Source organism: Novosphingobium sp. CCH12-A3, assembly GCF_001556015.1.
GTDB lineage: Bacteria > Pseudomonadota > Alphaproteobacteria > Sphingomonadales > Sphingomonadaceae > Novosphingobium > Novosphingobium subterraneum.
Genome location: NZ_LSIA01000294.1, coordinates 1 through 55780 on the forward strand (window position 1 = coordinate 1; position 55780 = coordinate 55780).

At 63.8% G+C, this 55780-nt stretch carries 56 protein-coding genes, 1 tRNA gene and 1 pseudogene (1 of these 58 cut by a window edge); 15 read left to right on the top strand and 43 right to left on the bottom strand.

Annotated elements, in window-relative coordinates; all coding sequences use genetic code 11:
• Positions 1–56: 56 nt before the first annotated feature.
• Positions 57–581: pseudogene (locus AX703_RS24080) on the bottom strand (IS701 family transposase); the annotation flags it as partial.
• A 356-nt stretch (positions 582–937) separates the two neighbouring features.
• Here AX703_RS24080 and AX703_RS24085 point away from each other — a divergent pair.
• On the top strand, positions 938–1396 hold the full coding sequence (locus AX703_RS24085) for a hypothetical protein (RefSeq protein WP_062347808.1): 459 nt from the start codon (positions 938–940) through the stop codon (positions 1394–1396).
• Here AX703_RS24085 and AX703_RS24090 read toward each other — a convergent pair.
• From AX703_RS24090 to AX703_RS24195, 23 genes are all read right to left on the bottom strand, one after another.
• Positions 1393–5172 (bottom strand): conjugal transfer protein TraG N-terminal domain-containing protein, encoded by a 3780-nt coding sequence (locus AX703_RS24090; protein ID WP_062347810.1) that lies wholly within the window; start codon positions 5170–5172, stop codon positions 1393–1395. The genes AX703_RS24085 and AX703_RS24090 overlap by 4 nt on opposite strands.
• 17 nt (positions 5173–5189) lie before the next feature.
• Positions 5190–6608: a conjugal transfer protein TraH gene (locus tag AX703_RS24095; RefSeq protein WP_062347813.1), complete on the bottom strand. Its 1419-nt coding sequence runs from the start codon at positions 6606–6608 to the stop codon at positions 5190–5192.
• Positions 6609–6654: 46 nt separating this feature from the next.
• Complete coding sequence (locus AX703_RS24100) at positions 6655–7242, bottom strand: hypothetical protein (protein WP_062347815.1); 588 nt, start codon at positions 7240–7242, stop codon at positions 6655–6657.
• Positions 7239–8099: a conjugal transfer protein TraF gene (locus AX703_RS24105; protein ID WP_062347940.1), complete on the bottom strand. Its 861-nt coding sequence runs from the start codon at positions 8097–8099 to the stop codon at positions 7239–7241. The genes AX703_RS24100 and AX703_RS24105 overlap by 4 nt, the downstream gene beginning before the upstream one ends.
• Before the next feature lie 17 nt (positions 8100–8116).
• Entirely contained in the window at positions 8117–8713 is a 597-nt protein-coding gene (locus AX703_RS24110) for a S26 family signal peptidase (protein ID WP_062347817.1), read from the bottom strand.
• A complete protein-coding gene (locus tag AX703_RS24115; RefSeq protein WP_062347820.1) occupies positions 8685–9587 on the bottom strand; it encodes a type-F conjugative transfer system pilin assembly protein TrbC in 903 nt (300 codons plus the stop codon). Before AX703_RS24115 ends, AX703_RS24110 begins: the two co-directional genes overlap by 29 nt.
• A complete protein-coding gene (gene traN / locus AX703_RS24120) occupies positions 9559–10566 on the bottom strand; it encodes a conjugal transfer protein TraN (protein WP_369821057.1) in 1008 nt (335 codons plus the stop codon). Before traN ends, AX703_RS24115 begins: the two co-directional genes overlap by 29 nt.
• Positions 10567–10661: 95 nt before the next feature.
• Positions 10662–12599, bottom strand: coding sequence for a hypothetical protein (locus AX703_RS24125; RefSeq protein WP_062347823.1), 1938 nt, complete (start codon positions 12597–12599; stop codon positions 10662–10664).
• Positions 12596–12931: a hypothetical protein gene (locus AX703_RS28575; protein ID WP_231735681.1), complete on the bottom strand. Its 336-nt coding sequence runs from the start codon at positions 12929–12931 to the stop codon at positions 12596–12598. The genes AX703_RS24125 and AX703_RS28575 overlap by 4 nt, the downstream gene beginning before the upstream one ends.
• Positions 12928–13944, bottom strand: a complete 1017-nt coding sequence (locus tag AX703_RS24130; protein WP_062347825.1) for a TraU family protein — start codon at positions 13942–13944, stop codon at positions 12928–12930. Before AX703_RS24130 ends, AX703_RS28575 begins: the two co-directional genes overlap by 4 nt.
• Positions 13941–14600 carry a hypothetical protein gene (locus AX703_RS24135; RefSeq protein WP_062347827.1) on the bottom strand — a complete coding sequence of 220 codons (660 nt, stop codon included), beginning with the start codon at positions 14598–14600 and terminating at the stop codon, positions 13941–13943. The genes AX703_RS24130 and AX703_RS24135 overlap by 4 nt, the downstream gene beginning before the upstream one ends.
• Entirely contained in the window at positions 14590–14826 is a 237-nt protein-coding gene (locus AX703_RS24140) for a hypothetical protein (RefSeq protein WP_062347942.1), read from the bottom strand. The genes AX703_RS24135 and AX703_RS24140 overlap by 11 nt, the downstream gene beginning before the upstream one ends.
• Positions 14823–15572 (bottom strand): hypothetical protein, encoded by a 750-nt coding sequence (locus AX703_RS24145; protein WP_062347828.1) that lies wholly within the window; start codon positions 15570–15572, stop codon positions 14823–14825. The genes AX703_RS24140 and AX703_RS24145 overlap by 4 nt, the downstream gene beginning before the upstream one ends.
• Positions 15569–15889 carry a hypothetical protein gene (locus AX703_RS24150; RefSeq protein ID WP_062347944.1) on the bottom strand — a complete coding sequence of 107 codons (321 nt, stop codon included), beginning with the start codon at positions 15887–15889 and terminating at the stop codon, positions 15569–15571. Before AX703_RS24150 ends, AX703_RS24145 begins: the two co-directional genes overlap by 4 nt.
• A complete protein-coding gene (locus AX703_RS24155; protein ID WP_062347946.1) occupies positions 15876–18362 on the bottom strand; it encodes a TraC family protein in 2487 nt (828 codons plus the stop codon). The genes AX703_RS24150 and AX703_RS24155 overlap by 14 nt, the downstream gene beginning before the upstream one ends.
• Before the next feature lie 26 nt (positions 18363–18388).
• Entirely contained in the window at positions 18389–18976 is a 588-nt protein-coding gene (locus AX703_RS24160) for a TraV family lipoprotein (protein WP_062347948.1), read from the bottom strand.
• 35 nt (positions 18977–19011) lie between these two features.
• Positions 19012–20319, bottom strand: a complete 1308-nt coding sequence (locus AX703_RS24165; protein WP_062347830.1) for a TraB/VirB10 family protein — start codon at positions 20317–20319, stop codon at positions 19012–19014.
• The gene (locus AX703_RS24170) at positions 20316–21074 is read right to left on the bottom strand and encodes a type-F conjugative transfer system secretin TraK (protein ID WP_062347832.1); all 759 of its coding nucleotides are present in this window, start codon (positions 21072–21074) and stop codon (positions 20316–20318) included. The genes AX703_RS24165 and AX703_RS24170 overlap by 4 nt, the downstream gene beginning before the upstream one ends.
• The gene (locus AX703_RS24175; RefSeq protein WP_062347950.1) at positions 21058–21690 is read right to left on the bottom strand and encodes a TraE/TraK family type IV conjugative transfer system protein; all 633 of its coding nucleotides are present in this window, start codon (positions 21688–21690) and stop codon (positions 21058–21060) included. Before AX703_RS24175 ends, AX703_RS24170 begins: the two co-directional genes overlap by 17 nt.
• Positions 21691–21698: 8 nt before the next feature.
• Positions 21699–21965, bottom strand: a complete 267-nt coding sequence (locus AX703_RS24180) for a type IV conjugative transfer system protein TraL (RefSeq protein WP_062347835.1) — start codon at positions 21963–21965, stop codon at positions 21699–21701.
• 137 nt (positions 21966–22102) lie between these two features.
• Positions 22103–22417 (bottom strand): hypothetical protein, encoded by a 315-nt coding sequence (locus AX703_RS24185; protein WP_062347952.1) that lies wholly within the window; start codon positions 22415–22417, stop codon positions 22103–22105.
• 191 nt (positions 22418–22608) lie between these two features.
• Positions 22609–23397 carry a DsbC family protein gene (locus tag AX703_RS24190; RefSeq protein WP_062347837.1) on the bottom strand — a complete coding sequence of 263 codons (789 nt, stop codon included), beginning with the start codon at positions 23395–23397 and terminating at the stop codon, positions 22609–22611.
• An 11-nt stretch (positions 23398–23408) separates the two neighbouring features.
• Positions 23409–23684, bottom strand: coding sequence for a hypothetical protein (locus AX703_RS24195; protein WP_062347839.1), 276 nt, complete (start codon positions 23682–23684; stop codon positions 23409–23411).
• Positions 23685–24131: 447 nt separating this feature from the next.
• Between AX703_RS24195 and AX703_RS24200 the strand changes: the two genes are divergently transcribed.
• The gene (locus tag AX703_RS24200; RefSeq protein ID WP_062347955.1) at positions 24132–24518 is read left to right on the top strand and encodes a DNA-binding protein; all 387 of its coding nucleotides are present in this window, start codon (positions 24132–24134) and stop codon (positions 24516–24518) included.
• A 71-nt stretch (positions 24519–24589) separates the two neighbouring features.
• The gene (locus tag AX703_RS27010) at positions 24590–24883 is read left to right on the top strand and encodes a response regulator (RefSeq protein ID WP_231735686.1); all 294 of its coding nucleotides are present in this window, start codon (positions 24590–24592) and stop codon (positions 24881–24883) included.
• A gap of 110 nt (positions 24884–24993) precedes the next feature.
• Here the strand turns inward: AX703_RS27010 and AX703_RS24210 are convergent, their stop codons facing one another.
• Both AX703_RS24210 and AX703_RS24215 read right to left on the bottom strand, forming a co-directional pair.
• Entirely contained in the window at positions 24994–25323 is a 330-nt protein-coding gene (locus AX703_RS24210; RefSeq protein ID WP_062347844.1) for a DNA-binding transcriptional regulator, read from the bottom strand.
• On the bottom strand, positions 25307–25699 hold the full coding sequence (locus AX703_RS24215; RefSeq protein ID WP_231735682.1) for a type II toxin-antitoxin system RelE/ParE family toxin: 393 nt from the start codon (positions 25697–25699) through the stop codon (positions 25307–25309). The genes AX703_RS24210 and AX703_RS24215 overlap by 17 nt, the downstream gene beginning before the upstream one ends.
• Before the next feature lie 528 nt (positions 25700–26227).
• Here AX703_RS24215 and AX703_RS24220 point away from each other — a divergent pair.
• The gene (locus AX703_RS24220) at positions 26228–26455 is read left to right on the top strand and encodes an AlpA family transcriptional regulator (RefSeq protein ID WP_231735683.1); all 228 of its coding nucleotides are present in this window, start codon (positions 26228–26230) and stop codon (positions 26453–26455) included.
• Positions 26456–26784: 329 nt separating this feature from the next.
• Here AX703_RS24220 and AX703_RS24225 read toward each other — a convergent pair.
• From AX703_RS24225 to AX703_RS24250, 6 genes are all read right to left on the bottom strand, one after another.
• Positions 26785–26860, bottom strand: a tRNA-Lys gene (locus AX703_RS24225).
• Between the two features lie 78 nt (positions 26861–26938).
• Positions 26939–28054: a rod shape-determining protein RodA gene (gene rodA, locus AX703_RS24230; RefSeq protein WP_062347846.1), complete on the bottom strand. Its 1116-nt coding sequence runs from the start codon at positions 28052–28054 to the stop codon at positions 26939–26941.
• Positions 28054–30135, bottom strand: a complete 2082-nt coding sequence (gene mrdA / locus AX703_RS24235; protein ID WP_062347848.1) for a penicillin-binding protein 2 — start codon at positions 30133–30135, stop codon at positions 28054–28056. The genes rodA and mrdA overlap by 1 nt, the downstream gene beginning before the upstream one ends.
• Positions 30136–30137: 2 nt before the next feature.
• Positions 30138–30689, bottom strand: a complete 552-nt coding sequence (locus AX703_RS24240) for a hypothetical protein (RefSeq protein WP_062347850.1) — start codon at positions 30687–30689, stop codon at positions 30138–30140.
• Positions 30689–31594 carry a rod shape-determining protein MreC gene (gene mreC, locus AX703_RS24245; RefSeq protein ID WP_039331210.1) on the bottom strand — a complete coding sequence of 302 codons (906 nt, stop codon included), beginning with the start codon at positions 31592–31594 and terminating at the stop codon, positions 30689–30691. The genes AX703_RS24240 and mreC overlap by 1 nt, the downstream gene beginning before the upstream one ends.
• 77 nt (positions 31595–31671) lie before the next feature.
• Positions 31672–32718, bottom strand: a complete 1047-nt coding sequence (locus AX703_RS24250; RefSeq protein ID WP_039331208.1) for a rod shape-determining protein — start codon at positions 32716–32718, stop codon at positions 31672–31674.
• Between the two features lie 188 nt (positions 32719–32906).
• Here AX703_RS24250 and mutL point away from each other — a divergent pair, with 188 nt between their 5' ends.
• Together mutL and AX703_RS24260 are read left to right on the top strand one after the other, a co-directional pair.
• On the top strand, positions 32907–34706 hold the full coding sequence (mutL, locus tag AX703_RS24255) for a DNA mismatch repair endonuclease MutL (protein WP_062347852.1): 1800 nt from the start codon (positions 32907–32909) through the stop codon (positions 34704–34706).
• Positions 34706–35206, top strand: coding sequence for a hypothetical protein (locus AX703_RS24260; protein ID WP_062347854.1), 501 nt, complete (start codon positions 34706–34708; stop codon positions 35204–35206). Before mutL ends, AX703_RS24260 begins: the two co-directional genes overlap by 1 nt.
• Before the next feature lie 4 nt (positions 35207–35210).
• On the opposite strand, the gene AX703_RS24265 is transcribed toward AX703_RS24260, so the two are convergent.
• From AX703_RS24265 to AX703_RS24275, 3 genes are all read right to left on the bottom strand, one after another.
• Positions 35211–35669, bottom strand: coding sequence for a MaoC family dehydratase (locus AX703_RS24265; RefSeq protein WP_062347856.1), 459 nt, complete (start codon positions 35667–35669; stop codon positions 35211–35213).
• Positions 35670–35712: 43 nt separating this feature from the next.
• Positions 35713–36516: a DUF1206 domain-containing protein gene (locus AX703_RS24270; protein ID WP_062347857.1), complete on the bottom strand. Its 804-nt coding sequence runs from the start codon at positions 36514–36516 to the stop codon at positions 35713–35715.
• A 63-nt stretch (positions 36517–36579) separates the two neighbouring features.
• Complete coding sequence (locus tag AX703_RS24275) at positions 36580–37341, bottom strand: MauE/DoxX family redox-associated membrane protein (RefSeq protein ID WP_062347859.1); 762 nt, start codon at positions 37339–37341, stop codon at positions 36580–36582.
• A 44-nt stretch (positions 37342–37385) separates the two neighbouring features.
• Here AX703_RS24275 and AX703_RS24280 point away from each other — a divergent pair, with 44 nt between their 5' ends.
• Positions 37386–37781: a MerR family transcriptional regulator gene (locus AX703_RS24280; protein ID WP_039331195.1), complete on the top strand. Its 396-nt coding sequence runs from the start codon at positions 37386–37388 to the stop codon at positions 37779–37781.
• A 3-nt stretch (positions 37782–37784) separates the two neighbouring features.
• On the opposite strand, the gene ychF is transcribed toward AX703_RS24280, so the two are convergent.
• On the bottom strand, positions 37785–38885 hold the full coding sequence (gene ychF / locus AX703_RS24285) for a redox-regulated ATPase YchF (protein ID WP_062347861.1): 1101 nt from the start codon (positions 38883–38885) through the stop codon (positions 37785–37787).
• 112 nt (positions 38886–38997) lie between these two features.
• Here ychF and AX703_RS24290 point away from each other — a divergent pair, with 112 nt between their 5' ends.
• Positions 38998–40503: a tetratricopeptide repeat protein gene (locus AX703_RS24290; RefSeq protein WP_062347863.1), complete on the top strand. Its 1506-nt coding sequence runs from the start codon at positions 38998–39000 to the stop codon at positions 40501–40503.
• Between the two features lie 58 nt (positions 40504–40561).
• On the opposite strand, the gene AX703_RS24295 is transcribed toward AX703_RS24290, so the two are convergent.
• The gene (locus AX703_RS24295; RefSeq protein ID WP_062347865.1) at positions 40562–41278 is read right to left on the bottom strand and encodes a cistern family PEP-CTERM protein; all 717 of its coding nucleotides are present in this window, start codon (positions 41276–41278) and stop codon (positions 40562–40564) included.
• A 182-nt stretch (positions 41279–41460) separates the two neighbouring features.
• Between AX703_RS24295 and AX703_RS24300 the strand changes: the two genes are divergently transcribed.
• Positions 41461–42975: a tetratricopeptide repeat protein gene (locus AX703_RS24300; protein ID WP_082734786.1), complete on the top strand. Its 1515-nt coding sequence runs from the start codon at positions 41461–41463 to the stop codon at positions 42973–42975.
• 13 nt (positions 42976–42988) lie between these two features.
• Here the strand turns inward: AX703_RS24300 and AX703_RS24305 are convergent, their stop codons facing one another.
• The 5 genes from AX703_RS24305 to AX703_RS24325 form a co-directional block, all read right to left on the bottom strand.
• Positions 42989–43327, bottom strand: a complete 339-nt coding sequence (locus AX703_RS24305) for a PEP-CTERM sorting domain-containing protein (RefSeq protein ID WP_062347869.1) — start codon at positions 43325–43327, stop codon at positions 42989–42991.
• 154 nt (positions 43328–43481) lie between these two features.
• Complete coding sequence (gene pth / locus AX703_RS24310; RefSeq protein ID WP_062347961.1) at positions 43482–44051, bottom strand: aminoacyl-tRNA hydrolase; 570 nt, start codon at positions 44049–44051, stop codon at positions 43482–43484.
• Positions 44052–44182: 131 nt separating this feature from the next.
• Positions 44183–44788 (bottom strand): 50S ribosomal protein L25/general stress protein Ctc, encoded by a 606-nt coding sequence (locus tag AX703_RS24315; protein WP_039331184.1) that lies wholly within the window; start codon positions 44786–44788, stop codon positions 44183–44185.
• A 123-nt stretch (positions 44789–44911) separates the two neighbouring features.
• Positions 44912–45829: a TraB/GumN family protein gene (locus AX703_RS24320; protein WP_062347871.1), complete on the bottom strand. Its 918-nt coding sequence runs from the start codon at positions 45827–45829 to the stop codon at positions 44912–44914.
• Positions 45826–46746 (bottom strand): TraB/GumN family protein, encoded by a 921-nt coding sequence (locus AX703_RS24325; protein WP_062347873.1) that lies wholly within the window; start codon positions 46744–46746, stop codon positions 45826–45828. The genes AX703_RS24320 and AX703_RS24325 overlap by 4 nt, the downstream gene beginning before the upstream one ends.
• A gap of 132 nt (positions 46747–46878) precedes the next feature.
• On the opposite strand from AX703_RS24325, the gene AX703_RS24330 reads away from it, so the two are divergent.
• From AX703_RS24330 to ppdK, 3 genes are all read left to right on the top strand, one after another.
• Positions 46879–47784: a glycine--tRNA ligase subunit alpha gene (locus tag AX703_RS24330; RefSeq protein WP_062347963.1), complete on the top strand. Its 906-nt coding sequence runs from the start codon at positions 46879–46881 to the stop codon at positions 47782–47784.
• Positions 47781–50081 (top strand): glycine--tRNA ligase subunit beta, encoded by a 2301-nt coding sequence (glyS, locus tag AX703_RS24335; RefSeq protein WP_062347875.1) that lies wholly within the window; start codon positions 47781–47783, stop codon positions 50079–50081. Before AX703_RS24330 ends, glyS begins: the two co-directional genes overlap by 4 nt.
• Positions 50082–50145: 64 nt before the next feature.
• Positions 50146–52791 carry a pyruvate, phosphate dikinase gene (gene ppdK / locus AX703_RS24340; protein WP_062347877.1) on the top strand — a complete coding sequence of 882 codons (2646 nt, stop codon included), beginning with the start codon at positions 50146–50148 and terminating at the stop codon, positions 52789–52791.
• A 69-nt stretch (positions 52792–52860) separates the two neighbouring features.
• On the opposite strand, the gene AX703_RS24345 is transcribed toward ppdK, so the two are convergent.
• Positions 52861–53592: a methyltransferase domain-containing protein gene (locus AX703_RS24345; protein ID WP_369821055.1), complete on the bottom strand. Its 732-nt coding sequence runs from the start codon at positions 53590–53592 to the stop codon at positions 52861–52863.
• A 122-nt stretch (positions 53593–53714) separates the two neighbouring features.
• On the opposite strand from AX703_RS24345, the gene AX703_RS24350 reads away from it, so the two are divergent.
• From AX703_RS24350 to AX703_RS24360, 3 genes are all read left to right on the top strand, one after another.
• On the top strand, positions 53715–54506 hold the full coding sequence (locus tag AX703_RS24350) for a ComF family protein (protein ID WP_062347882.1): 792 nt from the start codon (positions 53715–53717) through the stop codon (positions 54504–54506).
• Between the two features lie 423 nt (positions 54507–54929).
• Entirely contained in the window at positions 54930–55289 is a 360-nt protein-coding gene (gene hisI, locus AX703_RS24355) for a phosphoribosyl-AMP cyclohydrolase (RefSeq protein WP_255355114.1), read from the top strand.
• A gap of 31 nt (positions 55290–55320) precedes the next feature.
• Positions 55321–55780 carry the 5' portion of a MerR family DNA-binding transcriptional regulator gene (locus AX703_RS24360; protein WP_039331172.1) on the top strand. It continues 17 nt past the right edge of the window, so 460 of the gene's 477 nt are visible here — the first part of the coding sequence; its start codon is at positions 55321–55323; its stop codon lies beyond the right edge, outside the window.

Here is a 55780-nt window from a genome sequence, read left to right on the forward strand (position 1 = left end):
GGGACACTCAAAGCTCATGGCCATCTACGCCACGTGGGTCTGGGATGACGGATACTCTCGGGCTTCGTGCGGTATTCCTGCAAAGGGGCAGGCACACCCGCCTTGTCCATGCGCGCGGTATCGCTCGTCCAGCTTTCCGGCAGAAACAGCCGCAAGCTCAGCATGAGCGGAACTTCGCCCGAGGCCAATGTCACCGACACCAACGTCTGGCAGTTCGCATTCTTGCCCAGCGCCGTAGCGTACTGGGGGGCGACGCCAACCGAGGCCTTGCCCTTCTTCGGCAGAGCGGTGTCGTCGATGATCAGCCAGGCTCCGTCATCGCCGACCAACTCGTCGGCCTGCTGCCACAAGGTCGCTTCCAGCGGAGCACTGTCCCACAGGCCGGCCCCGATGAAATGATGCAGCCGGTCATAAGCGACGGCGTCCGATCGGGCCGCCATGGGCTGGATGCTCTTGCGATCACCCGGCCCAATCAAGCCGGCGATATAGGCCGGGCACATCCGCCGCCGCGTCTTGTTACCCAGACCTTCCAGATACGGGGCAAGCCACCGCTTCAGATCCCCCTGCCAGTCCTCGTCCATCGCCAGCCTCCATAAAAGCTGGCTCCCCATGAATCACGCAATCAGCGCAAAGGGAATCCCAAAAATCAAATTTCTGCCAAAGTAGTGCTAGGAGGCCGCAATCGCAACCATCGGTGGTTGTGCGCTCGTGCAATCGCACAGCGCTGACCTTCCGCGACAACTCATCCATCGCCCAAGAGCAGGGCTGGGATCACTTCCCATAGCGCCTGCCCAGTCAGCGAGTGCGTTTACTCCGGCTTAAATGAGGTCGCGCACAGCGCCAGGAGGGACAGTTCCATGTCGCGCGACCTCACAAAACCCTCTGGATTCCCTCCCTATGCCGCCTGTGCTATGATTCCCGCTGAAGGAATCCGCTCATGACCACGATTTTCGACGATAGAGGTGACATTCGCAAAACTACAACGGCGGCACGCAGGCCTGCGACCGATTGGCTTTGGCGCCCTTGGTATGCAAAGCTCTGGTGGACGACGATCCCGGCCTGGTGGATTGGCATGGCCGCATCCACCCGCGTGCCAGCGCTAGGATCCTTCTACGACAGCGCTCTGGCGGGATTTCTCAACATCCTGTTCTTCCCGCCGACCGCGCTTATGGTGCTGGGCGTCTGTTACGTGCAACAGCGCTTGACCCTTTTCCCAATGTCAGGCGAAAGCGCACTTCTCTCCGATGAAGCCACGGATGCGATGGCTTATCTGGAAGCGGAGGACGTTCGGGCTCTTGAGGAGTTCAAAGCGAGCACCGACATTTACGATCCTCGATCCGGCGGCCTCTTTATCGGAAACCCTTTGAGTCCGCAGAATCCTCATCATCGTTTCTAGCGCTTCTTGAAAGTGCTATCGCCATCCGCAGGGCTGTTCTCTGCATCGAGGGAGAATCGCCCGCTTTTCAGGATGGCATTCTGATCAATCGAAGTGATCGGGCCGGTCGCGTCGAATGTTGCGCGGCCCGCGTCCGCATCGCCAAGATAGCGGTTGCGCAGGCCCTCGGGCCCGAGGATGCGATTGGATAGCTCACGCGAAAATGTGACCGACGGATCCGATGAGCGGGCAGCCGCACGCTGAGCCGCCGCGATCGCATTGCGCACATCGTAGTTGACAATGTCGAGATTGGCCTGTGCCGTTTCGCTTTCAATGCCCTGATCTTGGCTCCGGAATCCAATGCTCGCGCCGACGCGGCCCGATGTGGATTGTGACTTGATGGGGCCTTGGCTTTTGTTTCCACTCTGGCCCTGCTGCCCCCGACCTCCTGTGGCTTCGGATTCCGCGACACCGACGCTGCCTCCCAGATCTCCTCCCACCGTGGTGCCCATCGAGACTTGATCCTGCGCCGACCGAGAAATACCGCGCTGCCATCCGGTCTGCGCGATGATCGCCTGCACGTCACGGGTTAGTGTATCGGCGACCTGCGGCTTCAGCCGCCAGTTGCCGTGCCGATCCATCTCGAACCCACCCTTGAGCCAGTTCGACATCATCGCCTGACCCTGTTCGCCGCTACTCAGGAAATGCTCGATTGTATCGGGGCCAGCCTGCTTGCCCGCCTCGAAGCGCGTGCTGGTGTCGCTGCGCGCCGACTGCTGGAAGCCGACCGAGCTGGAGACAAGCACATCGTTGTTGGCGAAGCTGAACCGCGCCCGCCCGCCACTGGCGATCGCGCCGAGCTGACTCTCGTTGATCAGCCCGCCGCGCCACATCTCCGCGGCCGTCTCCGGGGTCAGATTGAGGTTGATGTCTCCGTTCTGCGCCATCGCGATCTCACGCTTCGACATAGTGACACCATGATCGGTCAGCAGCTTTTGCATGCGCGTCAGCCGTTCGTTGTCGACAATCCGCGTCAGGCGTTCGTTGCGGGCGCGATCGGCGATCCCTTCCGCGCCGCCCTCCGCCATATCGGTCTGGTTGCCGACGCCCTGGGAAAGCGTGCGGATGAAGCTGTCGAGCCGCGCGGCCTGTCGCACTGACATGCCCGCAGCGGCAGCGCCTTCGGCAAAGCCCGCATTGTCGGCCTGACGGCGCTGCTCGCCGATCCGGGCGGCCGAACGGGTGCCATCGGGACCAACTTCGCGCTGGGCGTCGAGCTTGCCCGACCGCTCCGCGAAGTCATAGCCCGCCGCCTCGCGGGTGCGGCCATAGACGCTGGTGCCCTCGCGCGCAGCCTCTGCCGTCGCGCCGTCGGCCGTTCCGACCTGGACCGCGGCATTGTAGGTTTCCAGCGCCCGGAGCACCTGGGCTTCATTTCGGCCGGTTGCGCGGGAGAGTTGGGTGATGGCGGTGGAGCGGGCTTCGCCAGAGAGGGTGTTGATGAAGGAGATGCGGCGGGAGGCTTCCTGCACAGGGATTCCAAGCATCGCTGCGGCATTGCGCTGGCCGGTATTGCTGCCGGTGCGGTGCGCCTGCTCGGTCGCCACATTGCCGCGCTCGATCCTTGCCACATTGTCGCCCGCGAAGTCGCGCCGGCCTTCCATCGCGCCCACCTGGATCTGAGCGCCGGTGAGGTCGTTGCGCAGCATCTGCTCCTGGTCGAACGTATTGGCGATGAGCTTGGCGAAGGTCGGATCGGCCGAAGCCTGACCGATCACGGTCGAGGCCTTGAGCGCCGCATCCTTAGCATCATAGCCGCTGCGCTCGAAATGCCGCTGTGCGCCTGAAAGCATCATGTCGTAGGCGCGCTGATCGCCGAAAGCGCGCCATTGCACCATCTTCTGCGCGAACGCAGCAAAGGCACGCTCGCCAGACTGCCCCTCGCCAAAATAGTTGGTGCCAAGGCTACGCAGCGCGTCCTTCTCGGCAAAATTGTGGATCGCACTCGTGGCGGCATTCTCGCGCACCGCGCGGACGGTGGCGGGGTCGGTCAGGCTGCGGCCGATCATGGCCGGCGACAGGCCGCCCAGTTCGCGCGCCGCATCGAGACCGCCAAGCCCCATCGCCGCCGTGCCGGGCACGCCGCCACCTTGCTCACCGAGCACCCGGCCGGCCGACCCGAAAGAGCGATCAGCGCTGAACGTCGTGCGCTCCCCGAAATCCCCGAAGCCGGAAGAAGCGCGGGCGCGCGACATCGTGCCTGCGGCCGAAGCCTGCGCTTCCATCGCCCCGGCATAGCCCTCGCGGGTGCCGAGCGGTGCGGCTGCCGCGGTGCCCTGGCCCTGGACGCCGAGCGCACCCGACGTGAAGCTGGTGAACACGTTGCCGCTGAACCGGAAGACGGTGAACACGAAGGCCCCGGCGAGCCCGGCGGCGGCCGTGCGGAAGCTGCCGAAAATCGCCAGCGCCTTCATGGCGGCGGACGGCGCGAGCATCCAGGCATTCACCGCCACGCTGTTCGAGCGCATCTCGGCGAGCACATCGGTCGCACGGCCAAGCGTGAGCTGGTAGATGCCCGCATCGATCACGCCCCAGAGCGCGACGAAGACGAACAGTCCGAGCGCGAAGCTCGCGACCCTGAGGTTGATCGGGGTCAGGATGAACATCAGCGCGACCGGCATCATGAACAGCATGATTCCGAACACGGTTGCGCGGATCGTCGGCATCCACTCGTTCGCGGTCGACATGGTGGCGAGCCCGCTCGATATCACCGCCCGGTTCGCCATGACCCGCGCGGCTGTCGCCGGGCTGTCCTCGAACAGCACGTCGCCCACCGTGTTGCCGAGCATCACGTCGGTTAGGAACTGCTGGAGGCTCAGCGGCGTGCCCATCATCATCTGCCCCATCTCGCCGATGTTGGCGCGGCAGCGCTGAAGCTGCGCGGCATTGCCGACGTCGTAGCCGGTGCGCGTGCAGATCTGCGCGACATAGCTGTCGAACAGGGCGGGCTCGGAGAGGCGCGTCGAGATATGGTCCCAGGCCTCGGCGCAGCTCATGGTCGTGCCGCCCTTGTCGGCCGCCGTATAGACCGTGCTGAAGGTCGCCGGTCCCGCCATCGCGGCAAAAGCACCGGGCAGATCGTTGGTGGTGCGATAGAGTTGATCGTCGTCGACGCCGTAGGCTGGCGAAACCCGCGCAACCGGATAGCACTGGCGCACATAGTCCTTGATGGTCGCATCGAAAAAGGTGTCGGTCATCGGACCGCGCGGGGACGCGGCATTGAGAAACAGGTCGAAGCTATGCCCGCCCGCGCCGAACTCGAGTTTGGCGTTGGGATCGGTGGTGTTGTCGTCGATCACTTCGGCGAGCGCGCGCTCCATCATGTTGGTCATGCCGGCGACGACCACGATCAGGTTGGGCACGTCGCCCACCGGCTGATAAGCGTTCCGCACTCGGTCATAGACGTGAACCGTGCCGGTCGTGGCGACGAGCCCGACATAAAGGCCGATACCCACCAGCATCTGGAAGCCGAAGGCGACGAGGCCCATGCCTTGCCCGCGCACGGTCGCGAGCAGCACGCCGAGCGCGATCCCGGCAACCGCGACGATCAGCACCAGCGTCTCATAGCGCGGATCGCCGAAGATCATCGCGACGAGACGGAAGGCGTCCACCGTCTCGGAGAAGCCGTCATAGGTGTGGAAGCTGGTATCGACCGCCAGGGCCGGCGTCGCCATGAACAGCGCGAGCATGGTCAGGGCGGCGCGGAGGATGCGGGAGGTGCGGAAGATGCAGGTCATGGCGTGCGGGCTTCCGATCAGCGGTTGCGGTTGACGGCGGTGCCCGCGGCGTCGCGGGCATCGCGATCGCGCTGGCGGACGACGCCCGAATAGGTGGCCGAGAGGTTCGCCTGGTTGAGCGCCGCCATGTAGGACTGGCGCATCTGCGCGCGCTGGCGCAGCACTTCGTCGCGCAAGATGCCGAGCTGCTCGATGCCCTTGGTGAGGATGCGCGTCTGGCAAACCTTGGCATTGCCCGCATCGGCGGCGCCGGCCGCGTTCACTCCGCGCTCGGCGTTGCTCACCGCGAAATCTATGCTGCGCGTGAGATCGTTGAGCATTTGATAGGCAAGCGTCAGCGCAACCAGTTCGTCGGTATCGGCGATCACGCTATCGACCACGCCCTGGCGCACGCCCCATTCGAGCAGGCGATAGACCGGCAAGGTGCGGACATTGGCGACGAACTGGCGCTCTTCGGGCGTCAGCGCGGCGCGGGTGCGGATCTTGACCGCGATCGAGTCCATGCGCGCGCGGGCGAGCACCAGCGCGCCCTTGCCGCTGCCGTCGGTCGAGCAGTCGGCGCCGGTCGGCGGCACGGCGATGACACGGCGCTGCACCTTGCCGGTCAGGAAGTCGTCCACGCTTTCGGTATCCTGGCGCGGACAGGCGGGGATCGCCGAGAAGATCGGCACCTTGTCGGTGGCATCCCAACGCATGTAGACGTCGCCGACGCGGGCGCGCATGACGCTCGCCCAATCGGACGCCCCGACGCGCGCGGCGGCATGGCCAAGCAGCGAGCCCGTCTTGAATATCTCGGTGACCTCGGCCGGGCAGTTCTCGAGCGCGTCCTTCAGATCCTCGGTCGGGCTGTTGGCGTTGGCCTGAATCTTCTCGCGGCTGTTCTGATAGCTCTTGGCGAAGCCTTCCTTGACCGACTTGTAGCCGGTCATTTCCTCGATGATCCCGCTCATGTTGTCGTCGCCCTTGGCGATCTGGACCATGCGGTTGGCCAGACGGCAGTCGTTGACCTGGATCGAGTTCAGGAAGTTGGTCGCTGCTTCCATCTTCGAGATGATGTTGCCCATTTTCTCGTCGAGCGTCTCGAGCAGATATTGAAACGCCACGGCAGGGGCGGCCTGCAGGATGCTTTCGAGCTTCTGGACGAGGTAGTCCGGATCAAGGAACGACATGCCGCCGAGGAACATGTCGATGCCGCCGCATCCGGCCTTCACCTTGGGCATGGTGATGCTCATCAGATAGTCGTTGTGAACATCGACGCGGCCCGACATGCCGCCGGCCGTCACATAGCCGCGGGTCTGATCGCTGAAGCTGCCCGGACTGGTGTAGGTGACATTGTCGAACCAGCTTTCCGCCCAGCTCTGGGCATGGGCAGGCGCGGAGACGCAGGCGATGGCAACGGATGCGAGCAGGCTCAGGCGCGGACAAATCTTAGGCATGGCGGGGTTCCATTCATGAAGGGGGACAAGGCATCTGCCGCCATGATCAGTTGCCTTGCCGGTGGGGGAGGGGGCGAATGGGCGCGCCCACGATCCCGGTGAACTTCGACATGCCCCGCACGCCTACTGCGGCACGAACGCCTCCCAGCATCTTCGCGGCGAGATAGAGATTGCGGGCCAGATTGGGCGCATGATCGGTGCCGATTGCGACAGGGACGATCCGGTTGGGATCGGCGCGGGGCCGGACCCAGGCGACCGGGTGCCCGACCCAGGGCAGGCCGAGCCTGCCCGAACGCAGCATCGCTTCGTCGCGGCCAATGGTTCGCACCTGCCAGCCATAGCGACGGCCCAGCGCGCCCAGCTTTGCCCAGAGATCGGCGCAGGGCGCGCAGCCCGGCGCGGTGCTCATCTCGACCACATAGGCTGGCGCCTGGCCAGTGAGGGTTTCCGCGAAATCGGGCGGCCAGTCGCGCGTGAGCGGCACGCGGGCGAGCCAGTCCTGCATCTCGGCGGCGGTCGCGACGGGATGGATCGCCGCGCGCATCGCCTGCTCGCGCGTCGGCGCCTGAGCGGCGACAGGTGCAGCGACCAGGCAGATAACGCCAAGAACAACCAGGGCGATCGGCAGCTTCACTGGCGCGGCTCCGCGCGGACGTCGACCAGATCGCCGCCGAGCACGCGCGGATCGGTTGCCGACACGGGGCCGTTGGCCAGCGCATCGAAAAAGCCGTCTTCCTCGCCCGCGCCGGTCAGAAACTGCTCGGGCCGAATATCGCCCGCGAGCAGACGCACCGCCTGGTAGGCCGTCTGGATGAGGTTGGGATAGGCTTCGACGCCGGTGGCGATCACCATGCGCTGCGGGCTGTTCCGGCGGATCACCATCGTCGTCGGCGTGACCTCAACGCCGAAGCGCGCGGCAAGCTCGGGCTTGCGGTCGATGTCCTGCAGGGTCACTTGCCAGCCCATCTCCTCCTGGAAGCGCTGGACAATCGGCCACTGGACCCGACAATAGCCGCAGGTCGAACGCGAGAACATGACCAGCGCGAACTCGCCCGCGCGGCTGCGCAGATACTGGCGGCGCACCTGATCCTTCTGCGCGGAGAGCTGGTCGCGCGCGTCGCCGACCATGGGGTTGGCCGATTTCGCGTTGAGTTCGGGATGCTGAAGCATCGCGATCTGGGTCACGCCCGCGAAAGCGCGCGCCTTGCGCCGGGCAAAATCCTGCAGGCGCCAGAAATCGGCTACGGCATCGACGGTCAATACCGTCGCGGCATAGTCGCGCTGCTGCTCGATCAGCTTGCGGATCTTCGGCGGCGTCCAGGTGGCGAGCTCGGCCATCGGCGGGATCGCCGGTTTCACCAGGGCGTCGGGATCGGGCCTTTCGTCTGCAGGCTTGGGCGGCGCCTGATACCACCAATAGCCGGTGCGCGTGTCGGGAAGGTCCTGCGCATGGGCTTGCGCGGCGGGCAGGAGAAGGGCGGTTGCCACCATCAGGATCGTGGCGCGGCTCACAGCAGCTTCTCCATGCGCTTCAGCCGCTCGATCGCGACCGGCCCATAGTAGCGGCTGTCGAATCCGCTGGCGTGCGACGAGCCGACATAGACCGTGCCCGGCGGGATGGTCCCAGCGATCGGGCGCCAGTGCTCGAGCCGCTGCCCGTCGTGGCCGAAGGGCTTGCTGATGCCGAGCAGCTTGCCGTTGCAATAATACCAGCCATCCCATTCGCCCGCACGCATGGAAGGTTTTTCCAGCCAGTCGATCCGGTCGCCCGGCAGGCACAGAGCTTCCTTCGTCACCATGACGGGCTTGGGGCCGGCGAGCGGATGCGACAGGGTGAAAGATACGAAATCGCCGCGCCGGATCGGTCCGGGCGCCTCGCGCACGATCCAGGCGTCGATCGACGGGCTCATGACGAGCGTGAATTGCGGGATGGCCCACATCGTCAGCAGCCCGATGGGGAGCACAATGCCATTGGCTTTCCAGAGCTGTTCGGGACGGGGCGGTTGCCCAAGCCCCGAACTGCCGAGAGCCACCGCCGCCTTCAGCGGCAGCAGCATCGCTTCATTCCACAGCGCCTTACCGGCGTTCCAGGCGAGACTGAGCATCGCGCACTTCCTCCTTGCCGCCAAGGCGGGCATATTCTTCGAGTAAACCGGAAAGCGCCGCATCGCCGTAGACGACATGCGCGGCGCGCGGGCTGTCATCCTCCCGCTCGCAATAGGGCTGGGTCGGATCGCCGGGGACCATCGCGAGGGCGGGCACGCGCGTGACAGCGTGCTGGCGAAAGATCAGCGGATCGACGATAAGCTGGACGTCGCGCATCGCGCAGGCCGGGCCCTCGCAGCCCGGATCGAGCCGCAGGATCTCCGCCGAGAGCTTCGCCATTGGACCGACCCGCGTCAGGCCGCCCGGCATGCCGCGAAACGCCAGCACGCCATGCGCCTGTTCGAGCTGCGCGGCATAGGTGCGCAGCGTTGCGGTCGGCATCGAGGAAGAGACGAACAGCACCGGCACCCACGCCTTGCTCGCCTTTGGCGCGGCGACGCCGGCGAGCGCCTTCATATCGGGCGCTTCGAGTCCCAGCGCCTGGCCCAGGCGGCGCGCCATTGCCTCGCGTTCCGCCGCCAGAGCTTCCTTGCCCTTGTCGAGCGCGGCGCGCGCCCGCGTATCCATTGTGGGCGCGGCCACGCGGCGGCGCAGGCCGTCGAACGCCCGGCGGCGCATTTCTTCGGAAGTCGCGGGAAGTGTGGTCGGTCCCCGCTGCTGCGTATCGGCCTTGCGCTGCTCGGTCGCTCCCCGGAGGCGGTCGAGCGCGGCCCCGCCTTCGACAGCGGCTCCTTCGCGCGCATTGGCGGGGGCAGTGCCGGTCTGCGGCGGCGGCGTTTGCGCGGAAGCGGGAATGGCGAGCACCGCTGCGACCAGCACGGGCCACGCGGCCGCGAGGCGCGCGCTACTTCCCGATGACCTGCATATAGGCATCGATCTTGTCCTTCATGTCGACCTGGATATCGGCCTGCGCCCGGGCCTCGATCTCGGAATAATATTCGGAAAGGTCCATTTTGGAGAAATCCAGCGCCTGGAACTCCTCCGGCGTGAACCCGCGGCAATAGGGAGTCTTTGGCGTGCCCCAGCCAAGGCCGTTGAACGACTTCAGTTGCGGGCGGCCCTGTTCCTGGATGATGCGCCCCAACTTGGTGTTGAAGCAACAATGGCCGCGCGACTTCTGGATGCAGATGCCGAGGATCTTGGAGCTGCAATAGCTGCCGACTTCATGGCACATGCCCGAACCCTTGAGCATGGCCGTTTCCATGTCCTGCTGGTCACAGCCCGACAGCAGGAAATCGATCATGAAATTGATGGCGAGGCTGATCGCGATTGAGGTCGGGTCGATGCCGGCGATGATGGCGTTGGCACCGGCGCTTGCAGCCTGGCCCGCGGTCGCTCCCGCCTTGAACGCGGTGTAGGCGGCCTTCATGCCCGTGAACACGCCTTTGGCCACGGCGATCTTGGTCGAGATCGACGTGATCGATCCGCCCATGCCGTCCTTGACGATCTTGCCCTTGTCCTTGCAGCAGTTGGAGAAGGTGGTCTTGAGCCCCGCCGGACGGCAGCGCATGGCGCGTCCTGAGAAGATTTCGATATTGCCGAGGCACGCCCCTGTCGTATCCATCTCGCCATCGGCGGGCACGCCGGGATCGTCCGTGACAGGTTCATCCTCAATCGGCGTCGCGACGGGATCGGTGCAGGCGTTGGGCGAGCAGGTCGGCGTGCCGCCGCTCGCCGGTGCGGTGCAGGCATAGGAAGGCCCAAGCGGGCAAACATAGCCTGTCGTCGCATCACCGGTGCAGGCGACCTGCTGAAGCGGGCATTGCCAGCTCGCATCGGCCATCAGCGTGCAACTCGCCACTTCGCCAGTGTCGGAGGCATCGCCGTTGCCGTTGAGATCGACCGCGCACATCGACTGCGCGTGGGCGGCCACGGTGAGCGCGCCCCAGACGAAGACGGCGAGGACGAGGTTGCGCAGGCGGCGAAGATGGCGAGAGCTACCGGACATCAGCGCGCCTCCGAGGTGCAGATCATGTCGGCCCCGCCGAGGCGCACGGTCTGCATCATCACGACGGCCTCGGGAAAATCGTCGAGACAGCCGCAGTCCGAGACGAGCTCTTCGCCGGCGCCCAGCGGACAGTGGCTGACACCGGCGCTGGTCGTGCAGCTATGATAGAAGGTGTCGTAGCCGACAGGCGCGTTCTGCTTCGCGCCGACAACGCCATCCACGGCGACATCGCTGTTCGCCTTAGGCGCGCGGGTCTTGCAGATGGCTTCGCAAGCCGGGACCGTGCCGCGATCGGGCAGCGCGAAGCCGCTGCTCAAGGTCGAATAGCTACCGTCCTTGTTCTTGACGCGATCGGCGAGCAGCGTCTCGGTCGAATGGTCGATGATATAGGCGCCGCGGCTGAGGTCCGGCTCGGGCAGTGAACCGGTGTCGAGCGTGCAGCGATAGCGGCGTTGGCGTTCGAACCAGGGGCGCGTAAGGTTGAGCGAGCAGGCGCCGCTTTCGAACAGGCGGCTCTGGGGAAGCGGCGTGAGGCCGGTCGCCACGCCCGATTTGACGGTGACGACGCCATCGACGGTTTCATCATAGAGCTGGCATTTGCTGCCGGCCGCATTGCCCGCGCAGAGGTCGACGAGCTTCTCGGTCGGCTTGCACGACAGGTCGACGCTCGCCTGGACCATCGCAAAAGCCTCGCCGCCGCCCGAGACCGCGACGCGCAGCCAGATCTCGTGATCCCCCTTGGTGAGGAACGGCTTCAGGTCGAGATTGGGATAGGAATAGAAGGTGCCCTTGCGCTCGCAATTTCCGGGCGGGTAGCCGGAGCCGGACCAAGCCGACGGACCGGACGACACCAGATTGCCGTCGATCCGAACCTGGCCCCAATCGTCGGCGAACCAATAGGCGAGGCGTACGTCGCTGAGCCGATCGGGGTCCTCGACATGCAGCGTCATGCGGAAATCATGGAAGGTGCAACTGCCGCCAAGGCTGTTGTTGGCGGGCGAGCCCATCACGAAGGCGAGCGTCCCGTCGCCATAGTCATAGGTGTCGTAACCGCCCGAGATGCGCGCGATCACGTCCTCGGCCTTGATCGCGTTGAGCGAGACCTCGCGGGTGATCGTGCAGGAGCGGATTTGCTCGGCCTTGCCGATGCCCGCGGGCGAGGCCTTGAGCGCCTGGAAGACGCTGTTCGAGGCGGCGGCCACGGTCGCATCGCCCAAAATCGCGGTCGGGTTATTGCGATAGGCAGTCTGGGGAACCGAGGCATTCGGCGCGCAGGCCGTGCTTTGCGCGCCGGTATAGCGGATGACTGGCCCATCGATCACCGCCTGCGCGACGCCGATGCGCGGATCGGCGGTGGTGAGCGCGCCGATGACCCCGCCGCCCAGGTCCTTCAGCACCGAGGCGAGATTGCCCCAGACGAGGTTGGCGCCACAGCTGTTGTTGATGCAGTAGCAGCCGGCCAGATCGGTGAGGCCCACTTCGGTGAGTTTGAGATCGCCGGAAGAACCGACATCCCATTTATAGCTATGGCACTGGTTCCAGGTGCCGGGCTGGCAGGAGACGACGCCGTTGGCGCAGATGCCCGAAACCGGCATCGGCAGGGTCAGCGTCTGATCGACAGCGCCGTCGAGATCCTTGTCGCGCGATATACGCAAGGTTCCGATATCACCGCTCGATGCCGGCTGCGCGATCAGCTCGAGCAGCGTCGCCGTCTTCTGGCAGGCGATATTGGGGTTGAAGGTCTTGCTGTTGTCGATCGTAGCGATGGGCTGTCCAGCAAGGCCCGGCGTCAGATAGTTCTGCTGGAGTGTGTCGCTGTCCGACGTCTTGGCGCGCGAGGCTTCGGCCGCGGCACGGGCGCGGTCCTCGACGCTCTGGGCGAACGCAGGCGCCGAAAGCAGCATCGCGGAAGCCAAAGCCAGGACCCTGATCCTCATGACCTGCCACCCTCCACGGTCCGCGAACTGTGGCGGAAACGGAACAGATGTCCGGCGCGGAAATCCGGTGTTCCGGGCTGCAGCACACGAAACACAGCCTGGCCTTCGAAGGTGGTCAGCGCGGCCACGACCGGAGCCGTGGCAATGGGGGCGACTGCCTGCCCCGGCGGGGGCAATGTGGCCGCGCTGACCGGGGTCGGAGCAGCGGCGGCGGGAGGGACCGCCGCTGCTCCTGCCGCACGTACCGCCGCTGCTCGCTCCCGGGCCTCATGGCGAACGGACCGGCGGGATTGAGAGGTGCGCGTGCGGTTTGCGGTGGGCGATCCGCTCATGGGGTCGAAACTCCCGCGCAGCAGATCACCTTTTCGAAGAGCATGAACTGGGCGTTGTCCTTGCCCGGCGCGTGCTTGCCGCTGGTCCAGAGCGCGCCGGGGCGGCCGACATTGACGCATTTGCTGCCCTTGACCGGCTCCATGATCTGGAATTTGTAGCGGCTCTTGGTCCAGATCGGCTGCGGCTTGAACGAGCAGCCGTCCGCCGAGCTGATGGTGAGCAGGCCGAGCCGACCCATCATGAATGTGGTGCGGGCGGCAAGCCCGGCCCAGGCTTCGACGCTGTCGTCGAAATGGATGTCGCCGGCGACGGGATAGGTCGCGCCCCAGGACCCCATGCACCAGAACAAGGGATCGATGACCTTGCCCGCAGCGGCCGCGGCGCTGTCGGCGATGCAGGCAAGACCGGCGGCGGGATTGCCGAACAAGATGCCTTCAGGCTGAATGATCGCGCCCAGCGTCCCCGACTGCCAGGTCGGCAGCACTTCGGTGATCATCGCGACGTCGAAACCGTTGTCCTCGATGCAGGGCAGGTCCGTGAACATGTCGAGCATCTTCCACACGGGCGCGACATAGTAGTGCGTCTGCGCGAACATCTTGCGGGTGTTGGTTCCGTCCGAGATCGACGACTGGCTGCCCTGCAGCTTGCCGCCGGTCGGCATGAGGTCCGCGCCGAGCGCCATCATGCAGCCCGGTTCGGTCACGACGTCGACCATGCGGTTGGGCGACCAGAAGCTGACCTTGACCCCGAACCAGAAGGTCGCGCCCTTGCGGCAGGCGCACAAGGGTTTCGAGGCCGACTGCGCATCGAGCTCCTTGTCGAGCTTGTCGTAGCTGCCGACCCGGACGCCGCCGATGGTGATCGGGAAAATGCAGTTCCACCGTACTTTGGTGATCGGGTTGAAGATCGTGCCGGCCTCGCATTTGGAGGCATGGGCGGGCGTCGCCATCGCGGTGAGCGACAGGAGGATCGCCGCGGCGCTCGCGCGCAAGCTGGAAGCGAGACGGGTCATTGGCCGCTTCCTTGGGCAGAGGGTGAACGGATTTCGGCGAGTTCGAGGCGCTGACCGGCCTGGCGGACGATCACCGGGGCGACGGTGAGGCCGAGGCGCTCCTTCACTCGCTCTTCGAGGATGAACAGCGCGCGGCCGTGCCTTTCACCGAGCGAAAGCGCATCGTCCTTGGGATCGCCGCCGCCCGTCAGTAGGATCCAGTCGGTGAGCGCCGCGGTCTTCAGCGCCCAGGCCAGATCACGGGGATGGACGATAATGAGACGCTGCGGCAGCGAAACGTAGGAGAGCGGATTGAAGGTGAAGCCCCTGGGATAGAGCAGCTTCCCGTCCGGCAGGCGGATTTCCTGGTCCAGCGTGTAGAACGGGACGACGGTGCGCACCCTGTTCTCCCGCGCGGTTCCAAGCGTCGCGCCTCTGAGCGCGCTCCAGTCCGAGCGCGGCCCGAAATGCGCCGCCATATTGGCAGGCTGCCGTGCGGCGCGCGCCTCGATCTCCGCCATCGCGTCGGGCTCGACAATCGACCATGTGCGTCCGATCGTCGCGGTTTCGGCGCGGGCGGTGGAGGCGACGACCAGCGCGCCCAGCAGCAGGCCGGCGATCGTTCCCGCCTGCAGCATTACGACGCGCCGGCCTTGGGGCGGAAGGTCAGCGGCCATGACGACGCCTCCACCAATCTTTGCGATCCTCACCATTGTCGCCGCGCAGGGCGCAGATGAACGCGGCAAGGCTCAGCACGAAGACCAGGATAACCAGCGCCTGCATCTCGCCGGGGACCGAGGCCGACCAGATCACGAGCGCGGCCTGGACGAGCAGCAGCAGATGCGTGCCGACCAGCAGGCGGATCGACGACTGGCAGGGCGTGGTGGAGAAGATGCCGTTCATCGCCGCCTCCACCACCGTGCGAGCCGCGCAAGGCTCGTGCTGACAAGATCGGAGAGCAGGAGCAGGAACAGGCCGCCAATAAGGCAGATCCCGGTGACCAGCACCGCATCGCTGATGACGGCGTCGAACGGCAGGCCCAGCATGGCGCGCCAGATGGACACGAGCAGGACGACAATCGCGGTCTCAAGGAGGAGCAGGCGGAGGCCCCAGAAGAAGGTCTCCGTTTCGAGGCAGTCCGTGGCCCGCTCCTCGATGATGGTCTCGATCCCGAGCTGGCGGTCGAAGTCGCGCGCCAGCCTCTTGGTTTCCGAGGCGTGGACGGGCCGATTGAGAATTCGCCGCGCGACGTCTGCTGCCGCCAACGGCCAGGACGCAATGCCAATGCGCAGGGAGGCGATGAACAGCGAAGTTACGACGCCTCCCAGCGCGCATGATGCGATCATGGTTGCGACGAGCGGCGCGGACAGGGATTCAGCAAGGCCGGCTTGATCGAGCGCGACATAGCCCGCCGCGGCAAACCCCGCTTCCCCGATCGCGAGCATGAGCATCGCGCGGCGCCAACGGGTCTGTTCGGAGGCGAACAGTTCGGTTTGCGCGTCGCTATGCGCTTCGAGCATCCGGATCTGGACGCCCATCTCGTGGCGGGAACGAACGAGATAGTCGTAGAGCGTTTCGTCGGGCCTGCGCGGATCGCAGGACGGGATCAGACGGCCAGCGCCGTCGCGGGCAAGCGATATCGAGATCATCGCGCCCTCCGCCAGCGGGCCATGAGCCGGCTCGCCGCGCCGGTGAGGCCGATCAGCAGCAGTCCGGTGACGAAGCAGCTCACGCCGATCACCAGCGCGCCGCGCACCACCATGCCGGTGGGCTGATCGAGCGCGATGCCGGCGGCGATCACCAGCGTGGTCATCATCACCGATTCGATGATGATGAGGCGGAAGCGCCAGCGCAGCGCATCGGCCTCGGCCCGCGCCGCGACGCGCGCCGCGACGATCGCTTCGAGCTCGGCATCTGCGGTTAGCTCGAGCGCGAGCTGGTCGGGGTGCGGTTTAGACCTGAACATCATAGTCTCCCCGAAGGGTGAGGATTTCGGCGGGGTCGACGCCGGCCAGGTCGCAGATTGCTTCGAGCGGCGAGCGGCCGGCGCGCACCAATGCCTCGAATGCGGCGACGTCTTCGGGCGCCGACGTGTTGATCCAGTAGCTGAAGGGATCGACGACAAGCCGGGCGATGCCGAGCCCGAGCGGCGAGTCGATGAAGACCTCGCTGTAGTTGGGCTTGTTGTTCCGGACCGATTTCAGGAGATCGAGGACGAACCCGGAATAGTCCAGAATCTTGTTCTCGACCGCCTTGTCGTAGGTCGATCCCTGCAGCAGGAAGCGGGTGGCGGCGTTCTCGAGGATCACCTGGCCGGTGCCGCCGAACAGCAGCAGATCGTTCATGCTCTGGAGAATGATGCCGAAGCTGCCGCGATATTTGCGCGCCCGGCGATAGCCCTGGCTGATCGCTTCGGCGAGACGCGAGAGATCCTGGCCGTCGCTACGGGTCATGAACTGCGCGGCTTCGTCGCAGAGCACGAACCGGGGACGATCGCGCGCGGAGAGGTAGAGTTCCTGCGTCACCGCGTTGATCACGACCATGATCACGACATTGAACAGGTCGGGTATCGCCTTCAGGCGTTCAAGTTCGAGCACCACGAATTCGTCGCTCGAAATATCGAAGGTGCTGGGGCCGTTGAAATAATGACCGTACACGCCGTCCGACCCGAAATCGCGCAGGTTGAAGGCGAGCTCGCGCGCCGTCGGCACCAGATGCTCGACCCGGTCGAGGTCGGAAACGGTGTTGGCCGGGTAGGACCCGAGCCAATCGCGCACCGCGTCGATACCGGCCTCGGCCCGGCCGCTCTCGATCGCCCATTGGACGGCGGACTTGAGCAGGTTCCATTCCGATGTCGTCACGCCCTTGCGGGTCGCGGCATTGGCCATTTCCGCGACGATCGCGACCGCCATCGAGATCGCCGATTCCCGGTCATCGCCATCGATCGCAAGGCCGAGATCGAACGGATTGAGGACCAGATGTTCCTCGCCGAGATCGATGTAGCGGCCCGAGCACAGCGTGCAGAGCTTGCGATAGGAGCCGCCGATGTCGATAATCCGGATGAGCGCGTTTTGCGCGAAATATTGCTGGCACAGGTTGTTGAGCAGGAAGCTCTTGCCCGCGCCGGACTCGGCCGAGACGATGAAGTTGTAGTTGTTGATCCGGGGATCGAAGAGGTCGAGCGTGATGAGCTGGCCCTTGCGTCCCGTGTAGAGCAGCGCAGGACGGCCGCCCCCGCGAAAATCGGTCTGGATCGGCGCCATCAGCACGCCCGCTCGCGCCGGAACCCGGAAGTCGCGCTGGAGCATGCCTATGGTGCGGCGATCGGGATAGAGGCCGAAGGGCAGGCTCGCCGACAGCAGGATGGGATTGAGGTAGGACTCTTCCTGGACACTCCAGGGCAGGGGCTCGCTCTCCCAGAGGCGCTTGGCGCGCGCCGACATCTCGCGGGCCTGGGCGCGGGTCTGGCCGAACACCCAGATGGTCGGGATCACCGACAGGAACCGGCTGTTGCCGATCTCGTCGAGGATCCAGCTGATCTCCTCGATCTGCTTGCCGACCTCGACCGCGAAGCTGCCCGCTGCCTTCTGCGCCGAGAGGATCTGCGCGCGCTTGTGGATCTCGAAGGCCGACTGGTCGAACAGCACGTTGAGGGTGAACAGGAACGGTCCGCCGATCTGATCAGTGTCTTCCGAACTGCCGCGCATGCCGCCCGTCAGCCGGTTCGCGCGCTCGGCGGTGATCCGGCGCGGCGGCGACTTGGGCGTCAGGCACCGCGCCACCTGATTGCCAAGAAACACCTCGGGTCCGTCGAAGGCGAAGCCTGGCCCTGCGTCGATGATCTGTTTGCGGACCGGCACGGCGCGGTTCTGCTCGCCTTGCGAGAAAACGCCGGGCGCATGCTCGAACACGCCGTTGAAGATGCGCCGGTAGAACGCCACCACGTCTTCGGGCGGGAGGCGGCGGATACCGAGCTTGGCGAGCTGCTCCTCGATCTGGCGCTTCAAGTCGTTGTCCATCGGCTCGCGCGTCTTCACCGACAGGAAGGTGCGGAAGTCGCGGATGGGGATGCCGTGGAGCGCCTTCAGCCCCGCGGTCCCGGCTTTCAGATAATCGAAGGTGCGCCGCGCCGAAGCCTGGATCAGCGGATCGGGCCGGGTCTTGAGATCGAGATAGGCATCGAGCGCATCGTCGATCAGCGGATCGGCGAAGCTCTGGAGCTGGAGGACCGTTCCTTCGGGAAAGTTGACGTTGAGCAGCCCCAGCAGCGCCTCGTGGACATGCGCGAACATATAGGCGCTGGGCACAAGCTCCCAGGAATAGCCCCAGCCATCGTCGATGGTGAGGAACGCGCCTTCCTCCTCGACCCAGGCGACGAGCGGCAGAAAGTCCGAATAGCTGTCGCGCGAGACGCTCTGGCGCAGCCGCGCCAACGTCATGCCGTCGCGCTGGTCGACGAGCCCGCTCACGGACGTTCATCCTTGTCAGCCGGATGCTCGCGCACCTGTTCGAGGATCGGCACGGTGAGCGACGAGGCCTGCGGCGTGACCAGATAGTCGCCCACCACCCATTGCGGCCGCTCGAGGATCGAGAAGACGTAGCGCTGCATGTAGAGCCGATCAGGCCGGTTCTGGTCCGCATAGGGGAGGATCAGCGTGCGGATCGTGCGCGGCGGCTTCAGCATCGGCGTGACCGGCTGATCGATCAGGCCCTGCAACTCGCGATAGACGCTCTCCCGATAGCCGGTGAACGCGCCGCCCGATGGAGATTGCCTTTTGCCGGAGGGCGGGGCGCCGCCGTCCCGTCCGCGCAGCATCGCCTTGTCGCGGGTGACGGCGGGATCGGATTTGGACGCCGCGCCCGCTACCGCGTCGGCATAGGCCTTGTCGGGATGGATGCACTGGCCATGATCGGAATTCTTGCAGGAGAATTTCTCGCTGTAAGGCGACATGATCGAGCCCAGCGTCGCGCAGCCACCAAGAGCGGCAGCAAGGCAAAGCGGAAGGACGAGACGGGCAGCGCGCGAGAAGCGCCTGCGGTGCGAGGTCAGCATGGACACTGCTCCCTGTTGGATGGGGGACGACCGCATCAGAATTTGCTCCCGGCGGTCGGCTTGATTTCGAGGGTGACGCCCTCCTGGATGACCACGACGACATCCTTCGCCGCGCCCACCTCGACGATGGGGCCGGCCTGGCGGGCGAGATCGAGATAGAAGTCGGTCAGCTTCTCCGACGAGCGGGAGAGCCCGCCCGCGACGCCCGCCTTTGCGGCATCGCCCGCATCGAAGCTGCGCACCGATCCCAGCGCCGAGGTCGAGACCTCGCCGACCGTGTCCTGCACCGTCTGCGCGACGCCGGTGATGGTGCCGGCGATGAACGAGCGGGCGAGCGCGGCGCCGGCGCGGGTGACGACCTTGCCGGAGAGACCCTTCTTGCCATCGGTATCGACGAAGAAGCCCTTGATGGGCTGATCGACCACCGAGCGTTCGTCGAAGTCGACGCAGGACAAGGAGACGAGCTGGACTTCGACGCGCTCCTTCGCGAGGCTGCCGGTGGCGTTGCCGATGACGAAGCAGCCGGCGAGGTTCGCCTTGACGTCATTGGGGAGCACGGCCGGCGCCTGCACGCGGGCGATCAAGGGTTCCGGGTTGCTGGTCGCGTCCCGGCTCGCCAGCGCGTCGATCCCGGTCAGGAGGCGCGCTTTCATGAAACCAGGCGGCAAATAGATCGTCCTCGACTTTTTTTTAGCGCCGCCCGGCTTGTCGGTGGCGGCGACGGGGGACGTCGCCGCGCCGATCGCGCCCACCGTCTTCTCGACAGGCGGAGCCGGCGGTGCGGGAGGGGCAGACGGGATGGCGGGAGGCGTCTGGGCGGTCGCGGAGACATCGCCGGTTGCTGGCGGCTCGGGGAATGCCGGAACATCGCCCGGAAGCGCCGGGGGAAGGTCGCTCCCCGCTGCGCCCGTCCCGGACTGCGCTCCCGCGCCGGGCATGATCTTGCCTTCCTCGATCGCCGTCACCCGCTCGCCGAGCAGAGACTGGCCGTCGAGGATCTTCTTGAGATCGCCGCGCAGCTTCACCTCGAGGCTGTCGCCGCGAAGCCCTGCGCCCATTTCCAGCTTCGAGGCCGGCGGCGCGCTGGCTTCCTCGCGCTTGCCCCCGCTTGCCGTATAGAGGCCGATGCCCAGCAGGCCGACGACGCTGGCGACCCCGACCTGTTTCAGCCGCAATTGCTGCTGCGAGCTCAGCGCGGCCCAGCGGGTCCGGAAATCGAGCAGCGCCGGACCGCGCATCTCGCCGGTGGTATCGGCTTTCGCTTCCGCCTCGAGATGAGCGCGGTAGCTGCCGGTTTCGGGCCGGTCGCGGCCCGGGCCAGTGGGTTCGCCGCGGCCGGTCATTGGGCCGCTCCCCGGCGGACGACAATGACGCGCGCGGTCTCGCCGGCCTTGAGGACACTGCGATCGAGCGTCACCGCGAAGATGTTCGCGCCGAGCGACGGCACCAGGAAGCTGCGTTCATCGATCGTGGCGTCGGCCGCGGCGGTCAGCAGATATTCCGACGCCGAGAGACCCGAGCCTTCGATCTCGATGCGGCGGCGCTCCTGGATGGTCGCGCCGGGCAGGTCCGACAGGCGGATCCTGGCGCTGCGCGGCGCGATCGCCGTAAAGCTGCCGGGAATCCTGTCCTGCAGCATCGAGAGCGTGATCGAGACCGCGCGCTCCTCCTCGACCAGCGGACCCAGCAATTCCTCATTGGCGCGGGCGCGCTGCGCCGTGCCGGGCTGAAGCATCACCGTCACCGCCGGAATGTCGGAGGGCTCGGCATAAAGCGCATAGACCGCGCCGTTGCAGGTGATGAAGAACTCGGACGGGACCGTGACATAGGAGCGCGTGACCGCGCCGAGGTCATCGACTTCCTTGACGAGGAACTTGATCCAGGCGTCCGAGCCGGCGCGCTCGACCGCGATCGCTTTCTCCGCGGAGAACTTGACGTCCTCGATCTCGCCGCCCGTGCAGATGACATGGTTGATATCGCGGTTGGACAGGCGGATCGTGCTGATCTGGTCGGGCAGCGCGACGATGGTCTGCGCCATGGAGGGCAGGGGCAGGCCGATGAGGGCGAGCGCCAGCAGCCGCTTAGCGGGGGTCGGCATCGAAATTTTCCTCTGTCAGGGCGGTCAGCCAGAAGCGGCCATTGTCGATCGCGTAACTGATCCGCAGATTGCCCCGGAACTTGCGGACCACACCGCCGATCACCCGGACCTTCTCGACCGGCACGACGATCGCGCGGTCGGTCCAGGTGACGGGCTGGTCGGGACGGATATAGGTCGAGATCGAGAGGGTCGGATTGTCGGCCAGCTCGTCGAGCAGCCGATTGAGGCTGTCGCGCAAGGCGTTGTAGGCCGAGGGGTGCGCGATGCTCAGCAATTCCTGGAACTGCCGGTCCGCGGAATAGGCCGAATAGGTGCCGGACAGCGAGACCACGTTGAACGTGATCGTGCGCAGATAGGCTTCGGAAGGCTTGGCTCCGGTGACGTAGAGATCGCCGCTCGCGCCAAAGGGCACTACCACGGTGCGCTGGTTCTGGTTCGACGTGTACATCACCGTGCCGAGCACGAGGGTGACGCCGAACATGCCGGCGATGGCGAGCTTCAGGAGCCGGTTTTCCTCGAAGAGGTTGCTCGACCCCTGGAGGTAGCGGTGGATGCCGAAGCTGGCGGGCTTGCCGAGCAGCGGATCGCCGGACGGGCGGGGAGATCGACGGAACACGGGCGCGCTCACTCGAAGAACCGGGTCTGGGTCGGACCCGGATAGTTGCGGAAGGAAACGAGGCCCCAGCGCCAGGCCAGATGGGGAATGAAGCCCCTCGGCTTGGTCCTGAGCCACGGCACGAAAAGAAGAAGGCCCGCAACGAGCACCCAACCGAGCATCCCGCCGATTATGGTGGCGACGAAGATCGTCGTGATCACCAGCACGAACTCGTCCGATGCAAACCACAGGATCTGAACCGGCTTATGCAGATATTGGGGTAGCCGCTCGTCCACGAGCCTTCTCCTCTTGCTTCACGACCGTCCAACGAAGCCGGTTGACTTGATTGGATCGGTTGCACCGGACGCCTGCGCGTCCCGGTCCGGGGTCGCCCCGGCGCGGCCTCGCTGTTCGCCGCGCCGGGGCGTCGGCGTCAGATGACCATGCCGAACGTCTGCAAAATGGTGTCCGACTTGATCAGGCAGACCGCCGCCACGATGGTCGGGATGCCGACCATGACGTTGCTGAACAGGCGGCTGACGCCGAACAGGAAGGCCGCGACGCCGCCGACGAAGCCCAGCGGCCCCTTCACGCCCTTGTTCACCACGATATCGTAGATGTCGTAGCCGAGGTCGCCGGTAGCCGGCGCCGTAAAGGCGTGGGCACCGGTACTGGCTAGCGCGAGCACGGCCAAAGGGAGGCCGACATTGGCGACCGGGGCGATCCGGCTGCCGATCTTCTTGATCATAGACTTGCTCCGTTGCATGTGGGCCGTCCGCGTGACTGCCTGCCGGCATCGATGGAAATCGCTGTCGGCCGGCGGCATGGCTGGACGGCCCGCTGGGGCCATGGCCGCCGGCATTCCGGTCCGTGGGCGTGTCCTGGCCCGCTCCTCGCAGGCTCGTCCGCACGCCCGCGGCCGCCATGAATAGGGTTTGGTCAGCGCGGGGCATTCGCCGCGCCCTTGGCCGGAGCCTTGCTCTCGGCGAGGAAGGTCTCAAGCTCGGCCTGCTGGAAGCCGGAGATGAGCTTGCCGTCGGCAATGATCGTGGGGGTTCCGCCGATGCCGATCCTGCTCACGACCTCGGCGTCGGCTTTGACTTTCGCCGCGCCCGGCGCGCATTTTTGCAGATCCTTGGGCGCGGCACCGGCATAGACCGCCTTGAACGCGGCCTCCTTGTCCGGCGAGCAGAGGATGTGTTCGGCCTTGGCCGCCGCTTCGGGATGGATGCCGGACACGAAGAACACGAGCCGCCGCACCGGCTTGCCTTCGGCCGCCTTTGCCGCCCAGAAGCGATCGAGCGCCCGGCAATAGGGACAGTCGGGATCGGTGAACTCGATGACGGTCGGCGCATCGGCAGGGCCGATGGCGAGGGCCTTGGCCGGATCGATCGCTCCCAGCTTGCGCCGCGCCGATGCTTCCTGCGCCTGTGCGGTGAGATTGATGCCGTTGCGGTCGTAGATCGCCGCGAACAGCAGATGCTCGCTGTCGGGTGCATAGTAGATGATCCGACCGCCAGCGCTTGCCTGGTAGATCGGCCCCTTGATCGGCGACGGGCCGAAATCCTCGAACTTGAGGTTCGTGAAGGTCTGCTGGAGCTGCGCTTGCGCTTCCTGGCCAGCCTTGTCGAGCGAGGGATCGGCAACGGCCTGTGCCGATGCGGCGCCCTGGGCCGCAAACGGGAGCGAGATGGCGAGAGCAAGCGCTCCCAATCTGGCGATACGCATGGTCGTTCTCCTCATTTTGTCTGGTCTGCTGCGAGAATCCGCGCATCGAGGTGCATGTTCGCGCCGATCGGGATGAGCTGGGGCGGAGGCGGGGCCTCGCCGTCCATGGAGGCCGGAGCGACGACACGGATGACGAAGCCTTCCGCCTGCGCGGCAATGGTCTGCCGTTGCCCGGTGCCGGGCAACGGCGTTACGCCTGCTTTCCTGGCGCTGGCGGTGGCGCTCGCGGCGGTGATCAATGCCGCGGCGCTCCAGGCAACCGTCATCGCTTTGGCAATCGGCTTCATGCACGACTCCAATCGGCGCTTTGCGCCATCGTTGAGAATTACTAATGGTCCGAAAGTATCGAGTGCGATTCGCACCGCCGTTCCGGTGTGAGGACTTGTTGATTTGGAACGCGGTGGATTGCAACGGCACTCGGCACGGACGTGCCTGGTATCGCTGAGATAGTCCTAAATGTCGAAAATTAGCTTCATTCTGGATGAAACCGATATCATGCGGACGTTTCTCTGCCGATACGGCATTCTATGAAGCGGTTAATCAGCCAAGGCTAATTATGGGCATATTTTCGCCGCTTCTTTGAGAAAAGGTCGAATATATCGTTAACGAACCTCAATTAGGTGATGAAGTTCCTCTAAAAATATCGGCATCTAATATTGTCCGTAATTGCGCTCCACCATTACGTATCCGCGCAGCTTCTCATCGTCGGGAAACCGTTGCCGGAGGACGCAAATATGGAACGAAACCAGAAATTTGCCGATGTCGACACGTCGGCACTCAAGGATATCAAGAAGATCGCCGGTCAACTGATCAGGCAGGAACGCAAGCGGCGCCACATCACGCAGATCGAGCTTGCCGGCAAGATGGGCGTCAGTCTCCGATGGTTGCGGGAGATCGAGGTAGGCGCGCCGGTAACCCGTATCGAGGATCATCTGAACGCCGCGCTCCGGCTCGGCCTCTCCACCGGGCACATCGCGCTACCCATTCTCTATATGGGGCAGCGCATGCGGTTTCCGCAGCAGCTCATCCACGGGGACCTTCAGGCCATCGAGCGGATGTGCCTGGAAGCCATATCCGAGATGGCGATCAATTCTCTGAAGCGAGACTTGTCTCCCGAATGAGGACGACGCTATCAGGAGTCGTCGATCGCGGCGCAGCGCTTGTCGTGGAAGACGAGCACCGCGTTCGCGCAATGGCCGCGGAAGTTTTCAAAGCCGCTGGCTATCGGGCTATTGAAGCCTGCAATGCGGCGGAGGCCATGACGATTTTGGAAAGTTGCGGTGACATAGAGACGGTGTTCACCGATATTGAAATGCCGGGGCAAATAACCGGCGTTAGCTTGGCCCGCGCGATTTGCCAGCGCTGGCCGCATATTCGCGTTCTCGTCACCTCCGGCACGGCCATTTCCCGGTGGACAGCGCTCTGCCGATCGGCGCCGGTTTCATCGGCAAGCCCTATCAACACGCGCAGATGCTCGCCTCGCTGATTATGCCTTTGACGTCCCCAAGCTCGATCGGCACATGTTGGACCTCATCCAGGATCAGTCAAGCAACGCAGAGTGAGCCGTGACGCCCAATACACTCAGTCTTGGCTAAACTACAGAAGTGCGTCTATACCCTTGCGACGGATGACGTTCAGGATGGCGAGTGTCGATCCCGTAGCCTTTTTAGTGCCCCGTTCAAGCTGCGAGATATAGCCCGTCGTCAGGTTGGTGTATTTAGCGAGAGCAGCCTGGCTCAGATGCGCCTGCTCCCGAACGCGGCGGATTTCTTCCGGCGTAATCGGTTCGGCGGCTAGTGGCGCCTCCGGTCCCAGGTGGCGCACCGTGATCTTCTCATAAGTATCATCGCTCAACATCCCTACCCGGTGCAGACCCTCGGCCGTTTCCAGCAGGGCTTCGGTCAGATTGCTACGCTTCTTCGCCATTTTCTATCTCCTGCAATTCGCCTTCCGCTTTCGCCCGCTCCAGCGCGAAATCGTCACGGATCAACATATCGGCCGCCACAGCGCGCAGGGCCTCCAATTCATTGTTCTCGATGTTCTCGCGCTCGTTTTTGGCGAAGGCGTAGAGAAAGAACGCTCGATCTTCCGTTCGATAGGCGACAATCATGCGAAAACCACCGGACCGGCCCTGTCCGGGACGGGCAACACGCTGCTTGATGAGGCCACCGCCCAGGTCGGCGTCGATGAGCCCACGCTCGGCCCTCGCGATAGCTTCTCTCAAACCTGCATCATCAATCCGCTCACGCCGCACGAATCGCGCTACCCATTTGGTTTTGAAAATCCGCACGCGCAGTCCCATGTATGTGATATAGGACTATAGCACACAGGGCTATAGTTTCAAGGTGTCACCCCGGACGCGCTTGTGACACGCACATACGATCGAGGCAGGGCGAGATCCCCAACATGCGAGAAATCGGACGCGGCTACGACCCCTTCGGAAGCAGGATCAACCGCGCCAAAAGCACGGAAGTGGAGATTGAAGCACGACCTGATTTCCGCTCACTGACTCGTTCGCTGGTTGGGAGACCAATCGCAGCAACCGCTTTCGGGCAACTCCCTGCCGAAATGTGCGCTCATCGAGCCTATGGCGGGTCCGCCGAAAATGTTATCCTCACATTGCTTCAAGACCGTCCCGCGCCGCCCTTGGGGTAGCGTTCCATGCATCTGCGGATTCGAGGTAAACCAGAGCAACGGCGGTCAACACTGCTTGCGGCCCGTCTGGTGGCCACAGCCGATCTCATTGTGGTCCATATGTCCCGAACGGGCTGGAAGGAAAGGGGGAGGGGAGAAGGCAGCAGCAACGGGTGGATGGCAGCCGGCGATCCCAATGGCGGCCGCGATGCATAGTTTCCTCGCATTCTCCGATCTGAAAGCGAAAGGGATTCCCTTCACCCGGCAACATGTGGCGCGCCTCATCAAGCAAGGGCGCTTTCCCGCTCCGATCAAATTGGGCATCGGCACGAACCGCTGGATAGAATCCGAAATTGACGACTGGCTCGATCAGCGAAAAGCCGTACGAGATGGCACTCTGGCGTCGCGGCAAGAGTGCCCGTAGCCGAGTGAAGCCCTTGATGGTCGGGCTTGCGGGATGCAGTCTGGGGTGTCCGAACGCGGCACCATCCTCAGTGAGCTCAGTGATCAGCTACCTATTGGCAGCGGAGGTCCCCTCCTAGGGATGGATTATTGAGCATCTCGATTCGGCTTCGCTTGACCGAATCCCGTCAATGAGACCGGTGAAGAAGGCATCACCTCCGGGAACATTCCTGAACCGCCGAGATCACCACATCACCTGGATTCTGTTGCCCAGTTTGTTGCCCACTTCGGAAATGGGGCCAGATCGGCCATTTCAGTGACCAACCAAGTCGTTGATTTTATTGGATAATTTGGTGGACGCACTAGGGCTCGAACCTAGGACCCGCTGATTAAGAGTCAGCTGCTCTACCAACTGAGCTATGCGTCCATGCCATCAGGCATTCCCGTTCGGGAGCCGCCCCAATAACGATTTTATCGGCCCTGCCAAGCCCCAAATTTGCGTTTTTCAGGACAGGCTTCGCGGGCCTGACCGGCTCCAGCGTTCCACAGCCATGATCGATCCAATGCAGATCATGTTTGTCATCATGGAGGACCCGCCATGGCTCATCCAGGGCAAGGGAATACCGACCACCGGTGCGAGACCCATGACCATCATCAGGTTGATGCACATGTAGAAGAAGATCGTCATGGTCATGCCCGCTGCCAGCAGGCGCGAAAATCGATCCGGTGCCCGGTTGGCGACCTTCAGGCCCCAGCGGAAGATCAGGCCAAACACGATCAGCACGAAGAGGCCGCCCACCATGCCCCACTCTTCTGCCATCGTGGCAAACACGAAATCCGTGTGCGCTTCGGGCAGGTAGTTCAGGTGGCTCTGCGATCCGTTGCCGAACCCCTTGCCGATGATCCCGCCCGAACCGATTGCGATTTTCGACTGCGTGATGTGGTATCCGGTGCCAAGCGGGTCGCTTTCCGGATCGAGGAACACCAGCACGCGATTACGTTGATAATCGTGCAGCAGAAAAAAGAAGGCAAGGGGCGCAGCGATCAGGCCAGCGGCACCCGCGCCAAGAAACCAACGCAACGGCAGGCCTGCAAGAAACATCACCATCACCGCGCCGAAACTGATCGCAAGGCCCGTGCCCAGATCGGGCTGCAGCATGACCAGACCTGCCGGAACGGCAAGCAGTATGACTGCGGGCACGAGTCCACGCCAGCCCTGGGTCTCGCCGATGGGAAGGACGGAGTAGAACCACGCCAGCACGAGCACGATGCCGGGCTTCATCAGTTCCGAAGGTTGCAGCGTCATGAAGCCGAGGTTCAACCAGCGCTGACTGCCACCACCGACGCCGCCGATCAACTCGACGAGGACCAGCAGCAGACATAGAACCACGTAAACCGGCATGGCCATGCGCCTGAACAATTCCTGTGGCAGACGGGCAATGACCATCGCCATCACCAGGAAAACCGCAAAGCGCAGCAAATGCGACATCGACCAGATTTCGAAGCGCCCACCCGCAGCCGAATCCAGCACCGCCGCACCAAAGGCAACCAGCGCGATAAGAGGAAGCAGGACGCTCCAAGGCTGTCTGGCTATCGCCGCCGGTACGTAGGCGCGCGGCATTATTGCACACCCGCGGATACGGAAGGCGCAGTATTCGGCGCAGCCGGTTGCAGGACGACAACGGGCGGCGGTTGTTCAGGTTCAGGCCGGGGCGCCGCAGCGTCAGTCTGTGCGGTTGCGGGTTCTTCCGCTGTCTTTCGGCCGTCCTCTACCCGTTCGGTCAACGATTCGTCGTCCGGCACGGTCTTCGGGGCGGTCTCCCCATACTTGGCGGCAAAAGCGTTGTATCGTGAAGACATGCGCTGCTGCACGTTGCCGCCCCACTGCTTCTCGAACTCCTCGAGCACAGCCATCGCCTTGTCCGGAGCAAAGATGTAGGTCATGACATCGCGTGCGATCGGATAGGCGGCTGCCGAACCGCCGCCGTGTTCGATCACCACCGCGCAAGCATATTTCGGCTTGTCGAACGGGGCGAAGCAGATGAAGTGCCCGTGGTCGCGGTACTTCCAGGCCCCGCTCTTGCCGTTGGCAATGTTGAGACCGACCACTTGCGCGGTACCGGTCTTGCCGGCAAGCAGCACGTTGTCCACCGGCAACCGTGCCCTGCCAGCCGTGCCACGGCCATTGACCACCTCGCTCATGGCCGCATGAATGTAATCAAGGTGCTCCTGCGAGAAACCCATCGACTTCACAGGCGGAGCATTACGATCCAGCAGCAGTCGCGGCATGACTTCACGACCTGATGCGATGCGCGAAGCCATGACAGCCTGCTGAAGCGGATTGACCAGCATGTACCCTTGGCCGATCGTTGCATTCACGGTGTCGTAGAGAGCCCACTCCTTCTTGTATTTGCGAAGCTTCCACGCCGGATCGGGAACCGTGCCATAGGATTGGCCGGGGTAGGGCATCGGGAATTCCTGCCCAAGCCCCAGCCTGCGCGCCATCGCAGCGATCTTGTCCATCCCGATCTGCTGCGCGAAATGGTAGAAATACACGTCGCAGGACTGGTAAATTCCCTTGGCCATGTCGACCGTGCCGTGGCCGCGCCGGTTCCAGCAGTGGAACACGCGATTGCCAACACGCAGGCCGCCACCGCACCCAACGCTCGCATTGGGATCGAGCCCGGCCTCAAGGAACGATAGTGCCACCATCGGCTTGACGGTCGACCCCGGCGGATACAATCCTCGTAGCACCTTGTTGCGCAGCGGCACGTGGTCATCTTCGGACAGCATCTTCCACTCGACACGGCCAATGCCGTCGGAGAAGCTGTTGGGATCGAAGCTGGGCATCGATGCCATGGCAAGAATGTCGCCGGTCTCGCAATCCATGACCACGACGGAGCCTGATTCCAGCCCGATGCGCCGAGCAGCATAGTCCTGAAGCCCCGCGTTGATCGTCAGGGCAATTGGTTTGCCCGGCACATCTTCGCGAGTACCGAGATCGCGCACGATACGCCCGGAGGCGGTCGCTTCGACGCGGCGGGCTCCGGGCACACCGCGCAACCTCGCCTCGAAGTGCTTTTCCAGCCCATCCTTGCCGATCTTGAAGCCCGGGGTGATCAGGAGCGGATTGCGCTCCTTTTCATAGTCCTCGGCCGATGCCGCGCCCACATAGCCCACAAGATGTCCTACTGACGCGCCGGCTGGATAGTACCGAGAGTATCCTCGTTGCGGGATGACGCCGGGCAGTTCCGGCAGACGGACCGAAACAGCTGCGAACTTGTCCCAGTCCAGACTTGAGGCAACTTCCACGGGCTGAAACCCCCGTGCCTTGTCGAGCTTGTCGCGGATATCGCGCACCTTGTCGGGGGCAAGTGATAGCAGGCCAGCCAAGGTGGCCATGGTCCTGTCCGGATCGTCCACCCGGTCAGGAATAAGGTCGACGCGAAAATCAGCGCGGTTTGCGGCAAGCGCCTTGCCAAATCGATCCAGTACCCAACCCCGGCGCGGTGGAATGAGCGTGAGGTTTACGCGGTTGCTCTCGGATGCGGCCTGGTACTTCTCGTTCTGCGCTACGGCAAGATAGCCAAGCCGCGTTGCCAAAAGCAGGCCCACGCCGCCCTGAAGCGCACCCAGCACGAAGCTGCGTCTCTCGAACCGATTGGTCAGGATCGCCGAGGTGACCGGCAGCCTTTGCCGCATGGTCAGATCCTCTTCAGCGGAAGCAGGCGGATACGGTCAAGCAGAGCCACCAGTCGCGTATTGACCGGATAGAGCACCACCGAAATCAGCAACTGCGGCACGATCACCGTGGGTAGGGGATAAGCCACCGCGAGCCCCGCCAATGTGGATGTGAGGAACAGATAGGCAGCAATCAGCGCGCTGGCTGCCAGCCAGTCCTGAACGAAGCCCCGCCACAGGAACTTTTCGTCGATCAGTTCCATGATGAGCATCGTCGCAGACCACAGAACGATGCCCGATCCGAACGGCATGCCCGAGTAAAGATCATCGAACAGTCCCAGCGGCAGGCCGGCCCATAGCGGCAACATGCCGGGGCGCATCATGCGCCAGGCAAGCAGCATCATGTAGGCGAATGGCGGCATCACCGGGGCAGAGGCTATCACCGGTGAGAAACTCGCCATCGATGCCAGCATGATCGTGGCCCATGGAAGACCGATTGCAAGGACTGGCCAAGGCTCGCGATTGATCCGCTTTCGCGCGATCTCTTCCGGCGTTCCGCGCAGCGGGCCGAGCATTACGGCTCCCCTGCGGCGGTTTTGGCGCCACGTTCCTCGATTGCCTCCATCTCTGTACGAGCTGCCGCGCTGTAGGCGGGCTCGACGATGACGAATTCGTTGTCCGCGGGATCTGCGGCGAGATGGCCGATGGCGCCGTCGCGATGCGGGTCAGTTGCCACCGCCACGGGGATGCCGGGCGGATAAAGCCCGCCGGACCCCGACGTCACGAACACATCGCCAGCCTTTACCGGATTGATGCCCTGGTTGATCAGGCGGATGTCTATGCGGCCGTTGGAGGCCCCTTGAACAAATGCCGTCAGCCCATCGCGGGCTCGCTTTACGGGAACGACGTTCTCCGGATCTGTGACGAGCAGCACGCGTGCCGTGCCCGGACCTGCTTCAACAACGCGGCCGATCAGGCCTGACGCCGCCCGCACCGGGAGTCCTGGCCGGACACCGCTCGATGTTCCGGCGTCGATGATCGCATAGCGCCGCGTACTGGCAGCGGTCGATCCGATCAGTCGCACAGTGGCGATCGGCTTGCGTTGCGGATCGACGATACCGAGCAGGGCCTTGAGCCTGCGGTTCTCATTCTGCAGAGATTGCATCGACACCGCGTTGGCGCGTGCCGCCTCTACCTCCCGGCGAAGCTCGGCATTTTGGCGGCCGGCATTGAAGTAGGCTCCGATCGCAGCGAACACGCCCTGGCCGGTAGTCCGCCCGGTCGCGCCGGCCCGTCCGACCGGTCGGGCGACTTCGGCAGCTGCGCTTCGCGCAAAAGAGAATGCATCCGGATTTACGAGCGAAGTGATGAGCACGGCAACACCGGCCACGACGCCCAGAATGGCGACAACGTAGCCGGTGAAGATTCCGTACTGCGCCCTGCGCGAATAGCCCGGGCGCCGGTCCTGCGACCGCGCCATCCGTTCAACCCCTTCAATCCGACGCATGGAACCGCGCCGCGATGCAACCCGTGTGCCTCAGCAATACTCGAAATGCCTCAGGCGGTCATCAGCACGCCGCGGTAAATCTGGTCTTCCATGGCGCGACCGGTGCCGAGCGCCACGCACGACAGCGGATCTTCGGCGACGCTGACAGGCAGGCCGGTTTCCTCGCGCAGATGCTCGTCGAGACCGCGGATCAGCGCGCCACCACCGGTCAGCACGATGCCCTGGTCGACAATGTCGGCAGCAAGTTCAGGCGCCGTGTTTTCAAGCGCGATGCGTACGCCTTCAACGATCGCGCCGATCGGTTCGGACAGGGCTTCAGCAATGTTTGCTTGCGTGATCGTGATTTCCTTCGGCACCCCGTTGACCAGGTCACGTCCCTTGATGTGGATCGTCTCGCCGATGCCGTCGGCCGGGGCCGTGGCAATACCGTAGTCCTTCTTGATACGCTCCGCCGTGGCTTCACCGATCAGCAGGTTATGATGACGGCGGACGTAGGAGACGATCGCTTCGTCCATCTTGTCACCACCCACGCGCACCGAGGTGGTGTAGGCAAGGCCGCGCAGCGAAAGGACGGCAACCTCGGTCGTACCGCCACCGATGTCGACCACCATTGAACCGACCGGTTCGGTGACCGGCATGTCGGCGCCGATCGCCGCAGCCATCGGTTCAAGAATGAGGTAGACCTGGCTGGCACCCGCATTGCTGGCCGCGTCGCGAATGGCGCGGCGCTCGACGCTGGTGGAACCCGAGGGCACGCAGATCACGATTTCGGGATAGCGCAGGAGGCTCTTCGATCCGTGAACCTTGCGGATGAAGTGCTTGATCATTTCCTCAGCCACTTCGATATCGGCAATCACGCCGTCGCGAAGCGGGCGGATCGCCTCGATGTTGTCGGGTGTCTTGCCCATCATCATCTTGGCATCGTCGCCCACGGCCTTGACCCGCTTGATCCCGTTGATCGTCTCGATGGCGACGACGGAAGGTTCGTTCAGAACGATGCCGCGATCCTGCACATAAACCAGCGTGTTGGCCGTGCCGAGGTCGATCGCGATGTTCTGGGAACCGAACTTGAAGAATCGGGAAAAGATCGAAGCCATCTAAGAATCCGTGATAATCTGCGGTTTGGCGCACGGGCACGCGCCAGACCCCTCCAGAAAGTGCGCCCGGGAAGGCGGCTTCCTAGCAGGCGCTTGGCGCAAAGCCCATGGGTTTGTGCGGGATTGGACGGATAACTTCACCACTTGTCTCGAAATAAATCGGCTTCGGCGCTAGTCGTGTCAGGACCATGCGAGTCATCCGCCGCCTTCCCGAAACGCTCATCAACCGCATCGCCGCCGGAGAGGTGGTCGAGCGCCCTGCAAGCGCGCTCAAGGAGCTGGTTGAAAACGCCATCGACGCCGGCGCAAGCCACCTCCACGTGCGCCTGTCCGAAGGTGGGTTGGCGATGATCGAGGTGTCGGACGACGGGTGCGGCATGCGGCCCGACGAGATCGAGCTCGCGCTCGAACGTCATGCCACGTCCAAGCTCCCAGACGAGGCGATCGAGATGGTCGAAACCCTCGGCTTCCGTGGAGAAGCCCTGCCATCAATCGCCTCCGTCGCTCGCATCACCATCGAATCCCGACCGCAAGGCACCGCCGATGGCTGGAAGCGCGTGGTCGATAACGGTGTTCTCGTGTCAGAAGGACCTGCTGCGCTTCCCCCGGGGACGCGTGTCCGGGTGGAACAACTGTTCGAGAAGATCCCCGCGCGCCGCAAGTTCCTGCGCAGCCCGCGTTCGGAATGGGCGGCCGCTTCCGACGTCGTTCGCCGCCTCGCCATGGCCCGGCCTGACATAGGCTTCACCCTGGAACATGATGGCCGCCGCGCGCTTCATGTGCAGGCCGGAGACACGCTCGAGGCGCGGGTCGCTCAACTCGTTGCCCGTGAACTGGCCGGAAATTCCGTCGAGGTGGACCTCTACCGGGGTGATTATCACCTCACCGGGATAGCCGGATTGCCAACCTACAATCGCGGCGTTGCCGATCACCAATATCTCTTCGTGAATGGGCGCCCTGTGAAGGATCGCCTGCTGATCGGTGCGGTGCGTGGTGCCTATGCCGATATGCTGGCACGCGATCGCCATGCAGTCCTTGCCCTGTTCCTGCAGGTCCCGGCGAGCGAAGTTGACGTCAATGTCCATCCCGCCAAGTCCGAAGTCCGTTTCCGCGATCCGGCCCTCGTGCGCGGCATGGTTGTCTCTGGCCTGCGCCATGCGCTCTCCACAGGCGATCAGCGCAGTGCGCAAGCTCCTTCGGCAAGCGCAATGGCGGCTTGGCAGGCAGAGCCGATCGTGCCGTCACCCTCGCCCGGTGCGCAGGGAAGCATGTTCTCGCAGCAATGGCGCCCCGAGACGCGCGTGAGCGAGGCTGGGCAAGCGTGGCGTGGCTACGAGCAATCCGTGCTGGCGCCGCCTCAGGCGCGAGCCGAAGTCGCCGTCGAACCGGTCACTGAATCTGCACGGCATCCCCTTGGCGTTGCCCGTGGACAGATCTCCAACACGTATATCGTTGCAGAAGCGGAAGACGGTCTCGTGATTGTCGATCAGCATGCGGCGCATGAACGTCTCGTCCTCGAACGGCTGCGTGCTGCCGGGGCAGGGCAGGGCACTGCACCCGCTCAGGCGTTGTTGATCCCGGAAGTTGTCGAGCTTGAAGAAGTCGCGTGTGACCGGCTGGAAGAAGCGTCGCCCAAGCTTGCCGAGTTCGGTCTCGCGCTGGAGCGCTTCGGGCCTGGCGCGATGCTGGTACGATCCGTCCCTGCGGCCTTGGCCAAGGGGGATCCGGCACAACTCGTGGCGGATGTGGCAGATGACCTAGCGCACCATGGCGATGCCTTGCTCCTGGGAGAAAAGCTCGATCTCGTCCTGGCGACGATGGCCTGCCACGGTTCGGTGCGGGCAGGGCGGACATTGTCCGTCGTGGAGATGAATGCCCTCTTGCGCGAAATGGAAGTGACACCCCGCTCGGGGCAGTGCAACCATGGTCGTCCAACGTGGGTCAAGCTGGCCCATGCCGACATAGAAAAGCTGTTCGGGAGAAAGTGATGCTGCACGCCAAGGCGCAGATTGCCGTTTTGTCCGCCATGGTTCTCGGACTTGCCTCCTGTTCAGACAAGGAGCCGACCGACGCCGAAGCTGTCGCCGCAGTGGAGGCAGCGCAGGACGGCAAGCCACCGGTCAAGCCATTGGTGCTGCAGCCGATCCTCTACCCGGATATCAGCCAGAACAAGCTCCACGGCACCGGCTGTGCATTCGTCGCCGAAGGCGGCGGCCTTGGCGCAGTCCTGTTGGCGCAGGACAAGCGCGGAGTTATCAAATATGGCGACCACATCCAGGTTCTTGCGCCTGATGCCGGTTCTTCAAGGATGCCGAAGGGCAGCTTTTCGCGTTATACCGGCAAGGAAAATGCGGTCACATTAACGGCTGACGGCCCGGTCACACCCGTAGGCACGACCGAACAGTTCAAGGGCAGGATGATCGTGACCGACGCGTTCGAGCGCCCGGTCTATGAAGCGACTGGTGACGTTCAATGCAAGGCGATCTGACCCGTCAGGTAGTAGCCTTCTGGTCCCGTACGCGGATCAGTCCGATGGATTTCATGGTCATCACGACCACGCCGTCCTGATTATAAACGCGCACGTTCGAGCGAAAGCTCCCCATCTCCGGGCGTGACGCGCTTCGCTTCTTGTCGACGATTTCCGTTTCGACCGAAAGCGTGTCACCCGGATAGACAGGCTTCAACCAGCGTATCTCGTCAAGCCCGGGTGACCCGAGGCCAGCCTGCTTTCGTTCCTTCAAATTCTCCACCAGCATCGCCATGGTCATCGCGCAAGTATGCCAGCCGCTGGCAGACAGCCGACCGAAATGGGTCTGCGCCGCCGCCTCGTCGCTCAGGTGGAACGGTTGCGGGTCGTACTTTGACGCAAAATCGATCACTTCCTCTCGGCTGACGGCATAGTTTCCGAACCGCTGGATCGCGCCGGGCTCGATATCTTCGAAGTATATCATTCGGTCAGGTTCGCTGCGTCGAGCCATAAAGTCAATCGCGCGATTAAATGCTGATTGCCCGCAAACCCATGGCTGGCGGGGTAGGGTCCGGAATGATCCGGTACCGCGCAGTGATGATGCTGAACACGCCGAAGAGCAGAAGCCCTGCTGCCACGAACTGGAAGCCAGTCTCCATGTCTCGCAAATTGTTGATGGCTTTGCCCAGCGAGACGACCTCTTCGCTCTCGCCGAACCATGCGGTGCGCAGCAGTGACCACCCGATCAGGGCCATCACCACAGCCCGTGCAGCATGGCCGGCACGGCCGATCCAGCATGTGAAGCGAGGCGCTCGCGAAGAAATATGGCGCATGAAGCCCGCCGTAACGGCGCTGCGTGCCTGGAATATTGCTGCAATCAGGATAGCTACGCCAATAATCCCGAGAAGAGTGCTGCCAAAGGGGAAATCAAGCACGCCACTAGCCATCTGGGCGGACGAATCTTCACCTGCACCACGCGCTCCGCTGGCTATCCGTGCGGCTGTCCAGGCAAGGCCCAGATGGATCACGGCGCTGGCGAGATAACCCACTCTCGATGCGCGCCCCTTCCACGAGGTGCCCTTGCGCTCGATATCGAACAGGGCTGCGGAAAGGCGATAGAGTGCGTAACCGACCAGACCTGCGGATGCGATGTAAAGGACCACCGGTCCACCCGGAATGGCATTCAGCACGCGGAAGATGTCGCCGGCACCATCGTCAATGTCAGACTTTCCCGCAGTCAGGGCAAGGTATCCAAGCAGGACATAGACAAGGCCGCGTGCAGCAAATCCCACTCGCGCCAGCCACACCACTTTCTCCGACTTGTCGACCACCAGCGCGTTCCTCTTTCCAGTTCGGGCATGGAACGCGCCGGAGGCCAACCGGTGCCGGGCCGGTCAGTTCATTGTCGGCATGAAAAGCATCCACAAGGCCATGCCGACCATGACGACATTCTCGGTTAGCGACACAAAACCGAGCGGGACGCGCTCCGATCCACCCACGCAGGCACACTTGAGCTCGCGCTTCTGGACATAGACTGCGTAAAAGACCGAGATGCCGCCGATGGTGCCGATGAACAGGGCAATCGGGATGGATAGCCAAGGCAGTGCCCTCGCTGCCATCAAGACGCCGGCCAGCGCCTCGCCGAATGGATAGAGATAGGCATAGGGAACCCAGCGCCTCGCGAGCAGGTCGTAGCCAAGGAACATGGTCGCAAACCGGTCGACGTCCTGCAGCTTGAGCATGGCCAGAAGCACCATGGCGAAGGCGATGAACCATTCGACCGCCCGTGCAGTGAAAGGCGTGCCGAACATCGCAAAGCTTATCGCGAGCGCCAGCGCTCCAGCGATCGCGAAGACGGCCAGAACAGGAACGTAGCTCGTGGCATCAGGATCGGCGACTTTCAGGCCAAGGAAGCGCCGCGTATCGTCATGCCCGCCAATGCGTTGTCCGTTGATGAACACTTGCGGCGTAGTCTTGACGTCATGAGCCTGCTTGAAGGCATCGGTCTCTTCTCGGGTGCGGAGCCAGTGGTCTTCGACCTCATAGCCTTGGCGTTTGAGAAGATGTTTCACCTTCACGCCGTAAGGGCAGATGTGCGTTGGCATGACCATGCGATGCAGCACGGCGGTTCGATTCGGGGTGTATGCTTTTGTCATGAAGCTGCCTATAACTTGCGTACCATGGTACGGAGTCAAGCGATATGGCGATGACGATTTCCGAACTCGCCAGAAGCGCAGCCGTCGGGGTCGAGACGGTGCGCTTCTATCAACGCAAAGGCCTGTTGGATGATCCCCGGCCAGCCCGCAGCGGAAGGGAGGGGCGCAGGCACTATGGCCCCGATGATTTGCGGCGTCTGCGCTTTGTGCGCAGCGCCCAAGGCGCCGGCTTCACTCTTTCGGAAATCGCCGAATTGCTCGCACTCGATGCCGGGCATGACCGACCGCGCGCCCGACAGATGGCAAAAGCACGTCTGGAGGCGATCGATCAGGAGATCGCGCGCCTTGAGACGGCGCGACAATCGCTTCGCAAGCTTGCCCGAGAATGTGCAAAAGGCGACGCCGGACCGTGTCCGATCATCGCCGCCTTCGAGAACTGAGGCTCAGACGTTGAACTTGAAGTGGAGGACGTCGCCGTCCTTCACCACGTATTCCTTGCCTTCCTGCCGCAGCTTGCCCGCATCGCGCGCTGCGCTTTCGCCTCCGAGGCTGACGAAATCGTCATAGGCGATGGTCTCGGCGCGAATGAAGCCGCGCTGCATGTCGGAGTGAATTTCACCCGCCGCTTCCGGAGCCTTTGCGCCAAGATGCACGGTCCAGGCGCGCGCCTCCTTTGGGCCGACGGTGAAGAAAGTGATGAGATGCAGCAGGTCATAACCGGCGCGGATCACGCGGGCGAGGCCGGTCTCATGCAGGCCCATTTCCTCAAGGAAAACCGAACGCTCCTCCGGATCCATGCCGACCAGCTCGGATTCGATCGCCGCCGAAACAATCACCGCATTGGCGCCCTCGGCCTTGGCCTTTTCGAACACGCGGGCCGAAAAGGCGTTGCCCTCCGCTGCGCTCTCTTCCTCGACGTTGCAGACATAAAGCACGGGCTTCGCGGTCAGCAACTGGGCCTGCCTGAACACGCGCGCTTCCTCGTCATCCTTCGGCTGGGTCAGGCGCGCAGGCTTGCCCTCGCGAAGCAGTTCCAGAGCCTGGCCAAGCACCGAGGCAATGACCTTCGATTCCTTGTCGCCCGCCTTGGCCTTCTTCTCGGCGGCCGGCACGCGCTTTTCCAGGCTCTCAAGGTCCGAGAGCATCAGCTCCGTTTCGACCGTTTCGGCGTCCGAGATCGGATCGACCTTGTTGTCGACATGCTGAATGTCATCGTTCTCGAAGCAGCGCAGCACATGGACGATGGCGTCAACTTCGCGGATGTTGCCGAGGAACTGGTTGCCAAGGCCTTCGCCTTTCGATGCGCCGCGGACGAGCCCGGCAATGTCGACGAAGCCAAGCTGCGTCGGGATGATCTTCTGGCTGCCGGCGATTTTGGCCAGCGTATCAAGGCGCGGGTCAGGGACGCCGACATTGCCGACATTCGGCTCGATCGTGCAGAACGGATAGTTCGCCGCCTGCGCCGCCTGTGTCTCGGTCAGCGCGTTGAACAGCGTCGACTTGCCGACGTTGGGAAGGCCGACGATCCCGCAACGAAAACCCATCTTCAAACTCCTTGGCTGGCCGCGCCTTTAGCCGGGCGTGCAGCATTTGGAAACCTTCACGGAAATTTCAGGGATTGAAGGCACTAAGTGCTTCATCCGTGGAGAGATTGCGATGAAGAAGCTGGCCTTCCTGACCTTGCCGCTGCTGCTGGCGGCTTGTACCGACAGCCCGCAGGAGCGCGCCGATCGGGCTCGCAAGGCTTTCGCTGCGCACGACTATCGCGCCGCTCAGGTGGATCTGGCCGCTGCGCTGGAGGCCAACCCGCAGGATCCCGCGCTGCTTGAACTCCATGCCCGCAATGCCCTTGCCATGGGAGACGGCATTGCCGCAGGTGCATCCCTTGCAAAGCTTCCCGAAGGTCGGCGACCGGCCGACTTCGCACAGCTTTCGGCAGAAGCGCTGCTGCTGCGTGGCCTGCCGGAAGATGCAATTTCGGCTTTGGGCACGGACACGTCAGCCGCGGCTCACCGCATCCGCGCTCTTGCCCTGCTTGCCAAGGACGATCGCGAAGGGGCCGCAAAGGCCTTTGCCGCTGGTGCTGCCGGGAAGGCCAATGCGCGCTTGCTGGCCGACTATGCGCGTTTCAGTCTCATGCGTGGTGATATAAAGCAGGCCCGTATTCTGGCCGACCGGGCGAAGGCGGCAGACGCGGCGATGATCGATGCGCTGCTGGCCGATGCCGAAGTCGCGACCGCCGAAGGCCGCCTTGCCGAAGCCCTGTTGGCATACGATGCGGCGGCAAAGTCCTACCCTGGCAATCTGGCCGCCTTGGCCGGCAAGGCCGCCGTGCTCGGCGATCTCGGACGGACCAAGGAGATGGACAAGGTCCTTGAATCGCTAGCAGAAGTGAAGGGCGGGGGGCAGGTCGCCTATCTTCAGGCGCGCGCTGCCGCAGCGCGTGGCGATTGGGCTACCGTTCGAAGCGTCCTCCAGGCAAACGAAGCGCAACTGACCGACAAGGATGAGGCGACGGTTCTCTATGCGCAGGCACTCGTAGCGTTGAAGCAGCCTGAGCAGGCTCGGGCCAAGCTCCAGCCTCTGCTTACCCGTAACCCCGGCAGTGCAACGCTCCGCCGCGAACTTGCCAGGGCGCAGCTCGCCGCTGGCGATGCGCGCGGTGCAGTCGAGACGATGCGCCCGTTCGCCGAGGTCCAGACAGCCGATGCCGAGGATCTGCGCCTTCTGGCAAAGGCTGCAGAGGCTTCGGGCGATCCCGAAGCGGCGAGGCTGGCAGAGAAGGCGAAATTCCCGTCAGCGCAGGCGCTGGCGGCTACGCTGGCTCAGGCCGACACGGCAATGAAGCAGTCCAACTGGGGCAATGCCATTGCCGCCTATGAGCGTTTGCTTGCCGTGACTGACGGAAAGAACCCGCTGGTTCTCAATAACATGGCCTATGCCCAGGGAATGGTTGGCAACAAGGCCAAGGCACTGGAATTTGCCGAGAGTGCATACAAGGCCGCCCCGACAAACGCTTCGGTGCTTGATACGCTTGGCTGGCTGCTCGTCGAAAGCGGCAAGGACCGGTCGCGCGGCCTAACCTTGCTGCGCGAAGCTGCCGCCAAGGCCCCCGGCAATGCGACGATCGCAGGGCACTTGCGCAGCGCCGAAAAGGGCTGAGCGCAAGGAAAAAGGGAGCCCACGGGTGCAGGCTCCCTTCCTCGAATTTCCGGTTTGATCAGGCTGCGAGAGCCAGGCGACGCGGCGCAGTCTGACGGCGGCGCGCCAGGGCAAGGCCGACAAGACCGATACCGAACAGCCCGAGCATGCCCGGTTCCGGGACAGGCGTACCGCCAGTTGACCCGCCAGTGCTGCTGATCGTGCCCGAACCGCTGGCCGAGCTGATTCCCGGCACGCCGCTGATCGACTGGTAGCGCACATAGAAGTCGCTGAGCGTCAGCGAACTGACCGGCTGCGAAAAGCTCAGCGTGAACGAACCGGTGCCGGTTTCGCCAAGTGTCAGGCCGCCGCTTCCGCCTCCTGCACAGCTCCCGGTCTGGGCATCCTTGAAGCACACGTCCACGGTGCCAATGCCGTTCGGATAGTTTGAGTTCAGCGTGGTGTACGAAAATGCACCGGTGCTCGTGGCCGACGAGATGGTGGGATCGGTGTTGAACGCAAAGCTTGAGATACGCGAATCCGTAACCGGCGCGGAGCTGGTGTTGGAAACGCTGTAGTCGAACGTGTAGTCATTGCCGGAAATGCCGGTCAGCCTGAACGTGGTCGAGCCGGTCAGCCCGTCGATAGACGTTCCGCCCGAGAAGCCGTCATAGTTCAGCGTGAAGCTGCTGCCGATATCGCCCGAGCCGAGCGTGACGGAATCGGCAAAGGCAGGTGCTGCTGCCATCATTGCTGCACTGGCAGCGAGGCCCGCGAGAACTTTTCTGAAGGTCATCGAAACTGCTCCCCTGAACCGAAAGTCGGTTAATTGTTAGGTAAGCAACCCTTGTGCCAATTACGGATTTCAGCCATTTGTAATGATTAATAATGTTGAGGTCGTAAGATTTCTCGACATGCTCGCAGACGAAGTTGCTCCGCTTTCACCAATGATTCAGGCGTACGTGGCATCCAGTGCCCATGACATCCCGTCTTGCACTAGCCCTTCTTCTTGCCCTGACAGGTTGTGGTGACGATGCCGCCGAGCGTGTTGCTCGCGCCGAGCGTGAAATTGCCGGGATGGAACTGGGCGCGGCCAAGGTCGACCTCACTGCAGCTCTGGCCGACGCGGGTGATGATCCGGCAATTCTTCGCATGCTTGCAGCGGTGCAGCTCCGGTTGGGCGATGGCGATGGTGCAGCCGCCACGGCTTCCCGGCTTGAACGCTCGGGCGGATCACAAGCCGAATTGGCGTTGATCCTTGCCGAGGCGGCCGTCCTGCGGGGCAACTCGGACCAGGCGCTGGCACTTCTGGGGCAGGATGCCTCGCCTGCTGCAGAGCGGGTCAGGGCCGCCGCGCTGTCCGCCAAGGGAGACACAGCGGGTGCCTTCGCAGCTCTGCAGCGGGGCGCAGCATCAGGAGGCGATCCGCTCCTCCTTCGCGACTACGCGCGGTTCCTCATAGCGGCGCAGGATCTCGATGCGGCATCAAGGCAGGTTGAAGCCCTGTCGCGACTTCCGGCCGGAAAATTCGACGCTGCGCTGATTGCCGCGGATATCGCAGTGAGGCGGGGGCAGTTCGCCGAAGCGCATGCAGTACTTGAGCAGATGGCCGCGAAGTACCCGCGCGTGCCTGACCCATGGCTGGCAAGGGCGAATGCCTTCGATCTCCAGGGCAAGCTTGACGATGCCTTGGCAATGACATCGCGGGCCGCAGCGGTCGCGCCAGATGATCCGCGCGTTCGGGATCTGCAGGTGCAATTTGCGTCGATGAAGGGCGAATGGGATAAGGTCCGATCGTTGTTGGCCAGGCAGGAGCGCGATCTTGATCCCCTGTCGGCAAATGGGCTCAGCTATGCCGAGGCGATGCTGCGGACCGGACATCCCGAGCAGGCTAGAGCCATGTTCCAAAGGGCGCTCACACGCTCACCGAACAATCCGTTTGCGCGTATCATGTTGGCTGAAGCACAATTGGCGACCGGGGACTCCCTCGCCGCTTTCGGCACGGTAAAACCCCTTGCAGCCAGCCGGTTGGCTGGCCCGCGGGAGCTTGAGTTGGCGGTAAAGGCTGCCGACGCCGCGGGTCTGCCCGATGCAACGCCGTTGCGCGGGCGGCTGCGTGCCGCTCAGGCTGGACAGGCGCAATCACTGGCAGCTGAAGGCCAGGCCGCTCTGGCGCGTGAAGACTGGAGCGCTGCGGCACAGGCCTATGCACAACTTGCGCAGTCAGGAGATGACCCTGAGGTCCTCAAGCGACTGGCACTTGCGCTTAGCCATGCCGGGAAGGGCGAAGAGGCGATCAGGGCGGCAGACAAGGCTCGCGCACTGCGCCCCGAAGATCCTGATACGTTGTACATGGCCGGTCTGGTTCGCGCCCGGACGGGAACGGACCTGCCGACTGCAATCACCCTTCTCCGCAAGGCGAGCTCGGCCGAACCGACGAACGCGGTGTTTCGCAACACTCTGGCCCGCTATCAGGCGCAGACGGGCGCCTGATAGCGGGAATGCGTCAGGCGCGGGGCTTGGTCTTGCGTGAGCGGGCGAAGCCGATGCCGAGAAGCCCAAGAGCCATCATGCCCAGCATGCCCGGCTCCGGCACAGCCGTGCCGCCCGAAGTGGTGGTCGTGCCACCGGACGTCGTTGTCGTGCCGCCCGAAGTGGTGGTCGTACCGCCCGAAGTGGTCGTCGTGCCACCTGAAGACGTCGTACCCCCGCAGAGCGACGAACCGCCGCTGTGACCGCAGTTGCAGTAGTGCTTGTGAGTCAGCCACCAGGTTGCGTTGGCTGGCGAAGCAGCTGACAGGCCTGCAGTTGCTGCCATGGCGAGAAAGATCGAGCGAATGTTCATGTTAACCCCCGTTGGTTAATCTCAGTCTGCCTCTGGCTAAGCAAAACCGGTGCCAACTGTGAAATTACAGGGCGTTACGTGGTTAACCTTCGCCGACGCAAAGGGCGCTGTAAAGCAAGGCGACGAAAACTGTTTCCCGTTCGTTTCCCGGCAGTCAGCCATTCTGCCGCAAGGCAACATCGTTCATGAAACGAACGTCATTTTTGGAAGCAAGCCAGCCCGCTTCGGAAGCGACTGCTCCCAGCATCTCGATAAGGTCATCCTGCTCTGCCTTGGCGAATGCGCCCAAGACATGGCCCGTGACACGATCCTTGTGGCCCGGATGCCCTATGCCAAGCCTGACACGCCGGAAATCGGCCCCAAGATGCTGATCGATCGAGCGCAGGCCATTGTGGCCGGCAGTACCGCCGCCTTGCTTCACCTTTACCTTGAATGGCGCGAGGTCGAGCTCATCATGAAAGACCGTCAGCGCGTCCATGCCCAGCTTGTAGAAGCGCATCGCTTCGCCGACGGAACGCCCACTCTCGTTCATGAAGGTTGCAGGCTTGAGCAGCAGGACCTTCTGATTGCCGATCCGGCCTTCCTGCAGCCAGCCTTGGAACTTCTTCTGCACTGGCCCGAAGTTGTGGACCTCGGCAATCGTGTCGAGCGCCATGAAGCCGACGTTGTGCCTGTGAAGCGCATATTGCGGTCCGGGATTTCCGAGGCCGACCCAGAGTTGCATGTGCGGAAATTCCTTGGTTGCGAGGCCCTGCGCCTTGCCAGATAACACGGTGCAAAAAAAGAACCCCTCCCGCACGCAGCGGAAGGGGTGTCTTTTCAGCGCGCCTGCCGAAGCAGGGCCAAGGCGGGCTATCAGCCTTCCTTGGTGGTGTCGCCTTCTTCGCTCTTCAGCGAGGAGGGGGCCACGATCGTCGCGATGGTGAAGTCGCGGTCCGAGATCGCGGGCTTCACGCCTGCGGGCAGGGTGACGGCGCTGATGTGGATCGAATCGCCGACTTCGTAGCCGGCAACGTCGACGATGATGTCGTCGGGGATCGCGTCAGGCTGGCAGATCAGTTCGAGTTCGTGACGAACGATGTTGAGGATGCCGCCCTTCTTGAGGCCCGGCGACTTCTCTTCGTTGATGAAGGCCACCGGCACGTCGACGTGGACGACCGAGTCCTTCGAAACGCGCAGGAAGTCTGCGTGCTGCGGACGGTCGGTCACCGGGTGGAAGGCGACGTCCTTGGGCAGGGTGCGGATGGTCTGGCCACCGACAGTGAGCTCGACGACCGAGTTGAAGAAGTGGCCGGTGCCCAGCGCCTTGTTCAGCGCCTTTTCTTCAAGGTGGATCGCGATGGGTTCTTCGTTGCCGCCATAGATCACGGCGGGGGTGCGGCCTTCGCGACGCAGTGCACGGGAGGCTCCCTTGCCTGCCCGATCGCGCGTCTCGGCCGACAGCGTAAGCGTCTCGCTCATGTGTCAGTACCTTCAGCTAAGTTAAATCACGCTTCCTCCGCCACGCCTCCAGGGATGACCATGACAGGGAAGCGGCGGCCCTTAGCGGGTTTGCCGGGAAATGCAAGAAATCAGTGGGCGCTCTCAAGGCACTCGCTTGATTGTCCACCCCCGCGCCATCATCAGGCGCTGCAGGCTGTCGGACCCTGCCAGATGCGCGGCGCCCACGGCCACGAACGGTTTTGCGCCCTGCTTCAGCATCGCGTCCAGCTGATCCGCCCAAGCCCGGTTCCGGTCCGTCAGTAGCGCTTGATGCAGCCCAGCATCGGCCAGAAACCCCTCGTTCGCCTCGCGCGCAATGCCAAGGTCGTCGCCCTTGAGCCAGAGCGCGACCATGTCGGCCTCTTCATCCTTGTCGCTCGCGGCCTCCACCGTCACTTCCTGCAGCAGCACCTGTTGCTGGCGCGCAGGGAGGGCGTCGAACACGCCGAACTGGCTGTGGATCGTCTCGAACCCCGCGACCGGCTTGCCCACTGCCAGCTTGCGCAGGGCAGGCTCTGCCCCGCTGTCAGGATCGGCTCCCGCCTTCTGCCCGGCAATCGCCGCAAGCTGCAGCGCCACTGCCCAGCTTTCGGTATCGGCAAAGTCCGCATCGGAAAGACCGAGCTTGCGATAGACCTCGGCCAGCTTGGCTCGATAGGCAGGCGCAAGCCGCTGCGAGGGCGGCGGCAGGCCCTCGGTCCCGGCCAGTTCCGCCAGCGCCTCCCCCGCCACCTTCTGGTTCAGCGGCTCGGCGATCTCCAGCACCAGGCGGTCTGCCTGCGCCAAAGCCTCACCAACGGCGGGCCGCAACCACTGCGTATCAGGCGGCAGGGCATGGACGGTGCCGAACATGTAGCCGCGCACCGCCCCGGTCCTGTCCTCGATTTGCCATAGCGCCACGCGCGTATCCGGCAGCGGCGCAGGTTTCCCGCGCTCCAGCCAAGCCATGGCCATGCCCAGCAGCAATGCCGGGACCACGGCCCACAACAGGCGCGGCAGGAAGCGAGTCAGCTGCTTCATTGCACCCGCGTCGCCGTCAGACCCTGGGCCTTGAGCATATCCTGCACGCTCTGCACGCCGGCCAGATGCCCTGCGCCCACTGCGATGAACACCGTACCCGGCTGGTCGAGCCGCCTGGCAATCCACGAAGCCCAGTTACGGTTGCGCTGGTAAAGCAGCGTCTCGGCCAGTTCAGGATCGTCCATGTTCTCGTTGATCAGCTTGCCGAGCCCTTCCGGATCGCCCGAACCCCATTCATCAGTCATCGTGCCGATGATGGCAAAGCTCTTGTCGAAATCCCGCACCGCCTCACCAAGGAACTTGAGCTGCGCCTCGCGCGGCAACTGGTCGAACAGGCCGAGCTGGAATTCGACCGTCTCCAGTGCGCCGAGCTTCTTGCCCTTGGCCAAAGCGGCCTTGCGCAGGACTGCTTCCACGCCGCTGTCGGCCCCATATCCGGCCATGGCATAGGGCACGACGCCCAAGGTGATTCCGGCCAGCCAAGGTTCGAGCGGATCGAACGCCTCCGCCGGAATCTTGAGCTTCGCCAGCAGCGCCTCATAAGCTACGCGATCTGCATCAGGCATCAGCGAACGCAGCGTCTCGCCCTTGAGCAGGCCGACAGCCATCACCGTTTTCTGCTGCTCTGCCGCCGGCATTTCCGGAATCTCGGTAATGAGTTCCGCCGACCCGTCGAGCGCCTGTCCCACTGGCCCGTCAAGCCAGACAAGGCCCTTGGGCAGCGCATGGATCGTGCCGAACAGGTAGATCGTCGTGTCGGCATCGGCCACCTTCCACAGTGCAGGCTTCAACTGCCTCGGCGCAGGAGCCTCCGCAGCAGCAGGCGTGGATGCAGAGGTCCTGGCATGGACGGTGCCCGCGAAAGCTAAGGCCGACAAGGCAAGAGCGCAGATGAGGTGACGGTAGCTTTGCTTCATGTGCGCTCTATTGCGCGTAAAGCTCTTGCGATCCAATGAAGGATTTGCGCGGCGTGTGATCGCGTGGAAAGCGCGGAGAATCGGTGCTTGCCGGTTGATTTGGGCGTGCGCATCGGCCAAAGCCGCGCGACCATGGCCGATACTGCTACAACGCCCCTCAGCCTGCAGGACATGATCCTGCGCCTTCATGCTTTCTGGAGCGAACAGGGCTGCCTGATCCTCCAGCCTTACGACATGCGCATGGGGGCAGGGACCTTCCACACCGCCACCACACTGCGCGCGCTCGGGCCGGAACCGTGGAACGCCGCCTTCGTGCAGCCCTGCCGCCGCCCCACCGACGGTCGCTATGGCGAGAACCCCAATCGCCTGCAGCACTATTACCAGTATCAAGTTATCCTGAAGCCGAGCCCCGAAAACCTGCAGGAACTCTACCTGCAGAGCCTCGTCGAGATCGGCATCGACCCGCTGGTCCACGATATCCGCTTCGTGGAAGACGACTGGGAATCTCCCACATTGGGCGCTTGGGGCCTCGGCTGGGAAGTCTGGTGCGATGGCATGGAAGTCACCCAGTTCACCTACTTCCAGCAGATGGGCGGCTTCGATTGCAAGCCCGTCGCGGGTGAGCTGACCTACGGCCTCGAGCGCCTCGCCATGTACATCCAGGGCGTCGACAACGTCTATGACCTGAAGTTCAACAGCCACGGCGTCACCTATGGCGAGGTGTTTCTCGAGAACGAGAAGCAGATGTCGAAGTGGAACTTCGAGGTCGCCGATACCGACAGCCTGTTCGAAGGCTTCCGCCGCGCCGAGGCCGAATGCCTCCGCAGCCTCGAGGCCGGCGTGCCCATCGCCGCCTACGAGCAGGCGATCGAGGCCAGCCACCTGTTCAACCTGCTGCAGGCACGCGGCGTGATCTCGGTGCAGGAGCGCGCCAGCTACATGGGCCGCGTCCGCGATCTCGCGCGTGGTTCCTGCGAGGCCTACATGGAAAAGAACGCCGATCAGTGGGCGGCCAAGTATCCGGAGTGGAGCAAGTGAGCGATTTCCTCCTCGAACTGCGCTCGCAAGAAATCCCGGCCCGCATGCAGGCAGGCGCCCGCGCCGATCTCGAAAAGCTGTTCCGCAAGCAGCTTGACGCTGCCGGCCTCAAGGCTGGCGAGATCACCGTCTGGTCCACCCCGCGCCGTCTCGCCCTAATCGCCCGCGACCTGCCGCTGGCAACCGAGGCCGTGTCCGAGGAAACCAAGGGCCCCAAGACTTCCGCCCCCGAACAGGCCCTCGAAGGCTTCCTGCGCAAGACCGGCCTCACCCCTGGCCAGTTGACCGAGCGCGATGGCGTCTGGTTCGCCATCACCGAAAAGCCCGGCCGCGCCACCAGGGACGTGCTCGCCGAAGCCATCCCCGCCATCATCCGCGCCTTCCCCTGGCCCAAGAGCCAGCGCTGGGGCGCAGCCTCGCTCTCCACCGAAAGCTTGCGCTGGGTGCGCCCGCTCTCCGGCATCGTTGCCATCCTGGGTGAGGATCTGGTCGAGTGCGAGATCGGCGGGGTGAAGTCGGGCTACGCGACGCTTGGCCACCGCTTCCACCACGCTGGCGAGATTACCATTGGTGGCGCGAGTGACTACGCCGAAAAGCTGCGCGCCTGCCACGTCATCGTCGACCATGTCGAGCGCGAGGCGATGGTGCGCGAAAAGGCCAAGGCCGCAGCTGAGGCCGCCGGTCTCGTGTTGGTCGAGGACGAAGGTCTGGTGATCGAGAACGCCGGCCTCACCGAATGGCCGGTCTCGCTGTTGGGCCGCTTCGACGAGGCGTTCCTCGACGTGCCGCCCGAAGTCATCCAGCTCACCGCGCGCGTCAACCAGAAGTACTTCATCTGCCGCGACGCTGCTGGCAAGCTCGCTAACGCCTTCGTCTGCACCGCCAATATCGAGGCGAAGGATGGCGGCGCGGCCATCGTCGACGGCAACCGCAAGGTCCTCGCCGCGCGCCTCTCGGATGCCCGCTTCTTCTGGGAGCAGGACAAGAAGAAGCCGCTGGCCGAGCAGGCGCAGAAGCTGTCGCGCATCACCTTCCACGAAAAGCTTGGGACGGTGGCCGACAAGGTCGAGCGCGTCGCCAAGCTGGCCCGCTGGCTGGTGGAAGAAGGCATCGTAACGCCACAAGGAAACACCGGCTCCCCCGCGAAGGCGGGGGCCTCGGGCAGCAGCGCACAACCTCACGAGGTCCTCGCCTTCGCGGGGACGCAGCAAGAGTTGGCAGACCAGGCCGAACTCGCCGCCCGCCTGTGCAAGGCCGATCTCGTCACCGAAATGGTCGGTGAATTCCCCGAACTCCAGGGCCTGATGGGCGGCTACTACGCCCGCGCCGAAGGCCTGCCGGACGCCGTAGCCGACGCCATCCGCGATCACTACAAGCCGGTCGGGCAGGGCGATGACGTGCCGACTGCGCCGGTGACGGTGGCCGTGGCGCTGGCGGACAAGCTGGATACGCTGGTTGGATTTTTCCGGATTGATCAGCGTCCGACTGGTTCGCGCGACCCATTTGCATTGCGCCGAGCAGCAATCGGCGTCCTTGAATTGCTCAATCGTGGTTCGCTGCGTGTGTCGATGTGGGAAGCAATTGCTAAGTCGCTCGCGGGCTTTACGAAACAGCAGGTCTCTGGCGAAATGCCAGAGGCTGTATACGATGCATATCAGGCCGGACAGAAAGCTGTGTTCACAACACTGCCTGACTTCTTCGCCGACCGCCTCAAAGTCCAGCAACGCGAAGCAGGCGTTCGCCATGACCTGATCGACGCCGTGTTCGCGCTCGGCGGCGAGGACGATCTGGTCCGCCTGCTCGCCCGCGTCCACGCGCTGCAGGCCTTCGTCGGCACCGAGGACGGCACCAACCTTCTCGCAGGCTACAAGCGCGCGGCCAACATCCTCAAGAAGGAAGGCTTCGCCGCCAACCCCAACGCCGGTTCCGAAGGCGAGGGCTTCGTCCCGCCGACCGGCGAGGAAGACCCGCTTGTGCTGGTTGACGATCCTGCGCTCAAGGGCGTCGCCGCGCAGTTCTCGCACCCCGAATGCAACTACGCCCGCGAACCTGCCGAGCAAGCGCTGGTCGACGCGCTCAATTCCGCAGAACCTCAGGCAGCAGGTGCCGTTGCGGCCGAGGACTTCACCGCGGCTATGGCGGCATTGGCGTCCTTGCGCGCGCCCATCGATGCGTTCTTTGATCAGGTTACGGTCAATGATGCGGACGCTAACAAGCGGTCCAGTCGCTTGGCCTTGCTTGACCGCTTCCGTGCTGCAGTGCACAAAGTTGCGGACTTTTCGCGCATAGAGGGCTAAGAGCGGGCCGACTCCGGGCCCGTTCCGGCAAGAACAGACTTACGCAGGGAGCCTCGTTGGCGGCATGAGCGCATACGTATTCCACTTCGGCGGCGGCGCATCGTCTTCGGACGCGCGGGCCAAGGACAAGACCATCGTCGGCGGCAAGGGATCGAACCTTGCGGAAATGGCCGGGATCGGCCTGCCGGTGCCCCCGGGTTTCACCATCAGCACCGAAGTCTGCACCGCCTACAACGCCAGCGGCAAGGCGTTCGACGCTGCCTTGCGCGCAGGCGTCGCCAACGGCGTTGCCCACATCGAAAGGGCCACCGGCCGCACCTTCGGCGATGCCACCAACCCGCTGCTCGTCTCGGTCCGTTCGGGCGCGCGCGTCTCGATGCCGGGCATGATGGACACCGTCCTCAACCTCGGCCTCAATGACCAGACCGTCGAAGGCCTTGCCGCAGGGTCAGGCGATCCGCGCTTTGCCTGGGACAGCTACCGCCGCTTCATCCAGATGTATTCCGACGTGGTGCTTGGCCTCGATCATCACCGCTTCGAGGACGCGCTGGAAATCGTCAAGGAAGACAACGGCTTCTTCAACGATGTTGAGCTTGGTGCCGAACACTGGCAGGCGCTCGTCGGCGAATACAAGGCTATCGTTGAAGACCAGCTCGGCCGTCCGTTCCCGCAGGACGTCCATGAACAGCTCTGGGGCGCCATCGGCGCCGTGTTCGACAGCTGGGAGTCCGACCGCGCCAAGGTCTACCGCAAGCTCAACGACATTCCGCATGACTGGGGCACCGCCGTCAACGTGCAGGCGATGGTCTTCGGCAACATGGGCGATACTTCGGCCACCGGCGTCGCCTTCACCCGCGATCCCGCGACCGGCGAGAAGGCCTATTACGGCGAATGGCTGGTCAATGCCCAGGGCGAGGACGTCGTCGCCGGCATCCGCACTCCGCAGTACCTGACGCTCGCCGCACGTGAGCGGGCAGGCGCCAAGCCGCTGTCGATGGAAGAGGCGATGCCCGGCGCCTATGCCGAACTCGCCGCCGTGTTCGAGCTGCTCGAAAAGCACTATCGTGACATGCAGGATATCGAATTCACCGTCGAGCAGGGCAAGCTGTGGATGCTGCAGACCCGCTCGGGCAAGCGCACCGCCAAGGCCGCCCTCAAGATGGCGGTAGACATGGTGGCTGAAGGCCTCATCGATGAAGCCACCGCGATCAAGCGCATCGATCCGATGGCTCTCGACCAGCTTCTGCACCCCACGCTCGATCCCAAGGCGCAGCGCGACGTGCTGACCAAGGGCCTGCCGGCATCGCCCGGCGCGGCTTCGGGCGCGGTCGTGTTCGACGCCGATACCGCGCAAGCCCGCGCCGAGCGTGGTGACGCCGTGATCCTCGTCCGCGTCGAAACTTCGCCCGAAGACATCCACGGCATGCACGCTGCCAAGGGCATCCTCACGGCTCGCGGAGGCATGACCAGCCACGCTGCCGTCGTCGCGCGTGGCATGGGCCGCCCTTGCGTCTCGGGCGCGTCGGGCGTGTCGATTGACATGGCCAGCCGGACAGCGAAGATCGGCAACCGCGAGATCAAGGAGGGCGATGTCATCACTCTCGATGGCTCGAACGGCGATGTCATGGCCGGCCTCGTGCCGACGGTGGAGCCGGAACTCGTTGGCGATTTCGGCACCTTGATGACCTGGGCCGACAAGCACCGCCGCATGAAGGTGCGCACCAACGCCGAAACGCCGCTCGATTGCCAGGTCGCGCGCCAGTTCGGGGCCGAAGGCATCGGTCTGTGCCGCACCGAGCACATGTTCTTCGAAGCAGGCCGCATCAGCGCAGTGCGCCAGATGATCCTGGCCGAGGACGAGAAGGGCCGCCGCGCTGCCCTTGCCAAGCTGCTGCCCGAACAGCGCAGCGACTTTCAGTCGATCTTCGAGGTCATGGCGGGCCTGCTCGACCCGCCACTGCACGAATTCCTGCCCCACGCCGACGCCGAGTTCGCCGAACTCGCCGAAGCCACAGGGCTTGGCGTCGAACACCTGAAGCGCCGGGCGGGCGAACTCCACGAATTCAACCCGATGCTGGGCCACCGCGGTTGCCGCCTCGGCATTACCTTCCCGGAAATCTACGAGATGCAGGCCCGCGCCATCTTCGAGGCGGCCTGCGACGTTGCCGAGAAGAGCGGCGATGCACCGATTCCCGAAGTGATGATCCCGCTGGTCGCCACGCGCAAGGAACTCGAAATCCTGCGCGCACTGGTCGACCGGGTCGCGCTCTCGGTTTTCACCGAGAAGGGGCGGACGCTGGAATACATGGTCGGCACCATGATCGAGCTGCCGCGCGCCGCACTGATGGCAGGCGAGATTGCCGAGGAAGCCAAGTTCTTCTCGTTCGGTACCAACGATCTCACCCAGACCACGCTCGGCGTCAGCCGTGACGACGCAGCGCGGTTTCTAAACCCCTACGTCGACCAGGGCATCTACCCGCGCGATCCGTTCGTGAGTCTCGACATTGAAGGCGTCGGCCAACTCGTCGAATTGGCAGCAGAACGTGGCCGCAAGACGCGCCCGGACATCAAGCTCGGTATCTGTGGCGAGCATGGTGGCGATCCGGCTTCCATCGCGTTCTGCGAGAAGACCGGCCTCGATTACGTCTCGGCAAGCCCCTATCGCGTGCCGATTGCACGCCTCGCGGCGGCCCAGGCGGCTCTGGGCTGATAACCTATCTGGAGTGTTTCCCCGGGGAAACACTCCACGTTGGCGCGTCGAACTTGCCTTGTGGGCGGCTCAAAACTTGGGCGGGCGCAGGGCCTTCGCCCAGCCGCTGAGTGTCAGAATCTCGAACCTTTCGTTAATCTTGCCATCGGAATCCCGGCGCGCGTCAAAAGCTGCATGTGCGCGGGCCAGAGCGGCCTTTCCCAGCGGTGCGCCGGGGCGGGCGAGGCAGTTGCCTAGGCCCTGGCTACGCAAGTCAGCGATCATTCCGGCGAACGAGCGGAACCGCACGTCCACGTGATGGCTGTCGATCACCGGGTCAGCAAAACCGGCCCGCTGCAACAGCTGCCCGCCAGCGCGCACGTCGACTTGAGGATGGATGCGCGGGGAAGGGCGGTCACCATCGGCTTCGAGCATGATTGCTCGCAACGCCGGTAGCGACCCCGCCCCGAGGAAACACGCAATCATCAACCCGCCATCGGCCAGAGCGCGGCGCAGGTGCACCAGCGCGCCGGGCAGATCATTGACGGTATCGAGTGTGCCGAGGCTGGCGATGAAGTCGTACTCGGCAGGGGCAGGGTAGGGCGCCTCTTCGTCGACCAGCACGTCTCCCAATGCAGGATCGCGGCGGTCGACAGTTGCGCCCGAGGCCGCCAAAGCCGCACCAATCGCGTCGGTCCAGTCACCGATGACCAGAGCCCGCCGGGGTTCGTGGCGGAGGAAGGACAGGCGCTCGATCACGTCCTCGACCATGTCATCGACGATATAGCGCGGCGCCTCCGGAGCCGTTTGCAGATGCGCCATGCGGCGGCGGACGGCATTCCGCCGATTTCGAGCAAAAATAACGGGGGGAGTACTGGCCATTTCCGGGCAGTGCCCGTGTCCGCCGGTCTTGCCAAGAGGGGCATTCGTGCGACGATGCGGCAATGCCTTTGTCTGCTGCGCAATTCTCCGCCGCGTTGACGCCGATCGTCGACTTCGTGTTCCCGCCCCGCTGCCCGCTGTGTGGCAGTCCCGTGGCGGCGCATGGGGGGCTTTGCCTGGGCTGCTGGGGCAAGATCGTCGTCCCGTCCGGCACTTGCTGCAAGCTCTGTCAGCGCCCGATGGGGGAACAGCACGGGGCAGAGGCTGACCTGCTCTGCGCGCCGTGCATGGCAGAGCCACCCAGGCACACCGGTATCGCCGCTGCGACGCTCTATAACGAACCGTCCCGCGCGCTGGTGCTGGCTCTCAAGCATGGACGGCGAATCGGGCTTGCGCCGATGATGGCCCGGATGATTCTGCCAAGGCTCGCCGGACTTGAAGGAGAATGGCTTGTTGTGCCGGTGCCGCTCCACCGCTGGCGGCTGATGCGGCGCGGATTCAACCAGTCGGCTCTTCTGGCGCGGGAACTTGCGAGATTGACCGGCCAGCGACTCATGGTTGATGGACTGCTTCGCCCGCGGGCGACGCCGTCACTTGGCGGTCTGAACCGCAAGGCTCGAGCCCGCGCGCTTACCGGTGCGATTCAGCCCAATCCGCGCCTCGCTTCGCGCTTGTCAGGAGCGCGCGTCTTGCTGGTCGATGACGTGATGACCAGCGGCGCGACGACGGATTCCTGCATGGTGGCACTGCGCAAGGCCAAGGTGGCCGAGGTGAAGATTGCCTGCTTTTCGCGGGTTCTCGACGAAGCCCTTGATAGTCTGCGCGCTCTCCCGGAGCCGGATGTGCAGGGCTGATGCCGACGACAACAGGAAACGCCCGGAACCGAAGTTCCGGGCGCCCTCGTGACGAAAATCTTGCGGCGTCCGCGTTGACCGCGATACCGACGGCCCCCTGACCGTCCCGCTTTTACCCTCACCATCCGGTCTCGCTTCGCGCGGCCCCTTTGGGCCTGCTGCGAGGCAGCCAACCGGCCCCTCATCAAGTGTCCCTGAACATTGGCGCTACGTCCATTGCCGCCCGGTTGCGGGCTGGCGGTTCAGTTGACGGTTCCCTCAAACCGCTGCGTCTTCATCACCCATTCATGCTTTGGACGGAAGCAGATTGTGCGTCGGGTTATGGATTTTGCGAGCCTGTGTGGTTATCCTGCAACAAATCCGCCACGAAGCGGCAATCCGAAAAGGGCAGCGAGCACTTTGTCAACCACCAGCGATACCGCTTTGCGCGAGCAGGGCACTGAATTGATGCCGAAATTCGACTCCAACGGGCTGTTGACCGCGGTTGCTGTCGACCATGGCACAAATGCGCTTCTGATGCTGGCACACATGAATCGCGAAGCCTTGGAGCGGACGCTCGAGACCGGCTTTGCGCACTTCTTCTCACGTTCGCGCGGCAAGCTGTGGATGAAGGGTGAAAGCTCAGGCCACGTGCTAAAGATCGTCGAGATCAGGGTGGATTGCGATCAGGACGCGCTGGAACTTCGGGTCGAACCGGCGGGTCCAGCGTGTCACACGCTGGCGCCGACCTGCTTCTATCGTCGCATTACTCCGGAAGGCTCGTTGCAACGCATCGTCGATTGACGCTTACGTAAAGGTTAGTTAGCTTGGCGACATGTCACAGCATGCCGCCACAGCGACTCGCGATCCGTCTGCACAGAACGAGCACACCGGGCATCTCGATCAGCCCGATGCGCTCAAGCGTGACCAGTTCACCATTTCCGATCTTTCCAACGAGTTCGGGGTGACGGCCCGTGCACTGCGCTTCTATGAAGACGAAGGGCTGATCGCGCCCGAACGGATCGGGCTGTCACGCATCTATTCCAAGCGGGACCGCGCGCGTCTCGCCTGGATCATGCGCGCCAAGAACGTGGGTTTCAGCCTCGCCGAGATTCGCGACATGATCGATCTTTACGACATGGGTGACGGGCGCGCCGAGCAGCGCCGAGTCACGATTGCCAAGTGTCGTGAGCGGATCGAGAACCTGCGTCGCCAACAGGCGGACATTGCTGCGACCATCGACGAGCTGACCAGCTTTGTCGATCTCGTCATCGCCAAGGAGCGGTCTGAAGGCC

Bases quoted from the DNA above. Each gene is read 5' to 3' on its own strand.
- AX703_RS24085 (WP_062347808.1), top strand. From the start codon at position 938: ATGACCACGATTTTCGACGATAGAGGTGACATTCGCAAAACTACAACG.
- AX703_RS24090 (WP_062347810.1), bottom strand. From the start codon at position 5,172: ATGACCTGCATCTTCCGCACCTCCCGCATCCTCCGCGCCGCCCTGACC.
- AX703_RS24095 (WP_062347813.1), bottom strand. From the start codon at position 6,608: ATGCCTAAGATTTGTCCGCGCCTGAGCCTGCTCGCATCCGTTGCCATC.
- AX703_RS24105 (WP_062347940.1), bottom strand. From the start codon at position 8,099: ATGGTGGCAACCGCCCTTCTCCTGCCCGCCGCGCAAGCCCATGCGCAG.
- AX703_RS24110 (WP_062347817.1), bottom strand. From the start codon at position 8,713: ATGCTCAGTCTCGCCTGGAACGCCGGTAAGGCGCTGTGGAATGAAGCG.
- AX703_RS24115 (WP_062347820.1), bottom strand. From the start codon at position 9,587: ATGCCTATATGCAGGTCATCGGGAAGTAGCGCGCGCCTCGCGGCCGCG.
- traN (WP_369821057.1), bottom strand. From the start codon at position 10,566: ATGTGCGCGGTCGATCTCAACGGCAACGGCGATGCCTCCGACACTGGC.
- AX703_RS24125 (WP_062347823.1), bottom strand. From the start codon at position 12,599: ATGAGGATCAGGGTCCTGGCTTTGGCTTCCGCGATGCTGCTTTCGGCG.
- AX703_RS28575 (WP_231735681.1), bottom strand. From the start codon at position 12,931: ATGAGCGGATCGCCCACCGCAAACCGCACGCGCACCTCTCAATCCCGC.
- AX703_RS24130 (WP_062347825.1), bottom strand. From the start codon at position 13,944: ATGACCCGTCTCGCTTCCAGCTTGCGCGCGAGCGCCGCGGCGATCCTC.
- AX703_RS24135 (WP_062347827.1), bottom strand. From the start codon at position 14,600: ATGGCCGCTGACCTTCCGCCCCAAGGCCGGCGCGTCGTAATGCTGCAG.
- AX703_RS24140 (WP_062347942.1), bottom strand. From the start codon at position 14,826: ATGAACGGCATCTTCTCCACCACGCCCTGCCAGTCGTCGATCCGCCTG.
- AX703_RS24145 (WP_062347828.1), bottom strand. From the start codon at position 15,572: ATGATCTCGATATCGCTTGCCCGCGACGGCGCTGGCCGTCTGATCCCG.
- AX703_RS24150 (WP_062347944.1), bottom strand. From the start codon at position 15,889: ATGTTCAGGTCTAAACCGCACCCCGACCAGCTCGCGCTCGAGCTAACC.
- AX703_RS24155 (WP_062347946.1), bottom strand. From the start codon at position 18,362: ATGACGTTGGCGCGGCTGCGCCAGAGCGTCTCGCGCGACAGCTATTCG.
- AX703_RS24160 (WP_062347948.1), bottom strand. From the start codon at position 18,976: ATGCTGACCTCGCACCGCAGGCGCTTCTCGCGCGCTGCCCGTCTCGTC.
- AX703_RS24165 (WP_062347830.1), bottom strand. From the start codon at position 20,319: ATGACCGGCCGCGGCGAACCCACTGGCCCGGGCCGCGACCGGCCCGAA.
- AX703_RS24170 (WP_062347832.1), bottom strand. From the start codon at position 21,074: ATGCCGACCCCCGCTAAGCGGCTGCTGGCGCTCGCCCTCATCGGCCTG.
- AX703_RS24185 (WP_062347952.1), bottom strand. From the start codon at position 22,417: ATGATCAAGAAGATCGGCAGCCGGATCGCCCCGGTCGCCAATGTCGGC.
- AX703_RS24190 (WP_062347837.1), bottom strand. From the start codon at position 23,397: ATGCGTATCGCCAGATTGGGAGCGCTTGCTCTCGCCATCTCGCTCCCG.
- AX703_RS24195 (WP_062347839.1), bottom strand. From the start codon at position 23,684: ATGAAGCCGATTGCCAAAGCGATGACGGTTGCCTGGAGCGCCGCGGCA.
- AX703_RS24200 (WP_062347955.1), top strand. From the start codon at position 24,132: ATGGAACGAAACCAGAAATTTGCCGATGTCGACACGTCGGCACTCAAG.
- AX703_RS27010 (WP_231735686.1), top strand. From the start codon at position 24,590: ATGGCCGCGGAAGTTTTCAAAGCCGCTGGCTATCGGGCTATTGAAGCC.
- AX703_RS24210 (WP_062347844.1), bottom strand. From the start codon at position 25,323: ATGGCGAAGAAGCGTAGCAATCTGACCGAAGCCCTGCTGGAAACGGCC.
- AX703_RS24215 (WP_231735682.1), bottom strand. From the start codon at position 25,699: ATGGGACTGCGCGTGCGGATTTTCAAAACCAAATGGGTAGCGCGATTC.
- AX703_RS24220 (WP_231735683.1), top strand. From the start codon at position 26,228: ATGGCGGCCGCGATGCATAGTTTCCTCGCATTCTCCGATCTGAAAGCG.
- rodA (WP_062347846.1), bottom strand. From the start codon at position 28,054: ATGCCGCGCGCCTACGTACCGGCGGCGATAGCCAGACAGCCTTGGAGC.
- mrdA (WP_062347848.1), bottom strand. From the start codon at position 30,135: ATGCGGCAAAGGCTGCCGGTCACCTCGGCGATCCTGACCAATCGGTTC.
- AX703_RS24240 (WP_062347850.1), bottom strand. From the start codon at position 30,689: ATGCTCGGCCCGCTGCGCGGAACGCCGGAAGAGATCGCGCGAAAGCGG.
- mreC (WP_039331210.1), bottom strand. From the start codon at position 31,594: ATGGCGCGGTCGCAGGACCGGCGCCCGGGCTATTCGCGCAGGGCGCAG.
- AX703_RS24250 (WP_039331208.1), bottom strand. From the start codon at position 32,718: ATGGCTTCGATCTTTTCCCGATTCTTCAAGTTCGGTTCCCAGAACATC.
- mutL (WP_062347852.1), top strand. From the start codon at position 32,907: ATGCGAGTCATCCGCCGCCTTCCCGAAACGCTCATCAACCGCATCGCC.
- AX703_RS24260 (WP_062347854.1), top strand. From the start codon at position 34,706: ATGCTGCACGCCAAGGCGCAGATTGCCGTTTTGTCCGCCATGGTTCTC.
- AX703_RS24265 (WP_062347856.1), bottom strand. From the start codon at position 35,669: ATGATATACTTCGAAGATATCGAGCCCGGCGCGATCCAGCGGTTCGGA.
- AX703_RS24275 (WP_062347859.1), bottom strand. From the start codon at position 37,341: ATGACAAAAGCATACACCCCGAATCGAACCGCCGTGCTGCATCGCATG.
- AX703_RS24280 (WP_039331195.1), top strand. From the start codon at position 37,386: ATGGCGATGACGATTTCCGAACTCGCCAGAAGCGCAGCCGTCGGGGTC.
- ychF (WP_062347861.1), bottom strand. From the start codon at position 38,885: ATGGGTTTTCGTTGCGGGATCGTCGGCCTTCCCAACGTCGGCAAGTCG.
- AX703_RS24290 (WP_062347863.1), top strand. From the start codon at position 38,998: ATGAAGAAGCTGGCCTTCCTGACCTTGCCGCTGCTGCTGGCGGCTTGT.
- AX703_RS24295 (WP_062347865.1), bottom strand. From the start codon at position 41,278: ATGACCTTCAGAAAAGTTCTCGCGGGCCTCGCTGCCAGTGCAGCAATG.
- AX703_RS24300 (WP_082734786.1), top strand. From the start codon at position 41,461: ATGACATCCCGTCTTGCACTAGCCCTTCTTCTTGCCCTGACAGGTTGT.
- AX703_RS24305 (WP_062347869.1), bottom strand. From the start codon at position 43,327: ATGAACATTCGCTCGATCTTTCTCGCCATGGCAGCAACTGCAGGCCTG.
- pth (WP_062347961.1), bottom strand. From the start codon at position 44,051: ATGCAACTCTGGGTCGGCCTCGGAAATCCCGGACCGCAATATGCGCTT.
- AX703_RS24315 (WP_039331184.1), bottom strand. From the start codon at position 44,788: ATGAGCGAGACGCTTACGCTGTCGGCCGAGACGCGCGATCGGGCAGGC.
- AX703_RS24320 (WP_062347871.1), bottom strand. From the start codon at position 45,829: ATGAAGCAGCTGACTCGCTTCCTGCCGCGCCTGTTGTGGGCCGTGGTC.
- AX703_RS24325 (WP_062347873.1), bottom strand. From the start codon at position 46,746: ATGAAGCAAAGCTACCGTCACCTCATCTGCGCTCTTGCCTTGTCGGCC.
- AX703_RS24330 (WP_062347963.1), top strand. From the start codon at position 46,879: ATGGCCGATACTGCTACAACGCCCCTCAGCCTGCAGGACATGATCCTG.
- ppdK (WP_062347877.1), top strand. From the start codon at position 50,146: ATGAGCGCATACGTATTCCACTTCGGCGGCGGCGCATCGTCTTCGGAC.
- AX703_RS24345 (WP_369821055.1), bottom strand. From the start codon at position 53,592: ATGGCGCATCTGCAAACGGCTCCGGAGGCGCCGCGCTATATCGTCGAT.
- AX703_RS24350 (WP_062347882.1), top strand. From the start codon at position 53,715: ATGCCTTTGTCTGCTGCGCAATTCTCCGCCGCGTTGACGCCGATCGTC.